Raw genomic sequence first — 57445 nt, forward strand, 5'->3', positions numbered from 1 at the left:
CCATAGAAAAATGAAACTGATACAACGAATGGCTTATGGTTATCGAAACTTCCAAAATTACAGATTGAGGGTCTTGGTTCTATGCGGCGTCTTTCACTAAAATCCACTCTCTTTGGTGTTGACCCAAAATTCTTGATAACTTTGCAGAGAGATTTTTTACATACATAAAAAAACGGAGAACAAGAAAACTTGCGCTCCGTTTTTTTGTCAATACCCGGCCGGGGACTCGAACCCCGAACCAATTGATTAAGAGTCAACTGCTCTACCGATTGAGCTAGCCGGGCTTAACAAAAATATGAAAATCAACAGTACCTTTTTCTTTTATGTTTGCAAGCTTTTTTTCCAAAAAAAATTCACCATTTCTTATGTTTTTTTTGAAATTGCTTTATATTAGCAAGTTTTCGATATTTTTATTTTTTAAAAAAATGTGCTGATTTTTATTTTTTTTTGGAAACGCAAAATATTATTGCAGATGTTCGTTGTTTGGGGCATTTTGTATTTTAATTATGTTGGAGAATTTGACTGAAAGACTTACGAAGGCATTGCGCAATTTGCGCGGAGTGGGCAAGCTGAGCGAAGAAAACATGGCGGAAGCATTGGCGGAAGTGCGCCAGGCTTTGTTGGGCGCGGACGTCCACTTCAAGGTTGTCAGGGAATTTATTGAAAGGGTGAAGGCTGAAAGCGTCGGCAAGGAAGTTTTGCAGTCGGTGACTCCGGGTCAGCAGCTTGTAAAAATCATACACGATGAGCTTGTAAATCTTTTGGGCGGCGGAGCCACGGAGCTTTCGCCAATCCGCCCGCTTAAAATTCTGATGGTCGGCTTGCACGGCAGTGGCAAGACCACGACTTCCGCAAAGCTTGCCAAGCTTCTTAAAAAGCGCGGAATGAATCCGTGTTTGGTTGCGTGCGACGTTTATCGCCCCGCCGCGATTGACCAGTTGGAAGCTCTTGGCAGGCAGATTGATGTCAAGGTTTATTCAGACCGCGGTGAAAACAGCGCGGTGAAAATAGCAAAACGTTTTGAGCGTCAGGCTTCCGAAGATGGCTATGACGCGGTTATTTTCGACACTGCGGGCAGGCTTCAAATTGACGAGGGGCTGATCAAGGAAATTATCGACATCAAAGATTTGGTAAATCCCGCGGAAGTCTTTTTGGTTGCGGACTCCGCTTTGGGGCAGGAGGCTGTAAACGTCGCAAAGCATTTTAACGAGGCGGTCAGTATCACTGGTGTTGTGCTTACCAAACTTGACGGCGATGCGCGCGGCGGCGCGGCTCTTTCCATAAAGACGGTTTCGGGCGCGCCGATTAAGTTTGCGGGCGTTGGCGAAAAGCTTGACGACTTGGACGTTTTTCATCCCGACAGAATGGCGCAGAGAATTTTGGGCATGGGCGACGTCGTAAGCCTTGTCGAAAAGGCGCAGGAAGTCGTCGATGAAAAAGAGGCGATGCGCATGGCTGAAAAGCTCCGCAAGGCGGAGTTTGACCTCGAAGATTTTTTGTCGCAAATGCGCCAGATTAAAAAGCTCGGCTCTATGGGCTCTCTTTTAAAGATGATTCCCGGGCTTAGCGGGGTGCAAATCGGCGAGCGCGAGGAAAAGAAGATGAAGCAGACGGAAGCAATAATCCTTTCAATGACCCCGCAGGAAAGGCAAAATCCGAACATCTTGAACGCACGCAGAAGGCTTAGGATAGCCAAGGGTTCGGGCACCGAGGTCAGGGATGTAAATACGCTCATAAAGCAGTTCGAGCAGATGCGCAAAATCATGAAGATGATGAAGGGCGACGGCGCGAGGAAGATGATGCGCAACTTCCCGAAAATGTAGCCTGCTTTTTCGCAAAATGGATTCGCGGCACATTAAAGATTATTTCTCTCAAGACGGCGTTGTTTGCGACTATGCCCGCGCGGTTTTGAATGTCGGGCTGTGGGAGTCGGAGAAGATTGTGTTTGGGCGGTTTTTTAAGACGGGCGACAGGCTTTTGGAGCTTGGCTGCGGCGCGGGGCGGATAGCCCACAACATGTATGCGCTTGGCTACAAAAACATTGTCTCGACTGATTTTTCGGAAAACATGATTTCTGTCGCGAAAGCGATTTCCGAAGATTTCGGCTATGCCGTGGATTACCGCGTTGAAGATGCCACTTCGCTTTCGTTTGAAAGTTCATCTTTTAACGGGGCGATTTTCGGGTTTAACGGGCTGATGCAAATCCCGAAGCGCGGGCGCAGGCGCGTTGCGATGTCGGAAATTTTCAGGGTCTTGAAAAAAGAATCGTTTTTCGCATTTACGACACACGACAGGGAAGCTCCGCGCAACGCCAAGTACTGGGAACATGAGCGCGAAAAATGGAAGGACGGCACGCGCCATTTAAAACTCGACGAGTTTGGCGATATTTGTTACGAGAGCGAACATGGCGAGCTTTTCATACATTCGCCGACTTGTGCCGAAGTAGAAGAGGACATGTCTTCCTGCGGCTTCCAAAAAATATTTTCAAAAAAACGCTCAGAAATCGCCTGCGAGCCTCAATGTGTGAGGGAATTTTCCGATGAATGTATTTTTTGGGTTTATAAAAAAGTTTAAGTTATGAGTGCTTCAAAAAATTTTTTCTTTCTAAAAATCGGGATAGTCTTATCTCTTTGTTTTTCAAATTTTACATTGGCTGAAAGTAATATGAGCGAAGTTAAAAAAAATGGCGGCGCGCCTGAAATCAAGATGGATTCGCGCATTGTCCGCAGGGTTTTGCCGAACGGGTTTGAGATTGCGGTGATGAAGAATGCCGAGCCCCCCAAGAGGGTCTCGATGCGCCTTTTGCTAAGGCGCGGCTCTTCAACGGAAAAGAGCGGGCAGGAGGGCATCGCGCACTTTACAGAGCATATGGCGTTTAACGGCACTAAGCATTTCCCGAAAGGCGACATGGTGGAATATTTCCAGCGGCTTGGAATGGCGTTCGGCGCGGACACCAACGCCCACACTTCGTTCAACGAAACTGTCTATAAAATAGACATGCCCGACAATACCCAAAAAATGGTAGACGACGGCTTGAAGCTTTTGAGCGACTATGCGGGCGGAATGCTTTTTCCGGAAGATGAAATCGAGCGCGAAAGGGGAGTCATCATCGCGGAGAAAAAAGCCCGCGACAACGCGCGCTACCGCAGTTTTGTCGATTTCTTTTCGCATATTTTTAAAGGCACTCCGTATGAAAACAGAATGCCGATAGGCTTGGACGAAGTCATAAAAAACGCAAACCGCGAAACTTTTTTGGATTTTTACAAGTCGAATTACAGGCCCGAAAACATGACTCTCGTGGTTGTGGGCGACATTGACGAAAACGCAGTCATGGCGGAGGCCAAAAAGTATTTTGAAAATTTGAAAGCGGACGAAAACGCCGCTTCGAGCCTCCCGAATTTCCCCGACGCCGAAAATGCCGACGTTTACAGCGTTTTTGCCGACGCCGACTTAAACGAGTCGGGTGCGGGCGTCTATTTGGTCGCAAAGCCCCTGCATAAAGACGATTGCCTTGAAAAGCGCGTCTTAGACATTCAAATGGCGGCGATAAGCTGTGCCATGGACTTGCGCTTCAATTCAAAAAAATCGTCGAGCAATGCCAAGTTTATTTCGGCTTACGCCTATTTTTCGGACTTTGAAAACTACCGCGACATGTTTTCGATAGAGGCTTCCGCGAATGTCGGAAAATCGGGGGACGCTCTCGCGGAAGTTTTGAACATGTATGAAGGCGCGATTAAAAACGGCTTCGGCGATTGGGAAATTCAAAAGGCAAAGTCGGACATATTAAACACTCTTGAAAGCGCGGCAAAGTCCATGGGGACGAAGAACTCTGCTTCTGTTTCAAACAAGCTTGTGTCGGCCTTTTCGGACGGTGAAATCCCGACTTCCCCCGAACTCGACTTTGAAATCGCAAAATTCGCGCTGAAAGATTTTGACGCCCAAAAGGCAGAAGAACTTTTTGAAAGCTTCCGCAAAAGAAGCGTTCTTTTCGTCCGCGCAAGCGATGCGGAAAAATCGTCTTTGCCGCGGGATTTCGACGCATTTTTGTCTTCTTTAAAAAAAGAAAACAACTTTTATTCTCCGCTTTCCGGCGCGGAGCTTGTGTTTGACAACTTCGGCAAAAAAGGCGAAATCGTTTCGGAAAAAAACGATATTTTGGGAATAAAGGAAATTGCCTTTAAAAACGGGGTCAGGGCGAATTTGAAGGTTACGGACTTCACTAAGGACGAAGTTGTCATAAACGTGGCTTTCGGTGCAGGTCGATACGACATCCCAAAAGAAAATCCCAAGCTTTTGTATGCCTTGAACGCCTTTATTTTGGGCGGGACAAAGTATCAAAGCTACGATCTTATAAATGTCGCGAAATCCGACAAGAACATAAACATTGTGTTGGTGGCGGAAGACGACTGTTTCATGCTGAAATGCCGCACGAACACAAAGCATTTGCGCGAGGCTCTCGCCCTTGTCGCGACCTACATAAATGCGCCCGCTTTTTCGGACGATGCCCTAAACGTGATAAAAAAGAAAATCGACGAAACTTACCGCATGCTTGAAACCAATCCCGACGCCGTTGAGGCGTTGAAGCTCGAAGACTGGCTTTACGCGCAAAACCATATGTTTAAGTTTCCAAGCAAGGAGGAAATGCAAAGTATTTCTATGCGCGAAATTAAAGAGTGGTTGTTGCCGATTTTGAAAAATTCGTACATGGAAGTTTCAATCGCGGGAGATTTCGACGAGAAAAGCGCGACAGGCTGGCTTTCCGACTACTTCGGTTCAATGCCTGAGAGGGCGCAGTCCCGCCCCGATTATTCGGCTTTCAGAAATTTGAAATTCACCGATGAGCGCGAAAAAACTTTTGAAGTTGCAAGTGTAAAAGACGCGCGTTCAACCGCAATAAAAATTTGGAGAACCTGCGGCAGGGGCGATTTGAAGAAGATGAGGGCTGCCACGATTTTGGGGGCGGTCTTAAACGATTCAATCCGCAAAAACGTGAGGGAAAAGGAAGGCAAGGTTTACAGCCCCTTTGCCTACAATCTCTCAAAGCAGGGTTTTGACAGCGGGCTTTTGTTCGCCGAAACCGACGTGGCTCCCGAATACAACGGCGACGTTGTCTCTCTAATGGAAAAGTCCGCAAAAGACGTTTCGGAAAACATAACGGAAGACGAATTTGAAAGGGCGAAGCTTCCTGTTTTGAAGCAGATAGAAAAAACGCGCCGCACCAATTCATACTGGGCGGACAGGGCGATGCCTCTTTTCCAGTCCGACAAGTTAAGGCGCGAAACTGCCGCCACTTTTGAGAGCGGATATTCGGACGTTTCTTTGGAAGATGTCAAAAAAGCGGCGTCGGAATTTTTGAAAGGCAGGACGGGCTACACTGTAAAAATCATTCCGCAAAAAAGAGATTAAAAAAAAGCTTTACAAGCATCAAAAAAAGTGGATTATTTCATAGCTTTAAAAACAACGAAAATCTATTAAACGATATGGGAAACCTTAAGAAAAAACGCAGACTGAAGATGAATAAGCACAAGCGCAGCAAGCGCTCAAAATCCAATCGCCATAAAAAGCGCACATGGGCTTGCTAACATCCACGCTTTTTTAGTGCGGATTTTGTGCCCGAATTTTTGGTTGACCCGTGTGCGGGATTTTTCTTCGCATGCGGGTTTTTTATTCTTAACTTGAAAAGCTTTTTATATGAGGGGAATTTCTTTTTTTTCATTCGCGATTTTCTTTGCAACGCTTTTGTGTGCAAATGCGCAGACTTACGAGGTCAAGGTTAAAACTCTTGCCGACAAGACAACCTTTCCCGTGGCGTCTTTCATAATGGAGGCTGGCAGTCCGCAGATGAAGGGTTTTGAAGGCTCAATCCGCGCGGTAGGCTTCGGCGGAGAGGGCATTAAGCCCGTAAAAATTTTGGAGCGCGAAATCAGGGAAAAGCTCACTCTTGAAATGAAAGAGGAGCTTTCATTGAAAGACTGGGAGAAGCTTGACAACGAGCTTGAAAAACTTGAGCGCGAACTCGAAAAGCGCGAAAGAATGATGTCAAGGGCGGGAAATTCTTATGCTTTATCCGTGGGTCAAAACGGAAAAAAAGCCAAGAACTCCGCGCAGTCAAAAACACCGCGCAAGAAACAGCCGTCCGCCGCCCAAGCCGACGCGTCTTCTGCAAGCCTTGAAAACTACAAGCATCAGGAGGCGTACCAGAAGGCAAAAGCAAAATACGACGCGTTTAAGGCTTCCTACGACAAGGCAAAGCGCACGCGCAGCGTCTTGAAAGAAATGGTTTCTGAAATCGACGAGGAAATAAAAGAAAGATACCAAAAACTGATTGAAACCCCCGTCATTGCCGATGGAACTTATCCCTATGGCACGTTCTGCGCAATCGAAATAAAAAAAGTCTCCGACAACGCTGTGAATTTCGATTTTGAATACGCAATATCGCGCATTTTGGGCTGGATGGAAGGCGAAGGCACAAACAACAACAATTTGATGAATAATTCCCTCGATATAGAATATATCGAAATGCCGAAGAAAACAAATGTCACGGCGGAGCTTGGCAAGCAATACTGTTTCCAAATAGCCCGCCCCGAAAAAACTTTCGGCTCTCTCGACGAAGCCAAGAGCAAAACCTCAATTTTTTCTGATTCAGGCAAGGCGGAGGCTTCCGTTGACGAAGAGGAAGCTCGCGCAAAAGAGCTTGCAAATCCATTGAACGCCCATGGCGACTATAATCAAATACGCGCCAAATTTAAGGGCAAGGAAAAGAGGGTAGTGAGAGTTCTCGTTACGATAACAAAACGAAATTAGCATTTTTTCAGGCATTTTTTTTAAACCGCAAGAAATTGCGGTTTTTTTGTTTGATTTTAGCGTGGCTGCAAAGTCTTTGGGGGGGGGGCAAATAATTCAGACGCGATTTTGGGATTTACTTTGAGACAGTTATGGTAAAACTTAAATTGTCATAATTTGAAATCCTATGGTAGCCATCCGAAACGCAACAATGGAAGACGCGGAGAGGCTCTTGGAAATTTACGGTTATTATGTGGATAATACCGCAATAACCTTTGAGTTCCCCGCGCCGACTCTTGACGAATTTAAGGTGCGAATGGAAAAAACAATGTCGCGCTATCCTTTTTTGGTCATTTTAAATAATGGAAAAATCGAAGGGTACGCTCATGCAGGGCCGTTTGTGGGCAGGGCGGCTTACGCCTGGTCTTGCGAGCTTACCGTATATATTGCCCCAAAGGCGAGAAAGTGCGGATTTGGCAGAAAAATCTACGGAGCATTGGAAGAAGCCTTGCAAAAGATGGGAATTTTAAACCTCTATGCTTGCATTGGATACCCCGATAAAAATGACGAATATCTCACGACAAACAGCGCGGATTTTCATGCCCATCTCGGTTTCAAGACTGTCGGTAGATTTTACAAGTGTGGGCGCAAGTTCGGACGCTGGTATCATATGATTTGGATGGAAAAAATTATCGGCAGGCATCGCAACAACGCTGAGGTAAATTTTAAATCCACACTCTGAATGCCATTGCGGAGCAGTTGTATTTATTCGGTGGGCGGAAGGTTGAATTTTATTTGCAAAAAATCAGGTGCTTTTTTTGATAAAACACAAAATGTTTTGAATTTGTTTTAAACCAATTACAAGGAAGCAATTTATGATAAAGGCAAGAATCAATGGAGAAAATATCGTTTTACCAACTGATTTAGAAGAATGGCGCAATGAAGGTATTTCTGAAATATCTGATGGCATGTTATATCTTGTAAGAAAATACGAGGAAATTGCGAATAAGAATACAGAAGAATCTGAAATAATAGGTCGGCGTTATAAATTTTTAAGCATTCCATCTTCACATCATCATAGACGTCTTCTAAGTAAATATAAAAAAGATTAGTATCTTCAATTTCTGTTCATTGCCTTCAATTCACGGTTTGGCCGGTTGAGGGATTTCTCGTTTATAATGGCGGCATTACCATCGAATATTGAAAGCCTATCGAATGCCGCGTTAAAAAGCTTGTCCATTATTTATTTTTTAAGTTTCGCGTTTTTTTCGAAGCGGACAAAAAAAATCCCGAAATAAATCGGGATTTTCAATTTTATTCTTCTTCCAAAATTTCTGCCTTTATGATTTTTTGGTCTTCGGTCGGCTTATCCATAAAGCCTGTTCGGCAGTTTTCTATTTTTTCGACAGCGTCATATCCTTCGACAACTTCGCCGAAAATCGTATGGTGGTTGTTAAGCCACGGGGTTTCAACCGTGGTTATGAAAAACTGGCTTCCGTTTGTATTGGGGCCTGCATTTGCCATGGCGAGCAAGCCTTTGCGGTCGAATTTGAGATTTGGCGAAAATTCATCCTTGAACGGCTTGCCCCAAATTGATTCTCCGCCGCGCCCCGTTCCGGTCGGGTCGCCGCCTTGAATCATAAATTCGCGTATTACGCGGTGGAAAATCAACCCGTCGTAGTAGCCGTTTTTTATGTGTGTTATGAAGTTTTCGCAAGTTTTGGGCGCATCATTGTTAAAGAGCTTTATTTTGATGTCGCCGTGCCTTGTTTTTAGAATTGCGTATGTTGTCATTTTTGTGCGAATGGTTTGATTGTTGATTTCGGGTCGTATGCGCGCGGGCATTTGCCGCAGGTCACACAGTCAACTATTATGTCGTGTGCGGACTTGCCCGGCGGAATGAACGGCAAAACGTGTTCATCGTGCGGAATGACGACTTCAAGCAGATAGGGTTCCTTTGAGTCGAGCATTTCAAGCAGGGCGTCTTTTAATTCGTCTTTATTTACTACCCTGCGGGCTTTCCAGCCGTAGCCTTCTGCAATCTTTATGTAGTTCGGGTAAATATCGTTCGGATTTGCGGGACCGGCGATATTTTGCGGATTTATGGAAAGGTTTGTGTTGGCGTGGTTGCCGCCGTAGAACATATCCTGCCACTGCATGACCATTCCGAGGAATTGGTTGTTTAGCATCATTACTTTTACGGGGATTTTTTCCATCACAGCAGTTGCCATTTCCTGAATGTTCATTTGGAAAGAGCCGTCGCCGTCGATGTCGATGACTTCGCGTTCGGGATTGGCGACTTTTACACCGAGCGCGGACGGCAGTCCAAAGCCCATCGTGCCCGCGCCGAGGGAGCTTATGAACTGGCGCGGCTTCGTAAATATATATTGCTGGGGAGTCCACATTTGGTGCTGTCCGACGCCCGTCGTGATAATAGGCTCTCTGTCTTTTGCGACTTCGTAGAGAGCCTTGATTGCCGCGGGCCCCGTTATGAATTTTTCGCGTTCGGGAGTTGCGAACGGGTAGGGATGCTCCGATTTCCAACGTATGATTTGGCAAATCCAGTCTTGCAAGTCCGGCTTTTTGAAAGATTTGTCCTTCGCTTTTTTGACAAGGAGTTCAAGGGCGTTTTTGGCGTCCGAATTTATGCCGAGCGCAACATTCACATTCTTGCCGTGTTCTGCGGGGTCGATGTCGATATGAACGATTTTAGCGCCTGTTGCGAATTTGGAAACGACGCCTGTGATGCGGTCGTCAAACCTCGCGCCTATCGTTATCAAAAGGTCGGAGTTGCAAACGGCGGAATTGCCGGCGTACGTTCCGTGCATTCCGAACCAGTAGAGGTTTTTGTTTTCGAGCGGATTGGCGCAGCCCAAGCCCATGAGCGTCGCCGCCACGGGTATGCCCGTTATTTCAGAAAACTCGTTTAAAAGCTCCGCCGCTCCCGCAGATACAACGCCTCCGCCCGCGTAGATTACGGGCTGTTTTGAATTTTCAATCATGGAAACGAGCGCGTCGATTTCATCTTCGTTGGTTTCTGGAACTTTTTTCAGCCCCGGCAGATCCGCTTCAACGTCAAAATCAGGTTCTATTTGCGCAAGCTGGACGTCTTTTGGTATGTCAATCAAGACGGGCCCCGGGCGACCCGTGGATGCGACAATGAACGCTTCCTTTATTATCCTTGTCAAGTCGTTGGGGTCTAAAACCAGATAGCTGTGCTTTACAATGGGCAAAGTCATTCCGAAAACATCCGTTTCCTGAAACGCGGACTTGCCGATGAAAGTCTGAAAAACCTGCCCGGTCAAAATGACCATGGGAACGGAGTCCATGTAGGCGTCGGCGATTGCGGTCAGGACGTTTGTTGCGCCGGGTCCCGATGTTGTCATGCACACGCCCACTTTACCTGTTGTTCTGGCGTAGCCTTGCGCCATGAAACCGCAGCTTTGCTCGTGGCGCGGGAGAATTGTTCTTATTTTCTTTGATTTTGAAAAGGCGTCATGCAAGTCTATCGACTGACCTCCGGGGTAGGCAAACACCACTTCGACCCCTTGCTTTTCAAGAGATTTAACAATGATGTCCGATCCCCTCATTTTTGCTTTCGGGGCTTTTTCTGATTCGATTTTATTGCTCATAATTATTATTTGAAAAGTTTTAATCATAGCCAAATGCTTTCTTACTTCAATCAAAAAAGTTTCAAAATATTTAAAAAAAAGCTTGGAAAGCGTCTGTTTTTTGTGTTAATTTTATTAAAAAGTTAGAAAGCTGTTATTGCACAAATGAAGTTTTGCTTTGTTTGGGTCGTAATTGCTTTTATAAAACAATCTTTTTTTGCAAAGGCATTGAAATTCTTTGTTTTTGCCACGCCCATTTTCAAAAATAAAATAAAAAAATCACGAACATGCACGCAAAGTTGAATAAATTATTGATGGTTTCCGCGTTTGCCGCCATTTCAATGTCGCCTTTTGTCATTCAGGCGCAGTCCCTTTCGGAAAAGGGCGTTAGCGAGTTGCGCGACGAGGCCAACAAATTTATAGAAGACCAGCAATTTTTGATGGCCCGCCCGATTTTGGAAGAATTGGTCAGGCGTTTTTCAGAAATGGACGACAAATCATTGTTGCAAGACTTTTATTTCTTTTTGGGCTATTCTTATGTCCAGGAATATCAGGGAATGACGAGCGCAACCTATCTTGAAAGTGCAATTCCTTACTTTGACAAGCTTTTGAAAGAATTTCCGGGCGGCGAGCGCGCGGCAACCGCGATAGAGCTTAAAGCGAACTGCCTGCGTGGTTTGGGAAAGTTCAGCGAAGAAGCCGAAACCTGGGGTATGAAATTGGAGTCTCCGTATGTCGAAAAGCTGAACAATTCCGAACGCTACGCCATATTGAAGCGCATTGCGCAGTCTTATTACAATATGAAAGACTGGGAAAAGGGCGAAGAATGGTTTAAGAAGATGTATTCTTCGCCATTTGCCAACAAGGAAGACAAAACTTATGCCGCGGTTGCCTTAATCAGGGGCTATTTGGCGCAGGAAAAATTTGAGGAGGCGAAAAATTATTTTTCAATGCTGACAAACAAGGTTCCCGCGAGGTACGACTTGGCTTTGTCCGTCGATTTTATGACTGCGGGCGACAAGCTTGTGGGCGAAGAAAAATACGCCTTGGCGGCATTGTGCTATACGTTTGTTCTTACCAAAGACCAGATTTTGGAATATTTTAACGATTACAAGGATAAGATTGACCGCAAAATCGCTTCCTTGAAGAACATGAACAGCAAGCATCCCGATATACCTGCCCTTGAAATCAAGCAGAAGTATGCCGAGGCAAACATAAAGGGGATTTCTTCTATTCCCGACTACCGTTCCCAGTTCTTGGCGAGAAAGGCGCGCAACTTCTTCCTCACAAAGCGCAATTACGAATCTTTTTGGGCGTACCGCCAGCTGATTGACGCCTATCCCGACGACAAAATGATTGAGGACTATTTTTTCGCCGCTTTCGTTTGTGCCCGCCAAATCGGCAAGGAAAGCCAAATCGACGCTTTGGGCAATGAATACCGCGAAAAGTGCGCAGATAGCAAATTTGAGGGCAAGTATTTGAAAGACATCAACTTGCAGTATGCTCTTTTCCTTTTGGATAAGGGTAAAACCGATGTCGAAAAGCGTGAAAAATTCTTTACAATCGCAAAGGAATCCTTGAAAAACGAACCCGACGGCGACGCTTCGGGGGAATATATGTTCCTTATGGGCAGGGAATGGCTGAACAGTGGCGAACATACTGCTCTTCGCAAGTACATGTCGGAATTTATCGAAAAAAATCCCGACGCCACTCCCGTTGACGGCGCGCTTTACTGGCAGATGCTTTCGCATCTCACCAAGTTTGAATATTCCGACGCTTTCAAGCTTGCAAGCAAACTCGTGGAAAACTATCCCGACAGCATTTACATCGAAGACGCAACGTTCCGCAGGGCAATCGCGATTTTCGGCGACGGGCAGATTTCGGATGCGGCGAAATACTTTAATGAATTTATCGAAAACTTTGAGGCTTCCGGCAGCAAGCTGATAGGCGAAGCGCGCCTGTTCTTGGGCGATATCGCCTTTATGGAGCAGGATTACGAAAAGTCTTATGAGGAATACATGAAAGTTCCCGACTGCGCCGACGTAAGCCAAAAGACAATAGACGCGGCGTTCTTCCAATGCTCCGGAATGCTTGAAGCGGCGGAAAAATTCGACAAGCAGTCGGAAGTTTTGATTCGCTACTTGAAAGAGTATCCCGAAGGCAATTTGCCCATGGCTTATTACCTGCTTGCCCAGCCTTTGTTTAAGCAGGGTAGGTCGGCAGACGCAGTGTCGGGTTATATGGATTCTTTGAAAAAGTTTGGCGGAGACTCGAAAAACGACTCCATCGACAAAATTATTTCATCCTATCCGCAATTCTATTCGGACGCGAAAATCCAGCTCGACGCTACAACAGACTTTTTGCAGAAGCTCGTTTCAGACCGCAAGTTCTTTGAAATGTTTGTAAACGACCCCGCAAAACGCTACCAGTACACCCTGAAATTCCCCGATGTAAATCCGCTCGTTTACGCAAAATTCAAAATCAAGATGGGCGAAAAGAAAGCGGAATTCGACAAGGAAGTTTTGGTTGAAAACAAGCCGATTGTGGAGCTTTTGAACCTCTACAAGTCTCAGCAGGCGAAATTCCCGAAAATCACTCCCGAAAACTTCTTCAACTCTTTGCTTAACGAAGCCAAGTCTAAGGGCGACAAGGTCTTGCAGCATAGAATGGAAATGGCACTTGACGAAATCGGCAAGCTTAAAGAACGTCCGCAGATGTTCAGCGAAGAAGACTTTAAGGGAATGCCGTTCAAAGTCGTAATCTGGATGGGCAAGTGCAACGAAAAATACAGCTTGGATTCTGCAAGAAGCGCGTTGCAATATGTTGTCGATTCGGATTCCGACTACCGCTTGGAGGCGTTGATTGCCTTGGCGGAGCTTGAAGCGCGCAACAGCAACTACGAAGTCGCAAATTCACTATTTAAGAAAGTTGAAGAAGAATTCCCGCTTGACGAAAAGGCTACTTACGCCGCGATAAGGCAGGGCGAGATGTTCCAAAAAATGGGCAAGATTGACGAGGCGAGAAACAAGTTTAACGACATTTTGCGTACTCCCGCTTGGAGAGGTCCCGCGCATGCCGAAGCTCTTTTAAAGCTTGGCAAACTTGAAGAGGAGCAAAATAACCGCAAGCAGGCTTTGGCATACTACACAAATTGCGCCGCGGGTTTTGCAAGCTGTCTTGATTTGGCGGGCGAGGCTACTCTTCTTGGCGCAAAGCTTGCAATGAGCATGGGCGAAGTCGAATCTGCAAAGGAGTTCCTCGATCCTTTCCTTGAGGATCCGACAAACAAGGATTCCAAGTTCTATAAAGAAATAGAAGACTATCGAAGCTCGATAAAGTAAAATCATTTACCCCTTTAAAATTATGAATATAAAGAAATCGACAATTTTGGCGGCAACATTGCTTCTTGTGTCAGGCGTGGTTTTCGCGCAGAAGGACGACGGCGATAGAAGCAGAATTTCGGAATACGAAAAAAACAACTTGCCCATAGTGTTCGTTGAAGACCAAAAAAACAAGAGCGCGAAAACTTCAAACATGAATTTTGAAGAGCTTGTAATGGTTGACGGCGCAATCAATTTCAAACTGTCTTTCACTGACGGCACACCGGGTTCTGTTTTTGTGCCGATAAACAAAGAAGGCGTGAAGTTCAAGTACCGCGTAACTGACGACTTGAAGCGTTTGCGTTCCGCGTATATGCGCGGCAAGTGGGAAGAAGCGGTATCTGCGGGCAGAAGCGTTGTTTATCCTGCCGTTGTAATTATGGATGTTCCCGAAAAAATAACGAATGTCCATGAAAACCTGCCAATCTTCGTGGAATCTCTGCTCAGGGCAAACAGGTACATTGAGGCAAAGAGCCTAATGGAATCCTTGCCGCTTTCAAAATCCACATACAATGTCGGTCTTGCCGCGGTTGAATATGTAAACTTGATGATAGACGCAAAGCGTTATGAAGAGGCAAACAGCGTGCTTGAACGCTTGAATTTCGGCGGCGCAAACATTGACAATATTGACAGCATCATGGATATTGCCCATAAATTCCGCAAAATCGGAAGAATTGGCGACGCTGTCAGATGGTACACCAAGCTTCAGTCAACTCCCGGCAATAAAAACAAAAACGAGGCAACAATGTGGATGGCGTATTGCGACCTTTTGAACAACAGCGACATTACCGCCCGTTTGTTTGTTGACAACTTGAAGAATATGCCGAAAACCGAAAGGGCTTACTCTTTGAAATGCCTTGTTGACGGAATGCTCCTTGAAAAGGCGAAAAAGGCGGACGACGCGGTTGATTCCTATGCGGAAGGCATTGTTTATGGGGATATTACTTATGACTGGATGCCGATTATTCTTTATAAAATCGCGAAGCTTTACAAGGCAAATGAAAACTTTACGGCATCGAATGAAATTTTCGAGCAGATTGCCTTGCTTTATTCCGACACTGAATATGCAAAACTTGCAAAAGATGAAATTGTTGAAATAAAAACTCCCGAAGGAGAAGGTGAAGAGGAAGAAGAGGAATAAGTTTGTTTGGTTTTGAAAAATGCGCGCGGTAAAGGCGCGCATTTTTTTTTAGAATGCAGTTTTTATGATTTTATAGAATTGATTTGCGCAGGCGTTGAAAGTTTCAAAGAAACTGCATTTTTTTTGTCGAAGTATTAAAATCTGAAAATCTCGAAATTTAAAAATAAAATTTTTGATTTTTCAATTTGTCCAAAACATATCGATTAAAAACACTTGATAACGGGGGAAACAAAAACATAATAAGTTTATCGCGTTTTGGACATGGTTTTATGTGAAATCACGATGGGGCAATATATATGAAAATAAGGCATTTTAAACCGAAGCACCAAAAGAATTCGCTATTTTTGAAAGTGATGATAGCGGTAGGCGCGCTAATGACAGCGGCGTTGATATTGGCTGGGGGTATAATGGTTACGCAGGCGATATTGCCGAACGAGACGGAGTTTGAAGCTGCGCCGCCCGCCCAGCAAAATCAGGTGGAGCCTGAGAAGCAGAAGCGCAAGGTAATAACAAAGAACGTTCAAAAAAGGAGCGCGTCTTTGGTAAAGCGCATAAATATAGTGCAGCCGCAACAGATAAACACACCGCAGGTTGAGATAAGCCTTCCGAGCGGCATGGGCGGAGACGGCACCGATGGGATTGGTATATCCGATTTTTCTGGCATGACGAATTTATCGGCTATGAAAATAGACTTGCCCGAAATGGACATCTTCGGCTCAAAGGCAAAATCCGACAGAATTTTTATCGCCTTTGATGCCTCTCCTTATATGATGAACGACGATATGGGGGGGCTTGAATCTTACAACATTGTTCGCGATGAGATTAAGAAGCTTGTTTCAATGCTTCCCGCAACTTGTGTTTTCAACATAATGGCGTTTGACCTTCACGTAAAAGAAGTCAGAGACATGTGCAATTCAAATCTCGTTCCCGCAACTGCCGTCAATAAGGACAGGTTTGTGAAATGGATTGATGCCATAAATAAAGACGTAAATAAAATCGGGCTTGGGTACGGCGACCGTCAGTACGACTTGAAATATCCAATACCTCCCTTTGCCGACGCCAAAGTTATGTCATACCACTATGACAGCGCGCAATATTTCGACGTTGTTTGCAGATATAAAATTTATCAGACTGCAATCGAGCAGGGCGCGGGCGCAATTTGGATTTTGACCATGCGCTGGCCCGAACCTAACGACTATTTTCTCCCGAAAACTCCTGATGAGCAAAAAAGTTCAATGCCCAGTGGGAAAAAAATTGCAAGGATTTTGTGAAAAAGGGCGGAATAATTGCCTATGATGCCGACAAAGACGCTTGGAACAAATGGATTAAATCAACCGAGCCTGCCCGAATGAAGGCAAAAGAGTGGCTCGACAAGGAGAACGAACGCCGCAGGAGCAAAGGCATTCCGCAAAGAGTTATTACCGACATGCTGGTTTTGGCAAACGAGTTGAAGCTTAAATATCCGCCAAAGCCGACATTTAGAAACGATTTGCGCCCGCATGTCGATTTCAAGAGATACACGCAGTCTTCGCTATTTGCTTCGTATGCGCAGATTTTTAAGAAAGTCTATGATGAGCGCGGCTTGAAGCGTCCGATTTTGAACATTATTTTGCTTTCTGGCAGAAAAACCAAAATCGACAATAAAAAGCTTAATAAAATACGCTCATGGGCAAAGCTTAACAACAACGGTTCTGTACGCATTTTAAGGGCGGGCAAACCCGTTTCCGAGTACGAAAATTTCAAGGAAGACAAAGAAGAAAAGAAATAAATTTTTACCAATTCCAAGATTAAAAGAGTATTTTTTTAAACTTGGTTTCAAAATTTGCTTGAAAATCGATTTTTTTTGTTTTTATCCTTGATAATTACAGTAAATAATAGCATAGTTAATTTGCTATGTTTTTCTTGCATATGCAATGTATAGGATTATGAGGGTAATTTGTAGATGAAAATAAGGCATTTTAAACCGAAGCACCAAAAGAATTCGCTATTTTTGAAAGTGATGATAGCGGTAGGCGCGCTAATGACAGCGGCATTGATATTGGCTGGGGGTATAATGGTTACGCAGGCGATATTGCCGAACGAGACTGAGTTTGAAGCTGCGCCGCCCGCCCAGCAAAATCAGGTGGAGCCTGAGAAGCAGAAGCGCAAGGTAATAACAAAGAACGTTCAAAAAAGGAGCGCGTCTTTGGTAAAGCGCATAAATATAGTGCAGCCACAACAGATAAACACACCGCAGGTTGAGATAAGCCTTCCGAGTGGCATGGGCGGAGACGGCACCAATGGGATTGGTATATCTGATTTTTCTGGCATGACGAATTTATCGGCGATGAAAATAGACTTGCCCGAAATGGACATCTTCGGCGCAAAGGCTAAATCTGACAGAGTTTTTATCGCCTTTGATGCCTCTCCTTATATGATGAACGACGACATGGGGGGGCTTGAATCTTACAACATTGTTCGCGATGAGATAAAAAAGCTCATCAAGATGTTGCCTGCCGCCTGCGTCTTTAATGTAATGGCGTTTGACGTTTACCACAAAGAGGCTCGCGATGTTTGCTTTAGAAACCTTGTGCCTGCAACGGCAGCAAACAAGGCGACTTTCGACAGATGGATTAGCGTAATCAACAAGGATACCAAAAGGGTAGGTTTGCATGATTATCGTGACAGGCAGTATGAAATGAAGTATCCATCACCTCCAAGTTCACTATTCCAAAAAACCGAAACAGGTGAAAATTTTTGGTTTAGATGGGACGGCGCATATAAGTCGGAAGTTTACGACAGGTATAGAATTTATCAGACGGCAATCGAGCAGGGCGCAGGCGCAATTTGGATTTTGACTGCCAAGTGGCCTGCTCCCAATGAATATATGATGCCCGTTTCGCAGGACCTGATGCGATATCAATTCAAAGAGCAGGAAAAAAACATCAAGAAAGCAAAGCAAGAAGGCAAGCATGTCGCAACCAAAGAAGATTGGGATAACTGGCATAAGGCTAATCAAGAATTTATAAATAAAGCAAAGGCATGGGTCGATGCTGAAAATGCACGCCGTAAAAGCAAGGGGATTCCGCTGAAAGTCGTGCTTGATTTCAGATCGTTTGCAGAACACGAATTGAAGCTAAAAGTACCGAAACTTAATGGCACTCCCGCTGATCAATTTGCGCCCGATATACGCCCCAAGATTAAGCGTTATAACAATTTATCTCTTCTTGCCGCATACGAGCCCATTTTTAAAAAAGTTTACGATGAGCGCGGATTGAATCGTCCTACGGTGAATATCATTATTCTTTTGAATAGGAAAGAAGAATGGAACAACAAGAAAAATGCTGTTCCGAAATCGTGGGCGTTTAGAAACGGCAAGGGGACTGTGCGTATTTTGCGTGGAGGAAAGCCTGTTTCGGAATACGAACAACCTGAAAAGAAGTAGCGTTGAATTTAAATTTAAGAAGCGGAGTTTTGAAAAAAATTCCGCTTTTTTTGCGCATTGTTCGATTTTATAAGCGTCATAAGCGGAATGAAAAGTATTGACGCAAGCCAAATTATGATTAACGTATTTATTTTATCATCTATCTATTTAACTGTCTCCATTTCTCAATATGAAAATAAGGCATTTTAAACCGAAGCATCAAAAGAACTCGCTGTTTTTAAAAGTTTTGATAGCGGTTGGCGCGTTAATGACGGCTGCTTTGATACTTGCAGGCGGCATAATGGTTACGCAGGCGATATTGCCGAGCGAAACGGAATTTGAATCTGTTCCGCCACAACAAAACACGGTAGAGCCCGAGAAGCAGAAGCGCAAGGTAATCACAAAGAATGTCCAAAAGCGTAATTCTTCACTCGTAAAGCGCATAAATATTGTTCAGCCTCAGCAGATAAATACCCCGCAGATTGAAATAAGCCTTCCGAGCGGCATGGGTGGCGACGGCACGGACGGGTTTTCTTCCATAGACATGTCGGGAATGGCAAACTTGGGCAAAGTTAAAATCGATTTGCCTGAATTTGACATCTTCGGCGTAAAAGGCTCTTCCGACCGCGTTCTTATATGTTTTGACGTTTGCGATAAAACAATGACAGAAGAAATGGGTGCACTTCCCGCTTTCAACGTCGTAAAAAATGAAATCGCAACACTCGTAAGAGGTTTGCCGGCAACATGTCTTTTCAACGTAATGGCTTTTGATATGAACAGAGGGCAAAAGCAGGGCAATCTCGGCAACGGTATCGAAGGCGGAAATGTAAACTGTATTGAAGTTTACAGGCAAAATCTCGTCCCTGCAAACTCATCAAATAAAAGTGCGTTTGAATCTTGGATAAAGCAGTTTAACACAAGTGCAGACCCCAAAGATATGGGTATTCGCGATGCAAATTATGACTTGCGTTTCCCTTATGTTCCATTTAACGAAGGCTTCGCATACAGTAGTGTTGAAAAGAAAAACCATGTTTGGCAACGGCATGGCGTTGTGTATTGGTACATGGCGTATCAGGCGGCAATCGAACAGGGTGCGGGCGTAATTTACTTTTTGACGACCCACTGGCCTCGTGCGGACGAATTTTGGGTAAAAATGACTCCTGCTGAACGCAAAAAGTATGTTGAGCAGACAAAAAAGAATGCCGAAAAATATGAAAAGAGTGGTGGCAAGATTTTTACTCCTGATGAAAAAAACAAATTCTTTGCGATTGCAAGAGAAGTTGCCCGCAAGATGATTGAAGAGGAAAATGCGGCGCGTGCAAAAAAAGGTATTCCGCCAATGGTTGTTCGCGACTCTTGGGGCTATGCCGCGCAAAAGGGTATTCCAGAGGCAAAAACGGCGATGTCCAAAAAAACTTGGGACGACTTTCCGTCTGAGTTCAAATTCAAGCACCACACAAATTCAAGCATTATGGCTCATTACGAGCCGATATTCAAAAAGGTTTACGATGAGCGCGGTTTGAAGCGTCCGGTCTTTAATATGATTATCATGTTGCCCAAAAAGGGCGACCCTGAATGGCAGAAGAAGTATTTTAAAAATGCGAGCGCATGGGCGCGCCAGAACAACAAGGGTGTTGTCCGAATTTTAAGAGGAGCAAAGCCGATTTCCGAATACGAAGATTCCGGCAAGAAAAAGGAAAGCAAGACTGAAAAGAAATAAAGTAGATAATTTGACTAAAACCCCGAAATTCGGGTAAAAAAAGGAGATTGCGCCGATACTTGGCAAATCTCTTCTTTTTGTGCAATAAAATTGATGCTTAAAGAGCATAAAAAGATGGCGTCAAAATCATATTGCGCCATCTTGGTATTTTGGAAAATTTTTCACACCGCTTTGATATGTCGTTTATTGATAGTACGGATTTTTGCGCTTTTTCGGAAAGCTTACTTTTTGGCAAAGAGAAAATCCATAAGCTCTATCGCGGATTTTGGGCGGTTTAGAATGTAAAGATGAATGCCCTCAACTTCCCGTTCCAGAAGTTCGGCAATCTGTTTTTTTGCCCATTCCAGACCGATTTTTGCTTCTTCCTCTTCGTTGGAATTTGCGCTTTTAAGCATTTCTTCAAGTTTAGCGGGGAGTTTTGAGCCGCACATCGAGCAGAAATTTGAGGCTTGTTTGAGCGATAGTGCGGGCATAATTCCCGCGTGTATGGGTTTTTCTATCCCTGTTTTTCTGCATTTGTTTACGAAGTCAAAAAATGAGGAATTGTCGAAGAAAAGCTGGGTTATCACCATGTCGGCACCCAAATCCACTTTGTGCTTTAAGTTTTGCAAATCGGACTCCGCAGACGTCGCTTCGGGATGCTTTTCGGGATAGCCCGCGCATGCGATTTTCATTTCGGGGAATTCAGACTTTATCAGATGGATAAGCTCGCTTGCGTATGCCAGCCCGTTTGGATGGGGCTTGAAATTCGGCTCGTTGCGCGGAGGATCTCCGCGAAGAGCCATCACGCGGTTAAATCCTTTTTGGCGGTATCCTGAAATTATGCCGCGCAGTTCGTCAACGCTGTGCCCGACGCAGGTAAGATGCGGCATTACGTCAAAATTAAAAATCTCGCGGAGCAGTTCTCCGTATTCTATCGTGCGCTCGCGCGACGAGCCTCCCGCGCCGTAGGTAATTGAAACAAAATCGAGCGGGAAATTTTTTATCGCGTTTGCCGTTCTTAAAATCTGCCTTGCGCCTTCTTCCGTCTTTGGCGGAAAAAATTCCGCCGTAATTTCAATTTTTCTTTTTTGCATTGTTTGAAATCTACATATTAAATTTGTTTTGTCAACCAGTCAGCGCGGATAAATGTACCATACTGTATGATTTTTTTCTTGATGGGGCATGGATTTTCTGTTTTCATTTTTAACAACTTTACAAAGTTTATCAAAATTCGAGAAAGGTAAAAATGTCAAAAAGAGTATTAAAAATAGGTATGGTAGGCGGCGGCAAGGGCGCATTTATTGCACAACCGCATCAAAAGGCGATATTTTCTGACGGCACAAGGCGCGTAGTTGCGGGCGCATTGTTCCCCGATCCCAAAATCGCAATGGAGGAAGCGGCCAACTGGCCTTATCCAATCAAGGGCTATGAGTCTTACGACGCTATGATTGCAGACCAGAAAAATCTTCCCGAAGACGAAAGGCTTGACTACGTTTTAATCGTGACCCCGAACTGGGTTCACTTCGACCCCGCAATCAAGGCTATTGAAGCGGGCATTCCCGTAATGTGCGAAAAGCCTTTGTGCATTTCAATGGAACAGGCGGACAAGATTGTCGAAGCCGTCGAAAGAAAGAAAGTACCGTTTGCAGTCGCCCACACTTATTTGGGGCATTGGACAACCCGCTTTACGCGTTTCATAGTCCAAAGCGGTCTGCTTGGCGAAGTCCAGTGGGTTGACGCCTCCTATATTCAGGGCTGGCTCGGACCTTTAATGCTCGGCGGGGCAAGCTCCATGCCGATGTGGCGCACAAACCCGCAAATGGCGGGCAAGAGCGGCTGCGGCGGCGACATCGCAACGCACGCCTTGATGCATTTGAGATTTACAACGGGCTTGGACGTAACGGACGTCAGCGCGCATCTTGAAAAGTTCATTCCTGGCAACGCTCTCGACGACCATTTCACTGCTTACTGCAAGCTTTCAAACGGCGGCAAGGCGATGGTGAGGGCTTCACAAATCTCGCACGGTCACAAGAACGACTTGGGCATTGAAATCGTCGGCACAAAGGCTTCTTTGGAATGGAAGCAGGAAAATTCCGAATGCGTCACAATCCATGTTCCCGGACAGCCCGACAGAGTTTACTGGCGCAGGGAAGTCCAGCCGAACGACGGCTTCTTGGGCGATGTTCCCGCAGACTTGCTCGCGGAACCGCAAATTCCGTCGGGACACTGCGAAGGCTTCCACGACGCCTATGCGCGCTTGCACCGTTTCTTTGAAGCCGACGTGCGCGCTTACTGGGAAGGCAAGCCGTTTAACTGCGACGGTTCCAAGTATGCCAACGTCTATGACGGCAGAATGGGCATGGCGTTCATCGACGCAAGCGTCGCTTCTTCCGAAAAAGACGGCGCGTGGGTCAAGGTTGACATCAAAAAGTAGAAGTTTTAAGCTTTCAAGCCGCTCTCTTGCAGGGCGGCTTTTTTTTGCGCAAATGCAAAAAAGTATTGAATTTGAAAAAAAATATTCCAATATAGATTTTTTAAAAATTTTAGATAAAGGAATATTGAAATGTTATCTTTGTTAATAGGCATTTTTACTTTGATTTTAATCTTAATCTGCGTCCTGTTGGTTTTGGTTATCTTGATGCAGCGCCCGAGCGCGGACGCGGGCATGGGTGCAAGCCTTGCGGGCGGCGCGGCTGAAAGCGCGTTTGGCGGAGAAACGGGCAATGTCTTGACAAGGGTGTGCGTAAAATGCATCGTAGTGTTTTTTGTGCTTACATTCTCTTTGTTCTTGGCGAACATCTATTTGAAATCCACTGAAAAGGCGTCGGAAGAAGTTTCTGCCCCGACGATGGCAAAAGAGCTTGAACAGCTTGCAAATTCTTCTGAAAAAGCAGGGGAAGCCGTTAAGAAAGAAGCGGCTGACGCGGTGCAGAAGGTAAACGAAACGGCGGACAAGCCCGAAGCTAAATCGGACGCGAAAGTTCCCGCGCCGCAAGCAAAGTAATTTTTCATTTATTTTTAATTTGGGGCGCGGTAAAAATCGCGCCTTTTTTGCAATGTTTTATCTTGGCAATTTTTTTTAATCTTGATTTTATGAAGATTGCTTTATGAAGAAATTTTTAAAAATATTTTTGTCGGCTGTTTTGGTTTTGTCTTTCGCTCTTCCCCTTTTTGCGCAGAGGGCGAGGCGCGTTGACACTTCCGTGCGCCCGCTTTCCGCCGATGACGCCCAAGAAAGGTGGGAGAAGTTTTTGGCAAGCCGCCCCGTGAAAGATTACTGCTTTAAATTCGACATGGCGCATTTGCCAAGAAAGAGCGAAGCAGTGGAGTATTTCGGTTATGTCTGGGGCAGGCACATATCAGGCGGCACTTATTCTATGCGTCTTAAAATTTCCCAAAAGTCCGATGCGGGCAAATCGGCGGAATTTCTGTTTGTCTCGAAAAACGGTGTTTGCAGAATGTTTAAAAAAACGGGCGGCAAGGTTGAGGAAATCCCGCAGTCGGACTGGTTTAAGCCGATTTTAGACGGTTTGGTTTACACGCCGTTTGATTTCGCCGCTCCCTATAAAAAGTGGAAAAGCAATTATGCAGGTCCGGGGAGAGTGGGCAGGGCGGTGCATTTTTTTGACATGCGCCCCGACGCCGAATTTGCAGAAAAAAATCCGAACTTAAAAAAAGTCAGGATTGCCCTAAGCAGGGAATTTAACGCTCCTTTTTACACGGAATATTACGGGGAAGGGGAGACGCCCGAACGCGCGCTTATGCTTGATTCTATCAAGAAAATCGGCGATGTTTGGTTTATGAAGGAAATCGAAATGCAGGATAAAAAAAATCGCGACAAGGACAAAATGAAAATTGTTGCGATAAAGTTTTTTGACAGCCTTTCCCCTGAAATTTTCAACGTTGAAAACTTTGGAAAAGAAATAGAAAATCCAATTTTGGAAGAAATATAGTTTATGGCAAAAGATTTAAGATACAATAAACTGGCAAAGCTCCTTTGCTCTTATTCTGTAAAAGTCGCGCAGGGCGAAAACGTGATGCTCGACATGTTCGACGTTCCCGAAGAAATGGTTGAAGCGTTGGTTGAGAGCGTTTCAGAGCGCGGCGGAAACCCATTCGTAAAGCTGCATTCGGCTCGAATTTCTCGCAAGCTGAATTTGTTTCATAACGATTCGAGCTTAAAGACGGCTTCTGAACTTGCGCTTTCTGAAATCCAAAAAATGCAGGCGTACATTGCCATTCGCGGCGCAAACAACATATTTGAAAACGGAGACGTCCCGCAGGAGCAAATTTCAAAAATATCCACCGCAATGCGTTCTGCGCTCAACTGGCGTGTCGATAAAACAAAATGGTGCGTTTTGCGTTGGCCGACTCCTTCAATGGCGCAGCTTGCGGGAATGAGTACGGAAGCTTTTGAAGACTTCTATTTCGATGTCTGCACATTCGACTATTCCAAATTTTCAGACGGCATGGAAGCCTTGAAAAACCTTATGATGCGCACCGACAAAGTCCGCATTTTGGGAAACGGAAGCGATTTAACATTTTCGATAAAGTCAATGCCCGCAATCCCGTGCGCGGGGGAAATGAATATTCCCGACGGCGAAGTTTTCACTGCTCCCGTGAAAGACAGCGTAGAAGGCGTTTTGCATTACACCGCGCCCACGGTTTACAACGGGCTTTCGTTCGACGGCATTACTTTGGAATTTTCAAAGGGAAAAATCGTTAAGGCGGACGCTTCCATGAATGCCTCCGCGTTGCGCGAAATTCTTGCAAGCGACGAGGGCGCAAGCTATGTAGGCGAATTTGCCCTCGGAGTAAATCCCCTCATTACCCGCCCGATGCGCGACATCTTGTTCGACGAAAAAATCGCGGGCTCTTTCCATTTCACTCCCGGTCAGGCTTATGAGGACGCCGATAACGGTAACCGCTCCAAAATCCACTGGGATATGGTCTGCATTCAGACAAAGGAATATGGCGGCGGAGAGATTTATTTTGACGATGTTTTAATCCGCAAAGACGGCGAGTTTGTTTTGGACGAATTAAAACAGCTGAATCCCGAAAATCTGCTCGCAAAATAAATCAAAAAATGGTTGCGCAACCTCTTTAAAACATTAGCATTTTTTTTAATTTTTTTATTATGGAAGACTCTAACGCAAATTTACCTGAAATAAACCACGCCAACACCCACGACTTGTTTGCCGTGAGAAAGGCGAAATTAGACGCTCTCCGCGCGGCGGGCAGCGACCCTTTCAGCCAGAATTGGAAGCCCGACTGCACGAGCGAAGCCGCAAAAAAGCTTTTTGAAACCGAAGGCGAGGGCAAAGAGGTGAGCGTTGCGGGCAGAATTTTGGTTTTCCGTGTGATGGGCAAGGCAAGCTTTGTCAAAATTCAGGACCGCGATGGCATTATCCAGCTTTACTTCTCGCGCGATGACCTTCCCGAGGGTTTGTACAACTCCCACTTTAAAAAGATGCTCGATGTCGGCGACATCATCGGCGCAAAGGGCAAATTGTTCCTGACCAAGGCGGGGGAAATCACGATAAGGGTAAGCGAATATGCCCTCGTAAGCAAAGGTATGCGCGCTCTTCCCGAAAAGTGGCACGGGCTTACTGATAGCGAGCAGATTTACCGCCAGCGTTATTTGGATTTGATTGTAAATCCCGATTCGCGCAAGAGGTTTAAAATGCGCAGCCGCATAATTTCCGAAATCAGAAAATTTTTGACAAGCCGCGACTTTTTGGAAGTTGAAACGCCGACTTTGCAGGGCGTTGCAGGCGGCGCGGCGGCAAAGCCTTTCATCACCCATTTCAACGCGCTTGACTGCGACTTTTTCATGCGCATTTCGCCTGAGCTTTTCTTAAAGAGAATGCTTGTGGGAGGTTTCGACAGGGTGTTTGAAATCGGCAAGAATTTCCGCAACGAAGGCATCGACCGCAAGCATAATCCCGAATTTACAATGCTTGAAGTTTACGAAGCTTACAGCGACTACAAGGGCATGATGAAGCTCGTTTACGAGCTTGTGCAGCACCTTTGCAAAACGGTTGTCGGCTCAACAACAATCACGCGCTTTGACGGTGTAAAAATCGAGCTTGGCGGCGAATGGAGAACTGTTGACTACAAGGATTTGATTATCGAAAAAACGGGCGACAAGGATTGGTTTAAACGCTCTAAGTCCGAAAAAATGGACGCCTGCCGCAAACTCGGCTTGAATGTCGAAGAAACTTGGGAAGACTACGAAGTAACTCAGGAAGTTTACAGCAAGCTGATTGAGCCGTTCTTAATCCAGCCGACCTTTGTGACACACATTGCAAAAGAGCTTTGCCCGCTTGCAAAAATCAACAAGGAAGACCCTGATGTAATCGACGTTTTCGAGCTTTGCATAAACGGGCAGGAAATTGCGCCTGCTTACTCCGAACAAAACGACCCGTTCATCCAGCGCGACATGTTTGAAGCGCAGGTTGGCGAAGAAATCCAGAAGCTCGACAACAATTTCCTTGAAGCTCTCGAATACGGAATGCCTCCCGCGGGCGGCATGGGAATTGGCATTGACCGCTTGATTATTTTGCTTACGGGAGCCGCGAATATCAGGGACGTAATTCTATTTCCATCCCTGCGCCCCGAAGTTCAGTAATTTTTAAAACGCGCAAAGCTCCGCATTTGCGGAGTTTTGTTTTTATTAAAACTGCAATCTGAAATTAAAAAAATGAAGTGGTGGCTTTACATAGCGGTAAAACAGCTTTTCCCGACGGGCAGGAAAATATCGTTTTTCACCCTCGTTTCCATATTGGGGGTTGCTTTGGGCGTGCTTGCTCTTTTTGGTACTCAGAGCGTTATGAATGGCTTTCACAATGAAATAGGCGTAAAGCTTGTCGATACGGGAGGTCAGATAACATTGGAGGCGGGCGGAAGAGTTATTGCCGGCAAGAATGCGGAAAAGCTTTTTGAAAATCTCAAAAACAATCCCGAAGTCGAGAAGGTTGAAAAAGTCGCGAGGGGTTCTGTCATGATGATAAACGGCAACACTCCCGCTTATCCGGTTTTGCGAAGCTACGATTCCATCGACAACAACTGCGCATTGCCCATAAAGGAAAAAAACTTCGTAAGCTGGGGCGATATTGACGAGCTTGACGACGACAGCGTCATTTTGGGCGTCGGTGTGGCAAACAGGATAGGGGCGTCAAAGGGCGACGTGGTTGAAGTTTACGCGCCGACGATGCTTGAAAGGCTTTCCCAAAATGAAGTTCCCATGCCCGTAAAGCTTGAAGTTGTAGGTTTTTTGTCCACGGGCTTTTCCGATGTCGATAAAAATGTGGCGTTGGTTTCTTTGCGGAGAATGCAGGATTTGTACAGTCTTGGAAGCGGCTTCCATAGCTATGTTTTAAAGCTTAAAGACGGAGTCGATGAAACTGCTTTTGCAAAACAGATGAATGCCGACGTCTTGAACGGGGATGTGCGTGCGTACACTTGGCTTACTGGCAACGAAGCCTTTTTGAGGGTGATTGCGACTGAAAAAGTCATGATGTCTGTAATAATAATGCTAATCATAATTGTTGCGTCTTTTTCGATTTGCTCTTCTCTTTACACCACGGTTTTAAGAAAAACCAAGGAAATCGGGCTTTCGGTCGCCATGGGAGCAAGACCTTACCAAATCGCGCTTTGCTATTGCTTTCAAGGTTTTATAATCGGGTTTTTAGGCGCGGTTGCGGGGCTTTTGCTGACATTTCTTTTGCTCGAAAACAGAACCGCGATTGTTGAATTTATCGTGGGCAGGGAAACGCTCGAGCAGTTTTACCATTTTTCAAGCCTGCCTGTATTGTACGACTTAAATGACGCGTTCAGGGCATGCTTGTTTGCTGTAGTTTTATGCACGCTTGCAGGTTTTTTGCCTGCGCTCAGGGCGTCGAGATTAAAGGCTTCGGAGGCTATGCGCAATGAGTAGCGAAATCTTGAAAATAGAAAACTTAAAAAAGAGTTTCAAGTCTCCGAACGGCTCTGTAATCGAGGTCTTAAAAGGGGCGGATTTGTCGCTTTTTAAGGGTGAAAGCGCGAGTTTGCGCGGCGAAAGCGGCGCGGGCAAAACGACCTTTTTAAACATCGCCGCATGCCTTGAAACACCGTCGAGCGGTGGTGTTTATTGGGACGGATTGAAGGTTGACGGGCTTTCAAACTCTAAACAGGCGAAGCTTCGTTCGGGCTATATGGGGTTTGTCTTCCAGTCTTACTGCCTGATTCCCGAACTTAACGCGCTTGAAAATGTGTTGTTTGCCGCGCGTATTGCGGATAGTTTCAACAAGAAAACAATTTCGCGCGCAAAGGAAATTTTGGAAAAAGTCGGGCTTTCCGACAGAATGGGGCATATGCCGCACCAAATGTCGGGCGGGGAGAGGCAAAGAGTGGCAATCGCGCGGGCGATTTTAAACCGCCCGAAAGTGATTTTTGCCGACGAGCCGACCGGAAATCTCGATGAAAACACGGGGCTTGAAGTCATGGATATGCTCCTTGACTTATGCGAAGTTGAAGGCGCCGCGCTTCTTTTGATTACCCATAATCCCGATTTCGCGCGCAGGACTTCTCGCAACTTGGTTTTGAGGTCGGGCAAGATTTTTGAAGAATAAATTATGGCGAAAAGTTCAAGATTTCTGTGGGCTGAAAAATTGGCAAAGGCGGAGTGCATAAATCCGCGCACGGGGGTCGTTTCGCTAAAAAAAGATGCTCCTAAACTTTTGTCCGTTTCAAGGGCAATAACAAAGGTTGCTTTTACGGGGACGGTAATGGGTATAGACCCGAGTTTGCGCGGCACGGGGCTTGCTGTCGTCAGGGTAAGGCAGGGCGGAAAGCCCGAATTTTTGGCTTCTCAAAGGGTGACGAACAATCCGAAAATGAGCCAGGCTGAATGTCTTGGCGCGATTTTTAGAGCTGTTGACAGGCTTGCCTGCAAGTTTGAGGTCGATTGCGCGGCGGTCGAGCAGAGCATTTATGTGCAGAACAACCAAACGGCTTTGATTTTGGGCTCTGCAAGAGGTGCCGCAATCGCGGCGGCCGCGAATTTTGAAATGCCTGTTTTCGAGTATCCGCCGCTGCGCATAAAGCAGGCGGTTGTCGGCTTTGGAAGGGCGAGCAAGGAGCAGGTTTCAAAAACCGTCGCAGGAATTTTAAAAATAGAGCCGCTCGGCTTTGACGAATCAGACGCCGCCGCCGCCGCTCTTGCGCACATATTTACATACAAGGATTATTTATGAAAAAGGCTCTCGTTGTAATGGCTGCGGGAATGGGCAGCCGTTTTGGAGGTTTGAAGCAGCTGAAGAAATTCGGCAAAGACCAAAAAACTCTGCTCGATTTTGCGGTTGAAGACGCAATTTCGGCGGGATTTTCAGAAGTGTGTTTTGTAATTCGCAAAGACATTGAAGATGCTTTCAAGTCGGAGGTGTCTAAAAAATACGAAGGCAAAATAGAAGTTTTACACGCGTTTCAGTCTTTGGAAAATTTGCCGTCGGGCTATGTTGTTCCCGAAGGCAGGACAAAACCGTGGGGAACGGGGCAGGCGGTTTTGTCATGCAAAGGCATTGTTAAAACGCCGTTTCTTGCAATCAATTCAGACGACTATTACGGAAGAGGTGTCTATGAAATCATGGGCAGGTTTTTAGATGAAAAAAAATCGAACACTTTTGCCCTTGCTGGTTATAGGCTCGGTAATACTTTGTCTGAAAACGGCGGAGTTTCGCGCGGAATTTGCAGGGTTGACGAAAGCGGATTTTTGGTTGACGTCGAGGAGCATTCGGGGCTTTCGGATTGTGGCGGAGGATTTGTAAAAGACGAATTTGGCGAAAGATTTTCGTTTGATACTTTGGTTTCAATGAATTTTTGGGCTTTCGGCACTTCTATTTTTGATATTTTGGAAAGCGGCTTTGAAGAGTTTTTGCGCGAAAATTCCGCAAACTTAAAATCGGAATTTTACCTTCCGTTTGCGGTGGACAATGCGGTTAAATGTGGCAAGGTCAAAGTCAGGGTTATTCCCAATTCCGAGAAATGGCAAGGCGTTACATACCGCGAGGATATTGAGGCGGTTGAAAAATTTTTAATCGAAAACCGCTGAAAAGAAAAAACCGCATAAAAAATATGCGGTTTTTTTGCGCGTTAAAATTGCTTCAATTCGTTTTTATTTCAACGGTTTCCCGTCAAATTCTCCCGTGAGGGCTTCGAGGAATGAAACAATTTTTTTGATGTCGTCTTTTGAAAGGCTTACGCCCGATTGGTATTTCAGCATGTGCGATGCCGCTTCTTCCAAAGTTTTTACCGTGCCGTCATGGAAATACGGATAGGTAAGGGCTACATTTCTCAAAGTCGGAGTTTTAAACCTGCCCATGTTTTTATCGTCCTTTTGGAAATTGTAAAGCCCGTTGTCGTTGTCATTTACTTCACCCCTGTCGGCAAAGTAATCTTTCAAAAGCCCCATGTGCTCGAAGGTAAGACCTCCCAAATTGTGCCCTGCGTGGCAGGTCGCGCACTTAGCCTTTTTGAAAAGCTCGTAGCCTTCGATTTGCTCTTTTGTCATCGCGGATTTGTCGCCTTTCAAATATTTATCAAACGGCGCATTCGGAGTTACGAGGGTTCGCTCAAATTCGGCAATGGCATCGCACACTGTTTTTTGGGTTATTCCTTCGGGATATACTTTCAGGAATCGTTCCTTAAACTGTTGGTCTGCATCTAACTTTTTGCAAATTTCGTCCCAAGAATCCGAAGCCATTTCGACGGGGTTTGTCGGAGGGCCGCCCGCCTGCTCTTCCAAATTCGCGGCTCTGCCGTCCCAGAATTGGCGGTGGTGGAATGTGGAATTAAACACCGTCGGGGCGTTTACTCCGCCAAGCTTGCCGTCAACGCCTTTTGAATATCTCAGCCTGTCAACCCCGCCCAATGAAAGGTTGTGGCACGTGGCGCATGATACGGTGTTGTCTTTTGAAAGGCGGGTATCGTTATAAAGCTCTTTCCCGAGCGCGACTTTTGCAGGATTTGTTTTGGGCGCGGGATTTAGCGGGCGCACGGGCTCGTTTTCAAATTCTTTTGCAACGCCACTATTTTGGGAGAGCTTTTGGCGTTCTATTTTTACCCAGTCCAAAATGGCGTTTCTTTCTTCCTTGTTTAAATGGCTTTTCCAGTGGAAGAGGGAATATTGCAAAGGAGGCATCGTGCCAAATTCCGCGGAGTAGGCGATTTTCGACAAATCGACTTCGCCGACACTTTTGCCTTCCTTTAAGTTTTTTACGACTTGGCTCAAATCAATCGAGCGCGTAGCATACAAAATATCCTGCTCTACAAGTGCGCCCGCGATAGGAAGCTTTGCGTAAAACGGTTTTTTTGCGTTGAAATCGTGGCAGCTCAGGCATGCGTTGTTTTCAATTACATATAAGGCTTTTTCATGCGGAGTGCCGCTTGGGACTTTTCCCGAATTTCTGACAAGAAAAAATGCCGATGCCAGCACTGCCAAAATTACGATAGCGATTTTTATTTTCATACATAAAATCCATAATTACAATCTCGGAAAAATCAATATTTAAAAAAGATTTTTTTGCATTATTACAAATTGACAATCACGGCGGAAAAGGCGATTATAAACTTTTGTGCAAATGAATGATAGAATAGATGCAAAAACTGCCGTAAGCCTTTTAAACGGCAACCCCGTTGAACTCGGAGAGCTCGCCGATGCGTTTAGGCGCAGGCTCTACGGTAACCGCGCCCATTACACGATAAACGCCGCAATAACTTATTCAAACACTTGCGAGGCTCTATGTCCGATTTGCTCTTTTGCGCGCAGGGAAGGGCAGGACGGCGCGTATGTCTTAACTGCTGATGAAGTACACAAAAGGGCGTTGAATTTTGCGGCGGCGGGTGCGCTTGAAATCCATATTATAGGCGGCATATACTCAAAGCTTCCGCTCGAATATTATGTGGATGTCGTAAAAGCGGCAAAAAGCGCAAATCCGGATTTCAACATTGTGGCTTTCACTGTTTCAGAATGCGTTTTGATGTCGAAAATATCGGGCAAGCCCCTTTCAAAAATTTATGAAATTTTGCAGGGCGCGGGTGTAAACGCGCTTCCCGGCGGAGGAGCTGAAATTTTCAATCCCGAAGTTCGAAAGCGCATAACCCCCAACAAGCTGACAGGCGAAGAGTGGCTTGACGCCATGCGCGTTGCGCACAAATCGGGGCTGAAAACAAACGCAACAATGCTCTACGGGCATATAGAAACTCCCGAAGACGTCGCGGACCATCTTTTAAAACTTAGGGGTTTGCAGGACGAAACAGGGGGCTTCAAGGCTTTTGTTCCGCTTCCGTTCAGAAAGGGAAAGAGCGAAATTGCCTCGTCTTCGTCAGCGACGTACGATGTGAAAATATGCGCCCTTGCAAGGGTTGTATTGGACAACTTTCCGCACATAAGAGTCCCCATAACCCATTTTGACGAGCGTTTGGTTCAAGTTCTTTTGTGCTTTGGCGCAGACGACATCGGCGGAACGCACTGGCATGAGGAAGTCGCGGTTTCTGCGGGCGCGAAAGCTTCCGACAGGGACGGCAAGAAGCTTGAATTTATAATAAAATCGGCGGGTTTTGAGCCTGTTTTGACAAATTCAAATTATGTTTCTTAACGTCGGGGAAATTTCTTTTATAAATTTCATTCCGCTGAAACTTTGCGCTGAGCGGTTTCCGTTTGCGCGCAAAACTTTTTCCCTTGCGCCGTCAAAGCTAAATAACATGTGCCGCGATGGCGCGTTGGATATTTCAGCAGTTTCATTTTTTGCCTACAAAGACATTGAAAAATCTTATGCGCGTTTGCCGAATTTTTGCATAGCAACCGACGGGGAAGTGAAATCAATCGAGCTTTTTTCAAACTTTGAATTTGGAGATTTAAAAGGGAAAAAAGTTTTCGCCACTTCTTTTTCGGAAAATTCGATAGCGGCGCTTTCCGCAGTTTCAAAATTTAAATTTGGCTTTGACGTGTTTGAAAACAGGTCAAACTCAGTTGAAGAAGCCGACGCCGCTTTGATGATTGGCGATTTGGCGATGACGTACTCTTCAAAATTCGCTTTTAAATTCGACGTAGGGGAACTTTGGCGCGAGACTTTCAATGTGCCTTTGATATGTTCTTGCATTGCCATAAAGCGCGAAATTTATGACGAAATAAAGGGCGAAATTTTTGAGTACTATGAAAATTCGCTTTTAGAATTTGAAAAAAACATTGGGCGGTATTGCGAACTTGCGGCGGTTGCGCTTGGCAAGCCGAATTTTTCGGCAGATGACGCAAGGCTCTACTATTCGGGATTGAAGTACCGCATGGACGAATTTGCCTTTAAAAAAACGAGGGATATTTTCGATGGAAAATTTGCTTAAAAAAGTTTCGGAAAACGCAAGGATAACGGTTGAAGAGGCACTGTCTTTGAAGGACGCTTCGATATTTGATTTTGCGCGTCTTGCCCAGGCGAGGCACAGGGCGATGAATTTGGGAAACGAAGTAAGCTACATCGTAAACCGAATGATAAACTATTCAAACGATTGCTTTGCAAAGTGCAAGTTTTGCGCGTATCACGCGCGCGCGGGCGTCATCGAAAAATTCTTTTTAACCGACGATGAAATTTTGGAAATCGCAAAGCGTTCCGAGGAAAACGGCGCGGTGCAGATTATGCTTCAAGGCGGGTTAAGCAAAGACGTTAGCTTGGATTGGGCGTGCTCGATTTTAAGAAAAATAAAGGCTCAATGCCCCAAGATGTTTTTGCATGTCTTCTCTCCGTCTGAAATTTTTGTGTTTGCGCGCAACGCGAATATTGGCATTTCAGAGTGCGTAAGAAGGCTGAAAGAGGCGGGAGCCGACTCCATTCCCGGTGCCGCGGACATGCTTGTAGAAAAAATCAGAAAAGACGTGTCCCCTTTAAAAACGAGCGTCGAAGAGTGGAAGAGCGTAATCTGCGCCCTTAAAGAAAACGGCATGTATTCTTCTGCAACGATGACTTTCGGCATGGGCGAAACTTTTGAGGACCGTTTGGAGCATCTTAATTTGGTGCGCGATATTCAGGACGAACTTGGCGTATTCAAGGCGTTTATCGCATGGCCTCTCGCCCCTGAAAATACGCGCATGAGCCATATCGAAAGGGTTTCCGCCCCCGAATTTTTAAAAACCATAGCACTTGCGAGGATATTTTTGGACAATATAAATGTCGTGCAGTCGGGGTGGCTCACCGAGGGCATGAAAGTAGCGGAGCTTGCCATAATGATGGGCTCAAACGACATGGGAGGAGTTCTGATGGATGAAATGGTTGTAAAAAGCGCGGGCATTCAAAACAGCACAACTGCCTTGGGAATGCGCAAAACAATAGAAAACGCAGGCAAAATTCCATTTGCCCGCGACGGATTTTACAAAAAATTACGGCAATGAAATTCGCAATAACACCTTGTCCCAACGACACATTCGCATTTTTTGCGCTGATATCGAAAATCGGAAAAAATCTCGATTTTGAATTTGAGCGGCACGACATAGAAACCTTGAACGAATTTGCCTTTGAGGCGAAATATCCGATAACGAAGCTTTCGTTTCCCGCGTATTTGGCAAACCGCGACAAGTACGAGCTTCTGGACGCTGGGGCGGCTCTTGGAATTGGAACCGGCCCTGTTTTGGTGGCAAGGCGCGGTTGGAGCGGGGGCAAGGTTGCAGTTCCCGGGCTTAACACCACGGCGGCATTGCTTTACAGGTTTTATGCGGGCAAAGACGCCGAAATATTCCCCATGCTTTTTAGCGATATTCTTCCCGCCTTTTCAAGAAATGAAATTGACGCGGGGGTGTTGATACACGAGGGCAGGTTTGTTTATAAGGATTACGGCTTGGAACTTGTCGAAGACTTGGGGGATTATTGGACGAAAAAAACGGGTCTTCCAGTGCCGCTTGGTTGCATCTGTGTACGCAAGGATTTTGCTCATTTAAAAAGTGCAATAGACGATGAAATCAGAAAGTCTGTAAAGTATTCGTTTGGTCATTTTGACGAAACTTTGCCTCTTGTAAGGCATTACGCCCAGCATCTTCAAGAGGACGTTTTGCACAGCCACATAGTGGCGTTTGTAAACGAGTTTACTTACGACATTTCTAAAATTAAAGACTCTTTAATTTCAAATTTGCTTTTAAAATGAAAGCCGCAATTTTCGCAACGCGCCTTGAAGCCGATTTCGCAATATCGGCTTTCGGATTCAAGAAAATCGAAAGCGAAAATTTTGAGGTTTTCGCGGCGGACAATTCTTTGCTTGCGGTTTCGGGCGTCGGAATGCTCTCCGCCGCGCTTTGCGTCCAATACATTGTGCGCAAATTTGACATTTCAGAAATATTGAATGCGGGAGCCTGCGGGATACTTGGAAAAAAGGGAAAAGTAGGAGACGTGTTTGAAATCGGGAAGGTCGTTTGCGCCGATGATTTTTGCAAAGACGAGTTCTTTCTAAGCGAAAGTCCAAACACTTTGGTTTCTTCAAGCAGGGCGGTAAAAAAAGACGAAGAGCGCATGCGCTATGCGGGCATTGCCGATTTTGTCGATATGGAATGCTACGGAATTTTGAAGTCTCTTTCTATTTTGAATTTTCCTCTTGAAAACTTTTCGTCAGTAAAGGTTGCAAGCGATTTTTCCGAGGGGTGCGACATTAAAAAGAATATTCCGCTTGTCATAAAAAATCTTGAATGCGCCGTTTCAAATTTCTTAAAATAGTTTTATGAAAAAGGCGGTATGTTTTTCATTGGCTTTTATTGCCGCAGTTTTTACGGCGGCGGTTTTGCTTCTTTTTTTTGAGCCGGAAATATTGCGCCTTGTTGAATTAGTCAAGGCTCTGCTTTCGGCAACATTTGAGCAGATTGAGGCTCTTCCGCTCTGGGCTTATCCTCTCGCGTGCTTTTTGCTTCCGATTTTTGTTTTGCCGATAACCCCTGTTTACTTTGCGGCGGGCGCAAGCGGCGAAAATATTTTGTTTGTAATATTTTTATGCTATGTCGGCGTCGTCTTCAATATGGCTTTTTCGTATTTCATAAGCCGGAAATTTGCCGATTTCGCGCGGAAAGTTTTAAGCCGCCGCGGTGTTGAAATTCCCAATATCTCTAAAAAATCGGGCGCGGATTTAGTTTTTCTTGTCCGCATGATTCCGGGCAATCCTCTTTGCGTCCAGAATTATCTGCTCGGGCTTTCGGGGGTCGATTTTAAAAAGTATATGGCAATTTCAATGATTATTCAGGCGTTTCACGTTTTCGGCTACATATATTTTTCGGAGGGAATTGTGCGCGGAGACTTTGCATCTCTTATCCTTGGCGCGAGCTTGATTTGCGTTTTTATTGCGGCGGCGAGAATTTTAAAAAGAAGAAAACAGTATGGGATTTCTGAAATCGAGCGATGAAATTTTAAGTGTGGGCGAGTTTTCAAGCCGCTTTAAGATGCTTTTAGCAACCTCCATTCCCGAACTTTGGATAAGGGGCGAAGTCTCAGGTGTGAAGCTTTATCCGAGCGGGCATACGTATTTCAGCTTAAAAGACGAAAATGCCGTGCTTTCCGCAGTGCTTTTCAAAAATGCAAGGCGCGGAGTTTCGGTGGAGCTGAAAGAGGGAATGAAGATTTTGGCGTATGGGGCAATATCGCTTTACGAAGCCAGAGGCTCTTACCAGATGATTGTGAAAGCCATTATGCCCGACGGGTTCGGCGACCTTGCAATGCGCTTTGAGGAGCTTAAAAAAAAGCTTGCAAAAGAGGGGCTTTTCGACGCCGAAAACAAAAAGAAGATGCCGTTTCTTCCTCGTAAAATCGGCATTATAACTTCTCCCGCGGGGGCTGCGGTGCGCGATTTCATAAGCATTTTGAGGCGCAGGGGCTGGAAGGGAGAAATTATTGTTCTGCCCTCGCGCGTGCAGGGCGCGGAGGCGGCAATGGAAATTGTGTCGCAAATAAAAAAGGCGGAGAGTTTGGATTTGGATTTGCTTGTTCTTGCAAGGGGAGGAGGCTCTCTCGAAGACTTGTGGTGCTTTAACGAGGAAATTGTTGCAAGGGCTGTTGCGGCGTGCAAAATTCCGACTATTTCCGCAGTCGGGCACGAGGTTGATTTTTCTTTGTGCGATTTTGCGTCCGACCTTCGCGCGGAAACTCCGAGCGGAGCTGCCGAATACATTTCAAGCGAATTTAACTTGGCTTTGGAAAATTTTGCGAATTTAAAAAACGCCGTTTCCGAAGCCGTAAAAAACATTCTTGTTAAAGCGCGGGAAAAATTAGAGTCTTCGCAAATTCTTTTTAGGGCAAGCTCCCCGCAAAATAAACTGAACAATCTTTCCATCTCGCTTGACGAAACAGAGTCGCGCCTGCGTTCGCTATGCCTTGAAAACATTGCCGAAAAAAAGCATTCTCTTTCGCAAATCTATGCGCAGTTTAAGGGGCTTTCTCCGCTTGGGACGATTGCTGTTTTGGGGGAAAAGGTTGAGGCTTGCGAAAAGCAGCTCGAACTTTTGAGCGTTGAAAGCGTTCTTTCAAGGGGATTTGCGATTGCTTTGGACGGCGACGGGCGCATCATAAAACAAACAAAAGCCGCGCCAAAAGACGCGGCTTTCACTCTAAAGTTTAATGACGGACAAATAGGCGTCATTCAAACTTGTAAAGCTCGGAAGCCTTGATTGTTTGCGTCAGCAGGTTTTCTCCCTTGCTGTTGAAAAAGTCTATTTTTATTTGTCTATCGTTTTCGTCTCCCTCAAAGCTTATGGTGGCGAAGCTTCTTTGCAAAACCAGCGAGCCTATCGAGCGGAAAAAGTTTACTTCAGTTGCGTTTTTTGCGGGGCGCGCCGTTGCGGGTCCGACTGTTATTTCTACCAAGTCGTGCGCTCCCGCCCTGACCATTCTCGTAATTTCTGCGTAGTCTTTCTTTGCGGAAACAAAGAGAACCCCGCCGATTTTATTTTCGTTTATGAAGTCCAAAAGGTCTTTGCGCTCTTTCTTGTAGAAAGCGAAGTTGCCCTTGTCTTCGACGGGGTTTGTGATTGGAGAATTGCAAACAACAATTTTAAATTTTGCCTTTGATTTTTTTAAGGACGACAAGAGCCAGTTTAACTGCTCTTCGCCGAGCATTTCAGGGCGGGAGTTTTTGTAGTCGAGGTTGTTTCGCATTGTGGAGTCGTCCAAAAGGAAGATTTCCGCATCTCCGTATCTGAAAAACGAGGCGAGGTTTTCCTGCGAGCCTACGCCGAAAGACGGGTTGAGCCAAAATGATTTAAATGCATTTACGGAGTCTTTTTTGTTCCAGAGGTTCTTGTCGGAATTTGGCGCGCCGTATGAGTCTTCGCCTATGACTGCGTAGTTGGGAGCTGACGCAAGAAGCCCTTTAAGCGAGGGATTCAAGCGTTCAGCGCGGTATCTTGCCTTCATCCCGCCAAGGCTTCCGTAGTCGGCAGTTCTAAACATTGCGCCGTTGTTTGCCCAAATTACGGCATCAGGGTTTTGTTTTTTTACGGCGTCGAAAATTTCGTATTCTCCGCCAGGAGTTTTGAACGGTTCGTCGAAGACGGGGTCGTTCGTATGCACTCTGCCGATTATGGCGAATTTGAAATCTGGCGCGGGCGAGCGTTTTTCATAGTCGGGAATTGTTTTTACGCTTACCAAAACAGGCGAATCTTTTTTGTCGGAGTAGGCGATTTTGCATTCGTATTCAGTGTTTGGTTTAAGCGAGTTTAGGCGCGCTGTTGCAATGCCGTCGCCGTTTGTCGTTATTTGCGAAGTTTTGCCGTTTGACGAAATTTCCAGTTTTGAATTTGGTTTTGCCATAATCCAAATCGAAGCTTCGCGCATGTCGCAATAAGTTCGCATCGGCAGTATTTCAGTTTGCTCCGCCTGCGAAGATTCGGGATAAATATCGGCATTTCCGCGCGTTTCGGCATGCGAGAGGGCGGAGATTGAAAGAAGCGTCAATGTCAAAAAATTCAATTTAAACATATCTAAAACACATTATTTTGAAATCGTTTTATTTTTACAAGAAAAATCATTATTCTTGCAGAGCGGGCGTTTTTGTCGGATTATTAAAAAATGGAAATTTATAAGTACCAGACAAACGCAATGAACACCTCTTTGGATATTTCCATCGGGGCAAAGACGGAAGTTTACGCGCGCAGTGCCGCTTACGACTTGTTTGACAGGGTAAAGCAAATCGAGGACATGATAAGCATGTTTTTGGATTATAGCGAAATTTCCGCAATAAACGCGCTAAAAGTCGGGGAGGCGACGCAAATTTTGGATATAACAGCCGAGGCTCTTGCGGGGGCGATGTATGCTTCCTCTCTTTCAAAGGGCGCGATAGACGTATGTATGGGAGAGTTCTTTTTGAAAGCCAAGGGCAAGGCGGCAATCGAAAATCCGCGGCGCGCGCAGTTTAAGATGAATCCCGAAAACTTTATGGTTCAGAAAGTCTCTGACGGGAAAATCGACTTGGGCGCGATAGGCAAAGGCTTTGCTCTCGACCTGCTCGCTGACAGGCTCGTTAACATGTGGGGGATAAAAACCGCCCATTTTTCTTTTGGCGCAAGCAGTATTTTGGCTTTAAATCCGCCCGAAGGCAAAGACAGCTGGGATGTCACGTTTGCGGGGAGCAAAGTTGATATAAAGCTTAAAAACTGCGCGATAGGCGGTTCGGGGACAGCCGTGCAGGGCAGCCACATAATAGATTGCAGGACGGGAAAAGTTCCCGAAAAAATGCCGTATCGCGCTTGGGCCGTTTGCGACAATGCGCTGATTGCGGACGCCATGTCAACCGCCTTTATGCTTCTTTCCGACGATGAAATAAAAGAGATATGCGAAAAAGAAAACATGAGGGCGGCAATACAGCGCACGGAGTCTTCTCCCATCGAGTTTTTGGCGTAGTTTTTTTATGGAAGGCGATTATTTCATTTGCGGCGAGAAGGAGTTAAGCTTCCTAAAAGAAAAGGACGCCCGCATGAAAGAGGCGATTTTGCGCATAGGCGTCATAAAAAGGAAAGTGATTCCCGATTTATTCACTGCGCTTGTCTCTTCAATCACAGCCCAGCAAATTTCTTCAAAAGCTCATGAAACGCTTTGGAACAGGATGCTAAACGGCATTGGCGGCATGTCTGCCGAAAAAATCAATTCCATTGAAATCGAAAAGTTGCAGTCTTTTGGCATGTCTTTTAAAAAAGCGGGCTACATAAAAAACGCGGCGGCAAAAATCGTGTCGGGGGAATTTGACATATCAGCCTTAAAGAACATGGACGATGAAAAAGTCGTCGAAACTTTGACTTCGCTCGACGGAATAGGCGTGTGGAGCGCGGAAATGTTGATGATTTTTTCAATGTGCCGCCCGAATGTTCTAAGCTTCGGGGACTTCGCAATACAACGGGGGCTTAGAATGATTTACCACCACCGCAAAATAACACGCGCCCTCTTTGAAAAATACCGCCGCCGATTTTCTCCGTATTGCAGTGTGGCAAGCCTCTACATTTGGGCGGTGTCAAGCGGCGAATACGAAGGATACAGGGATTTCGCGCCTAAAAACGTCAAAAAATAAATGCTTTTTGCAGTTTTTTAGACCGCATTTATTCCATTTTCGCTCTTGCTTTTGAATTCTTTTTTTGGGAAAGTAAATTGCATGTCTAAAAGCGGCGTATTCATTACTTTTGAGGGCGGAGAAGGTTGCGGCAAAACTTCCCAGATAAACATGCTTGCGAAGTTTTTGTCGGGCAGGGGGTGTGATTACACTATTACCCGCGAGCCCGGAGGCACCGCTATTTCCGAAAAAATAAGGGATTTGCTTCTTAATGCCAAAGAGGGCGAAAACATGTCGCCTAAAACCGAGATGCTTCTTTTTGCCGCCGCCCGCGCCCAGCATGTTGACGAGCTTATACGCCCCGCGTTAAAGTCGGGCAAATTCGTCATTTCGGACAGGTTTATAGATTCTACATACGCCTATCAAGGCGCGGCGCGTTCACTTGGTTTTGGCTTGGCAAAAACAGTAAACGATATTGCCATTGCCGAATGCCTGCCTGACTTGACAGTGCTCTTGGACTTGGACGTTGTTGCGGGCTTAAATCGGGCAGGTAAGCGCGACAGCGGAAATTCCGACAGAATGGGCTCACAGAAAATCGAATTTTACGAAAAAGTGCGCTTGGAGTATTTGCGCTTGGCAAAAGAAAACAGCGAACGTTTTTTGGTTATAGACGCTTCGAAGTCAATCGAGGAAATTGCGGGCGAAATTTCAAAATGCGTAAAGGAGAGGTTCAATGTCTGAATTCGGCGCGGCAGGCGAAGTGCTTGACAGGGCGATAAATTCAAACCGCCTTCACCACGCTGTTTTGCTTTACGGCGGCTCCATAGTCGAGCTTGAACGCCTTGCAAAACATTGCGCGGGCAGGCTTTTGAACGTTTCAGACCCCGCAAGGCATCCCGATTTTTTTGAGCTTCGCCCGTCCGGCAAGGCGCGAAACATAAAAATCGGAAGCGACTCCGACAGGGTTGGCGGCGAGTGGCCCGTAAACACAATGCGCTGGCTTTTGGAAAAGCTCTACCAGTCTTCAAATGCGGGCGGCAAAAAAGTCGCGGTGGTTTACGAGGCTGACAGAATGAATGTAGAAAGCGCAAATTCATTCTTGAAAACTCTTGAAGAGCCCGCGCACGACACTTTTTTGTTTATGCTTACGGAGCGTCCGAACGATCTTTTGGACACGATAAAAAGCAGGTGCATACATTTGCGTGTTCCGTGCAAGTCGGCCGTTTTGGAAGACGACGAATGGGAAGATTGGATTTGCGATTTTTCAAAATGGCAGAAGGCAATGGTTGTCGGCTTTGACGGCAAATTCACGCCGTCAGATGCGCTTATGCAGTGCTATTCAATGCTTTCGAGGTTTGACGGCATTTTGTCGAGGCTTTCGGATATGGAGGAAAAACTTACGGATGAAGAGCGCGAAAATTTGGACGAGGAGCAAATAGCCGCATTGCAGGCGGGCGAGCGCAGGAGGCTTCGCAAGCGCATGCTTTCAGCCATTGAAGAGGAGATGTTAAATTCGGCGATGGAAGCTTCAAACGGAAAGGTTCCCTCCTTGAAGCTTGCCCATTCAACAGAAATTTTGGAGCATTCCGCGGGGCTTATGGAGCTAAATATGCAGGATGCCGCCGCCTTGGAGTATTTTTTCCTTAATTCCTTGCGAATTTGGTCGAGATAGCGCAATTTTTCTGCTTGAAAATGCAAAATTTATTCCGAATACTTTTATGTATTCAAAATGGTAGGCATTTATGAAGACTAATGCAAAAAAAAGTTCCGAAGCGGGATTTTCGCTTGCAAAATCCAAGTTTTACAACGAATTTCTCGCGGAGCGCGAAGAAATACTGAAACATAAATGGATAGAGTCAGAAAAGGCGGGTCATGACATCGGTTTTGAACGTGCCTTGCTCGATTGGGTTGTGAACCATCGCGATAAGTGGCGCGCAGCCAGAAAGGTTGCAAAATAATTTTCGGGCGTTTTTAGCTCTATCGCGGCGGTCAAAACTGCCTTTTTTTGTTTTCGCACCCAAAATATTCTTGCTCTTCGTCATTTGATATATAAATTGCTTTTTATTATGAGAAACGCATTTAGATTTTTTCTGGCGATGTTTTTATTTCTTCCATTGTCGCTTTCCGCGCAAAAGCTTTTGATTGCAGGGTGCAATTTCAATAAGATAATGTTAATCGACAAGGCTTCGGGTGCGAAAGAATGGGTTTTCGATATTCCCGATTACAGGGAGTGCAACTCCGCTTCTCTTTCAAAGAACAAAAAAACTTTGGTTTATTCAAACAAGCACGAAGTGTGTTTGGTGGATTTCAAAACCAAAGAAATTGTTTGGAAATTCAAGCCCGGAAAAGGGCAGGAAGCCCATACTGCGCATTTTTTGCCGAACGGAAACATTTTAGTCGGCGTATGCGCCATTCCAAAAGCGAGAATTTTGGAGCTTGATAAAAACGGCAAAATATTAACGGAAACAAATTTTGAAACAGGCATTGAAAATCCGCATGGGCAGTTCAGGCAGATAATAAAAAACAAAAAAGGCAATTATGTCGTGCCGCTAATAGGAAAAGGAACGATTGCGGAGATAAATCCCAAGGGCGAAATAGTAAGAAACATCAATTTGAAAGCCCCGATTTTCAGTGTAAAGGAGCTTAAAAACGGCAACTGGCTGCTCTCGTGCGACGGGGGCAGGATTTTCATCGTCAATCCCAATACAGAAGAAAAATTGAGGGTTATCGACAATTCTAATATTGACGGTGCAAAAATGCTTTTCATGACGGAAGCCCGCATGCTTAAAAATGGCAATATTTTGGCTTCAAATTGGAACGGGCACAGCAAGGACAAATCCCAGCCTAAGCTTATGGAAATCGACAAGAACAACAAGGTTGTCTGGGTTTTGAAAGACGATGCCGAAATTTCCAACATTTCAGCCGTTTCTCTTGTAGAAAGATAAAAATCGGGGCGCAGATAAAAACCTGCGCCCGTTTTTTTTATTTTGCCGCGCCTCTTCCAAGGTAAAACGGAATTAAAAATGATATGAATGCGTGCTGAATTGACGAGGGCAGATAAAAGCCGTTTATCTTGTGGAACACAGTATTCGACCATTCGGGCACAAGCCCCCAAAACCATCCCCCGCACAGGACTTTTTCTTCGACTTCAACTGGAATTGAATTGAAAAACGCGAAGATGAACGGGGCAACCATTATCGTGAACGCGCAACCGAAGTATATGAGCCTTCTTATGATTTTTCCGCCGCTTCCGTCTCTTGTTGCCGCTTTGTCGGCGGAGGAGTCGGCAAGCTCGATTTTTTGCTTTAAGAGTTCAAAATTTTGCTTTTGAACTGATTGATAGCCCGCAAACAGCTGCGCAAGCAGGGTTGCGACATATCCCGCGGCGGCGGAACCCGCGGCAGAGGTGGCGTCGAATATTGCTGATGTTTCAGTCATAAAAACCTTTCTTTAATTTGTTGAATTCCCGCTATGGGAAAGGCAAATTTTACCGAAAAATTTTTATGGCGCAAATTTACTTTGGATTTTTTTGATACTGTTGAAGTTTTACAGGCTTAGCCAGCGCAAAAGCAATTCCTGCTTTTCCTTTTCGCCCATCTTCCAGTCGTCGTTTAGCGCGCGCATTTTCTTTGAGAGCTGTGATATGCAAAGCGCGGCAAAGACCGACAAATTGAAGCTCTGCGCAAAGCCGAGCATGTCGGTTTTAAAAGTTATGTCGGCGTTTTCAAGCGCGGTTTTGCTAAGCCCGGTAAGCTCCGTTCCTATCATGATTGCAAGGGGCTTTTCAACGGGAAGTTCGCAGACGTCAACGGGATTTGCGTCCAAGCTTGAAGCCGCGACGACATATCCTTTCGCTTTCAAGTCCGAAATCGCCTTGATTGTGTTTGCCTTGTCGAATTCGTTGGGCTCCCTGTTGCGGGCGGCAAATGCCGTTGTGCATGTGGGGGACTTGTATTTAAAAATATCCATCCACTTCGAGACGCCCATATCGACGTTGTGGCTTATTTTCATCGGATAGCGGTTTTCTATAACGTACGCGCTTTGAAGCCCGAATGCGTCGCAACTGCGCAAAACCGCCGCTGCGTTGTGTGGCTGGTAAATGTCCTCCAAAACCACGGTTAGCTTGAGAGTGCGGTATTCGAGGGCTCTCAGCATTTTTGCGTATCTTTCGGGAGTGATTTGTTGGGACAGTTTTTCGATTTTTTCAGACGGAGTCATAGTTCGTGGTTCGGGCGCGGACAGAGGTTTGGGTATGGTTCGGGCGCGAAAGGCTTTGAGGGATTTTCAAGAAGATGCTTTTTACAGCACTCCATGAGGGCGTCGATGCCGCGCGCATGGCGCATTTCCCTCAAAAAATTTCCGCCTTCGTCAACGCCGAGCGCGATGAAATTTAAAAATTTTTTCATTCTGCCGTCCGCATACCGTATTTGCGGATTTTTCATTATGATTTTGTTGCGGATTTTTTCAACGTATTCGTAAACATCAAGAAGCGTCGGCTCGAACATTTTTTCGCCGTGTTTAAGCTCTTTTATCTGGCGGAAAATCCACGGGTTGCGTATCGCGTGCCTGCCTATCATCACTCCTTTTGCGCCCGTAAATTCGGCAACTTGCAGGGCTTTTTTTGCCGTCGTCAAATCTCCGTTTGCGATTATCGGGACATTGCAAAGAGACGCGGCTTTTTTTATCGCCCCGTAATCGACTTTTCCGCGGTAAAGCTGTTTTACGGTTCTGCCGTGGATTGTGGCGAAATTTATGCCGCTTTCGTTTAGTATGCCTATTATCTCTTCAAGATGGTCTTGGCTTTCAAAGCCGAGGCGCATTTTTACGCTCAAACTTTTATCCCAGTTTTCGCGCATTACATTTAATATGGAGCGGATTTTTTTCGGCTCTTTCAAAAGTCCACCGCCGACGTTTTTTCTGTAAACTTTCGGGGCGGGGCAGCCGATGTTTAAATCGAGGTATTCTATTTGCGGATATTTTTTGAGGAGGTTTATGGAGCGCGCTATATGAAATTCGTCTTCGCCGATGAACTGCGCCGAAACTGCAATTTCGTTCGGTCTTGAAAGCACGGTTCTAAGCACGTTTTTTTCGAGCGTCGAAAATTCATGCACGCGGAAGTATTCGGCGATGAAGAAATCGGGCGCGCCGCATTCGGCTATTACCGACATAAAATCCGCGTCCGTGACGTCCTGCATGGGAGCCAAGACACTTATTGGCTGATTGTCGAAAAGAGGCATTCAGATTAAGTTTTTGCCTTGCAGCTCTTCAAGGACTTCGCTCGAATCCTCCACATTGTTTAGCACGCAGTCCAGAACGTAAACGGGGGCTTTTTGGCGTATTGCAAGGGTGAGGGAATCGCTCGGGCGGCAATCTATTTCCAAAATTTTTTCGCCCAGCTCGTTTTTCATTACGAGGGTCATTTTTGCGAAGAATGTGCCTTCGCATTCCTTGTAAATCACAACATCTTTAATTTTGCATTCCGCGCCGTCCAAAATGTAGGAAATCAGTTCGTGCGTCAGCGGGCGTTCGCCTGCGATATTGTTCAAGGCGCGCATAACCGCGCCGCCGCCCGATTTGTCCATGTAAATCACAAATGTCTTCGAGGCGCACTTTATGAAAGTGGCGTATCCGAAAGGCGAAGGATATGCGAGTACGACTTCGGCTTTTTCAATTTTGTTCATTTCTTGTTTTGTCAGATTAGTGTTTGTTTTTAAATATTTATCGTAATGGGATAGGGCTTTTTAAGGGATTATTCCGCCATTATTTCTCTTATGCGCTTGTCCTTTCGCGGGAATGAAAGCATAATGGTCGTGCCTTCGTCCTTGCGGCTGTCTATGCCGATTGACCCTCCGTGCGATTTCACTATTTCAGAGGCAATCATCATTCCAAGCCCGTGCCCGTCGGTTTTTGTTGTGAAATAAGGCTCAAATATGCGCGTGATTTCGTCCTGGTCTATGCCGCATCCGTTGTCGGAAATTGAGATTTTTACGAAATTATCGTCAAAACTTGTTCCGATTTTTATTATGCCCCCCAAGTCCATCGCTTCCATCGCATTTTTTATGAGGTTGAAATAGAGCTGCTTTAAGAGGTTTGTGTCGCCGAGGATTGATGGAAGGGAATTTTCCGTATTTATTTCAATTTTAATGTTTAGGTCTTGAAGCTCGTTTTGCAGAAATTTCAGAGTTTCGGCAAGGGGGGCGAGGGGATTTATTTCAGCAAAATCGGGTCGCGCGGGGCGCAGGGCTTTTAAGAAGTGCTTTATTATTCCGTCGAGCCTCGAAACCTCTTTCGAGCATATTTCAACCGATTCTTTCAGCCTTGAAAGGCTTGGGCTCTGTTCCATTTTCGCAATTGTTTTTAGCGCGAGTTGCAGATGTATTGAAATCGAGTTTATGGGGTTTCCCAGCTCGTGGGCTACGCCCGAGGCAAGCTTTAAAACTGAAGCGATTTTTTCGCTTTCGATTTTGTCTCTTGCGGAAATCCTTTCGTTTGTGAGGTCGGAAATTATTATTGCCGCCTCTTCTTTTTCGCCGTCAACGGGCGTCATGAAAACTTTGATGAAGCGGTGCTCCGGATAGGCTATTTCAAATTCCCTTTGTGAGGCTGTTCCGCCGCACACCAAGCGGAGTTCTACAGAGTCTATTTGCGGAAGAATTTTTGAAAGCGTCAAAATTTGTCCGTCTTCGGCAAAGCCCAAAATGTTTTTTGCGGCGGCGTTTGCATAGAGTATGTTCCCGCCCGCGTCCGTTAAAATTATGCCTTCCTTGATTGAGCGGAATATGCCTTCAATGCGCGAGGCTTCGCGCGAAAGCCTTTTGTTTGCGCGTATTATTTTGGCTATTTTGTCCTCTTTGAAGTTCATTTGCTTGTACCTATCGGAGGCAGTTTTATGCGCGGGTTTTCTATTGAAATATTCTGCTTGCCCCTCGTGTATGTCATTTTTGTTCCCGAGGCGCGGCTTCCGTCCTCGTTTTGAACGATGGGGTTTTCGGTGAGGACAACGGTTTCACGCGCGGGGTTTATGTCGGCGCGCCCTGCGTTTGCAAGCTTTTTGCCCTGCGAGATTTTCAGGTTTCCGATAAGCGATATTTGCGCGATTTGCAACTTGCCGAACTTGTCCGGAGTTATCGCGACTTCTATTCTGTCGCAATTTGCCCCGAAGTCGGTGCCGCTTATTATGACGTTCCCCTCAAATATGTAAGTATCGTTTGATTTTCCCGAAACGTATGACTGCTTGTCGCTTGTGATTTGGGTTTTTTGGATTTTCGCGTCTTTTGACATTTGAGCAAAGCCTATGTTTCCGATTTCGGGCAAAATCATTTTCGGGCGGAATTGCGGCTTTTCGCTGTCTGTCAAGAATTCCATGAAGCGGTGTTCCGTCTTTTTGCCTTGGCTTTCTATTTCCACCTTCGGATAAATTTTTGCGATTTGCGCCGTGGCGTTCGAGCCGTTTTGAGAAACGACGACATCGCCGAACGCTTCGATTTTCTTTACTTGGCTTTTGCCTTTTACGCTGTCTTCTTGCGCGAATACATCGACGAAATTGCATTTTGCCAAAATGTCTTCCGAAGACACTTCAACGTCCCTTGCAAATCTTAGCAAAACATTTTTTTCTTTCCATTCCGCCATGAGAGAGCGCGATTTGATGCGCGTTTTTTTTACGGACTTTTTAGGAAGCCCCAAGTTTCCCGCCTGTGCAATGTCAACTGAAACGAAGGAATTTTCTTTGGAGCGGTCGCCGAAAGCTGTAGCGCGGTTGTCTTCTTTTGTGAGGACGATTTCGTAGGCTTTCAATGTTATGCCCTTGTTGCGGTCGGAAAGACGCGCGTTTTGTTCGAGCCAGATTTCCTCTTTTTGCGGGTAAATTTCTATGATGTTGGAATTTGCCCTGCGCGCGTCTTTTACAAATTCGACGCTTCCTTTGCCGACGATTTTAGAAATTGCGTATTTCCCGCTTTTTGAGCCTTTGTCGGAATAAGCTTTGATTTCATCTGCGAAAGCTTCAAATTCGGGATTTTCGATATGGACTTTGCCTGAGAAGAAGAAGAGGTTTTTGTCTTCCAAGCTTACCATCTTTATTGAGTTTGCGTATATGGTTGTGGTTTGCTTTTTGCCGTTTTCATTGCTTATTATGCGCGCTTTTGCCCTTGTTTTTTTATCGGGAGAGGATAGGGCGACGGCGGTTGAATCGTCTTTCGTAAATTCGATTTTGTATCCCTCGACGGAAGCTCCGCTTGTTATGTCTCTTATTTTTGGCGAGCCGCTTAGAAAGAGCCTGCCTTCATTTGGTATTAAAGTTGCTTCGCCTGCGTTTGCCAAAATGCGGTCGTGCGATATAACTACGTCTTTCTTTGCGCGGACTTCTTTAAGAGATTCTATTCTTCCGCCCGAAGATTTTTTTGGGGATTCCGTTTCAAGCTCTTCGCATGAAATCTGAAATTCGTCGTTTGAAACGCGCACGTTTTTATAGAAAGTGAAGATATTGTCGGAGCCTGTATAGGTCATTTTTGCCTCTTCGCTTTTTATTTCGAGCTTGTCTATGATTTCGTCTTTTTGCGATTCAAAGTTGACTTTAACGCTTTTAAAAAGCTCCACGAAACGCTTGTCGCCATTCCAGAGCCAGTCGTCGCCGACAAGCACGAAGCCTTCTCCCGTGACCGTCAGTTCCGACGCGCTTTTTGCGGTCTTTTCAGTCGCGGAGACTTCGGCGTAGTCGGTTATGAATGTCGCCATTTTGAGTGCCGTTTTTTTGCCGTCAAACATGTCGAGCTTCATGTCGAAGACGTCGATTTTGTTTTCATTAAAATACTTTGCCTTCTTTCCGAAAAGCTCCCATTCCTTGTAGCCCGATTTTTTGTCGAAGCTCGGAAGTTCGAAGTTTGCGACGTCTCCCGGAATCATTTTTGACGATTCCGCGGGTTTTTCCGCAAAGGAGATTTGCGCCAAAAGCGCGGTAAAAATTAAGGCGTAAAATTTCATTTTAGTATTATTTCAGCATTTCACGCGCCATTTTGCCTATGCCTTCGAGGACATCGAGCGGACTTTGGGCAAGCATGTAGGCGGGCGTCGAATAGACTTCGAAATCGGGGTCTTTGACAAAGTTTTTGGCGTCGCATATTTTATGTTTTGCGCCTGTTTTTTCAATAAGTTCGGCAGTCTGCAAGTCGGAGCCGATTGTAAGTGTTGCCCCGAATTTGCCGAGAGCGACCGCTCCGACGCTCGCAGGCGATATGCAAACAAAGCCGAGCGGCTTTTTTAGCTCGAACATTTTTAAGACCGCGCGCTTTACATCGGCGTTCAACGAAGCGTTTGCGCCTTTAAAGGCAAAGTCGGAAAGGTTTTTTGCCGCTCCGAAGCCTCCGACAAAAATTGCGGCGTCAACGTCGTTTGCGTCAAAATCTTTCAAGTCTGAAATTTCACCCCTCGCAATCCTTGCGGATTCTTTAAGGACGTTTCGGCTTTCACTTTCGATTTCTCCGCTTAAATGGTTTATTGTGTGCGCTTGTTCGATGTTCGGGGCGAAGAACACGGGCTTTGCCCCCGCTTGGCAGACGCCGAAAATTGTCGCAACCGCTTCTGTTATTTCAGAACCGTCAAAGACTCCGCATCCCGATAAAATTATTGCGGCTTTTTTTTTGCTTTTCTGGGGCATATTCGTTCTCTTTCGTAAATTTTTATTTTCTTTTATCTTAAATATTGGCGTTTTTCGCAATTAAAAAATAAAAAAATACATTGTAAGGGACTTTAAAACTTTGAGTTCGCCTAATTCCGCGTTTGCGCAAAAAAACCCGCTTTTTAATAAAAACGGGTTTGGGATTTTATTTTTTTTGAAAGCTATTCTTTATATTCTTACGCCCTTTTCGGTTACAACCTTGTTGAATCCTTCAAGAAGCGCCTTGGTGGTTTTGCCAACCTTGCCATCGCCAATTTTGCGCGAATCAAGTTCCACAAGCGGGATTAGCTTTGCGGCAGTACCCGTAAGGAAGCATTCGTCTGCCGTCCAGATGTCGTAGCGGGTGAGGGGCTGTTCAATCATTTCATATCCCATTTCTCTTGCGACTTCCATAACCGTCTGGCGCGTCATGCCGCTTAGCGAGCCGCAAGATGTCGGCGGCGTGTAAACCTTGCCTTCAAAGACTATGAATACATTGTCTCCGCTGCATTCAGCGACATAGCCTTCGTTGTTCAAAAGCAGGCATTCCTGATAGCCCAAATTCTGCGCTTCGATTTTTGCCAAGATGTTGTTTAAGTAGTTCAAGCTCTTTACCATCGGCGGGAGGGCGGCGGAGGAGTTGCGGCGTGTCGGAACCGTGATTGCCTTCAAGCCCTTTTCGTAGAGTTCGTTCGAGTAGAGCTGGATTTGGTCGGCAATTATGATTACCTGCGGGTTTGAGCAGGAGAGGGGGGAAAGCCCCAGCGCACCCATTCCGCGCGAAACAACGAGCCTTATGTATGCGTCTGAAAGCTTGTTTTCGCGGCATGTTGCGCACACGTTTTCAATCATCTGCTCTTTCGTGTAGGGGATTTCAAGCATAATCGCCTTTGCGGAGCGGAAGAGGCGGTCGATGTGCTTGTCGAGCTTGAAAACATTGCCGGAATAGAGGCGGATACCTTCAAAGATACCGTCGCCGTATAGAAAACCGTGGTCGAAAACGGAAACTTTTGCGTCTTCTTTTTCGTAGAATTTGCCGTTGATGAATACTTTCATAATGTTAAAAAATTTTTAAAAATAGTATATCTGCGAACAGGCAAGTCAAGTTTTATGTGGCAATTATTTTGGCGTTAAAAAGCTTGAATTATTATTTTAAATATGGGAAAATATATAGATATGAAAAAGATGATTATGCTTTTTACGGCTATGCTTTGCGTATCTTTTTTCGGGTGCACCACGGGCACTACGGATTTGGGATACGAATTGGCGCAGCAAAACAAGTTCACGAAAACATTCAAGTTTGACCAAAACAAGGACAAGCTTTCCAAGGCTGTTTTGGCTGCCTTGAAAGACAGGGAATGGAAAGTGGATTCGGTCGAGCCCGAAATTAAAGCGTCGTTAAAGCATCGCGATTACGACGCCAAGCTTAAAATCGAAGTCAAAGACAACTTCATAACTTTCGATTCCGAAGGCACAACGCTGGGCGGCGAAAAATTTGTTCCCCTTCGCCTGATTGATTTCCTCAGGAAGTCGGTTGAAAAGCATTTGAAAGAAGCAAATTGTCCCGCAAAATAAAATTGAATTGCTTATTGCTCCCCGCCAAAACGGGGAGCTTTTTTTTAGTGTTTAAATGTCATCTCTCAGTCTGTTTTATTTTAAAGAAGCCGCCAAAACGGAGAGCTTTTTTATTCCCGCGAAAACAGTTTGGAATGCGGAATATTTTCTATTGCGTTTTTATTTTTTAAGCTTTTGCAAGTCGCGGACTCGCGGCAGAAAATACGCAACCATTCCGGTAAGCGGAATGAAAGAGCATAGGGCGTAAACAAAGTTTATTCCGTACAGGTCTGTCAGCTTGCCGAGTATTGCCGATGAAATTCCGCCGAATCCGAACGCAAGCCCGAAGAACATTCCAGAAACCAATCCGAGCTTTAATGGCATCATTTCCTGCGCGTAAACCAAAATGGCGGAGAATGCCGAAGACATTATAAACCCGATTATGAGGCTGAGCGCAAAAGTCCATTTCAAAGAGGCGTAGGGCATTAGAAGCGCAAAAGGAGCGGCTCCAAGAATGGAAATCCAGATGACGAGCCTTCGCCCGTATTTGTCGCCGAAAGGCCCGCCGAGCAAGGTTCCGAGCGCGCTTGCAAACAGGAAGGCAAAGAGCATGAGCTGGGAATTTTCTATGCTCATTCCGAATTTTTCCATCAAGTAAAAAGTGTAGTAATTTGAAAGGCTTGCGGTGTAGAAATTTTTTGAAAACACAAGGAACATCAGTATGGAAACAATGAATGCCACTGTTTTTTTCGGTATGTTGCGCCGAGGTTGGGCGGAAGTTGAAATATCGCTGTTTTTTGCATGGCTTATTCTTTTTGAATACCATTTGCAAACGGGCATAAGCCCGATTATAGCGGCAAACGCAAGTATTGCGAAAGAGGCTATTCTGCCCTGCCCGTAAGGGGTTATGAAGAGGGCGGCAAGCATCGGACCTAATGAATAGCCCATTGAGCCGCCTACTTGGAAAACCGACTGCGCAAGCCCGCGACGCCCCCCTGAGGCAAGCGACGTGAGCCTTGAAGCCTCGGGGTGGAGTATCGAAGAGCCCGCGCCCGAAAAGAGAACGGAAACAAGAAGCGTTTCAAAGCGCGTCGAATACGCTATACCGAGCAACCCCGCCATTGTCGAGAGCATTCCGAATGGCAAAATGTAGGCAGTCGGTTTCTTGTCCAAAAAATATCCGAAAATCGGCTGCATAATCGAAGCCGAAATCTGGTAAACGAATATGATTAGCCCGACTTGCGAGAAAGTAAGGGCTAAGTTTTCCTTCAAGAGGGGATAGACGGCGTTTATTATCGACTGCATTGTGTCGTTTAACATGTGGGCGAGGCTTAACGCCGCCAGCACGCCGAACGCGGTTTTTGATGTTTTTGTGTTTGTCGCCATTTTGGCGGACTAAAATTCGACTATTTCTCCCTTTGGGCAAGCAAAAAATTTTTGCAAAAAAAGCTTTTAAATAAAAAATAAAAGAGTAAAGTTTAAATTTTATTATGAAAGTTGTATTAGCATATTCAGGGGGCTTGGATACCTCCGTTCTTGTAAGATGGATTAAAGACCGCTTTAATGCGGAAGTAATCACTTTCGCCGCCGATGTCGGGCAGGAAGAAGAATTGAACGGCTTGGCTGAAAAGGCAAAGGCAACGGGCGCGTCCGCACACTACACTGTCGATTTGCAGGAAGAGTTTGCGCGCGATTTTATTTTCCCGATGATTAGGGCAAACGCTTTGTATGAAGGTCAGTACTATTTGGGCACTTCCATTGCAAGACCTTTGATTGCGAAGGCGCATGTAGAAGTCGCCCGCGCTGAAAACGCAACACACTTGGCGCACGGCGCAACAGGCAAGGGCAACGACCAGTGCCGCTTTGAAATTTCCTACGCTGCTTTGGCTCCCGACTTGCAGGTAATCGCCCCGTGGCGCATGGAAGAATTCCGCAAGGCGTTCCCCGGCAGAAGCGAAATGATTGAATACTGCCGCAAAAACGGAATCAACGTTTTGGCGTCCGCAAAGAAGCCGTATTCGATGGACAGAAATATGCTCCACATCTCGTATGAAGCCGGAATTTTGGAAGATCCGTGGTTCGACCCGACCGTCCCCGAAAACAAGGATATGTTCAGGCTCACGTCCGATCCTGTTGACGCCCCGAATGAACCCGAATACATCGAGCTTGATTTTGAAAACGGCGACTGCGTTGCAATAAACGGCGAAAAGATGACTCCCGCCCAGATAATGAAGAAGCTTAACGCTCTCGCGGGCAAGCACGGCATCGGTAGGGTTGACCTTGTCGAAAATCGTTTTGTCGGCATGAAGAGCCGTGGCGTGTATGAAACTCCGGGCGGCACGATTTTGATGTTCGCGCACAGGCAGGTTGAAACTCTCACTATGGACAGGGATTTGATGCACTTGCGCGATTCCCTCATGCCCAAGTATGCAGAGCTTATTTATAACGGTTTCTGGTTTGCTCCCGAACGCGAAGCTTTGCAGGCGTTTATCGACAAGAGCCAGGAAAAAGTAACAGGCACTGTCAGGGTAAAGCTTTACAAGGGCAACACAATCTGTGTTGGCAGAAAGAGCCCGTACAGCCTCTACGATGAAAACATCGCAAGCATGGAAGGCGTAAAGAGCGACTACAATCCCGACGACGCAACGGGCTTTATCCGACTTAGCTCCTTGCGACTTCGCGAACGTGCCCTAAAACAGGGCGTCTCGGAAGATGCTTTTGCAAACAAATGCAATTTGATTAAGGAATAATTTAATTAAAACATTTGCAAAACGCGCTTCCGCTTGAAGCGCGTTTTTTTTGCAATTACAGCCCAAAAGAAAGACTTGCGTTTTTTTGGCAAAATTAAAGAATGGAAATTCAAAAATGAATAATAAAAAGTACAAACTTGCAACATGGGTCAGCCTGCCCGACAGACAGTGGCCCAATAAGGTGATAGAAAAAGCTCCCATATGGTGCAGCGTCGATTTGCGAGACGGCAACCAGGCGTTGGCAGTCCCCATGTCCATTCCCGAAAAGCTTGAGCTTTTCAACACGCTTGTAAAAATAGGCTTTAAGGAAATCGAAGTCGGTTTTCCCGCCGCGAGCGATACGGAATTTAATTTTTTGCGCAAGTTGATTGAGGAAAATTTAATTCCGCAGGATGTTTGCGTGCAGGTTCTCACCCAGAGCAGAGAGCCTCTCATACGAAAGACGTTTGAGGCGTTAAAGGGCGTTAAAAGCGCGATAGTGCATCTTTACAATTCAACTTCTCCTCGCCAGCGCAAAATCACATTCAACAAGTCCCGCGATGAAATCAAGCAGATTGCCATAGACGGGGCGAAGCTTGTGCGCAAGTTTGCAGACGATGCGGAGGCTGACGGCTCGCACATACGCATGGAGTATTCTCCCGAAAGCTTCAGCGACACCGAGCTTGATTACGCGCTTGAAATTTGCGAGGCGGTTAAGGAAATTTGGAAGCCGACGGTGGAAAACAAAATTATAATAAATTTGCCCGAAACCGTCCAATACACAACTCCAAACATTCATGCCGACCAAATAGAATGGATGTCGCGCAATATTTCTGAGCGCGAAAAGGTGCTTATAAGCCTGCATACGCACAATGACCGCGGCACGGGAGTTGCCGCAACCGAGCTTGGTCTGATGGCGGGGGCCGACAGGGTTGAAGGCACTCTGTTTGGCAACGGCGAGCGCACGGGCAATTTGGACGTAGTAACGGTTGCGCTGAATATGCTTGCGCAGGGTGTCGAGCCTAATTTGGATTTTTCGCACCTTCCCGAAATCCGCTCTATATACGAAAGATGCACGCATATGGAAGTCCCGCCGCGCCAGCCATACGCGGGAGATTTAGTGTTCACTGCGTTCAGCGGCTCTCACCAGGACGCGATTAAAAAGGGTATGGATATTCGCAGAAAGTCCGAATGCGGCGATGTTTGGGAAGTTCCGTATCTTTTAATCGACCCCGAGGATATCGGCAGGGACTACGAGGCGATTATCCGCATAAACTCCCAAAGCGGCAAGGGCGGCGTTGCCTATGTCTTGGAAACAGAATACGGGTATGACATTCCAAAAGCCATGCACCCCGAAGTCGGCAACTTCATAAACGATACTGCCGACAGGCTTGGCAAGGAGCTTTCACCCGAAGAAATTTTACATCTCTTTAAGGATGAGTTTGTAAACCGCGTGGATTTGCTTAAAATAAATTCCTATAAGATTAGCTACGGCGAAAATTCCGAAGACGTTTCAATTTCCGCAAAAGTTTCTTACAAGGGCGCGGATATGGAAATCTCGGCAAAGGGCAACGGACCTATAAATGCTTTCGTAAACGCTTTGGAAATTGCGGGGCTTAAAAACTTCAAGATTGCCGACTACCGCTCGCACGCAATAGGCAGCGGTTCTGCAAGCGATTCAGCCGCTTACATAAGCTTGATAAACCCCGAAACATCCATAACGACATGGGGCGCGGGCGTAGATTCAAACATTGAATATGCGGGGCTTAAAGCATTGGTTTCCGCTTATAACCGCTACAATAAAGCTTAAAAATACAATAAAAAAACCGAGAAAAATTTTTCTCGGTTTTTTTTGCGGATAGTTAAAATTCGTATGTTATTTGCGCTGATATAACGTGTATATGTCCGTAATAATGTCCGTTTACACCGCCTTTGTTTATGTCCGTATTGCCGACAACCATAATATAAGAGTAGCCTGCGTCAAAAGTAAACGCGCCGTATTTATAGCCTGCTCCCGTTGAAAACCATACGCGGTCGCCGCAAGGTATGCGCACTGTGCGATTTACGGTTTTTACGGGGCTTTCATCGAATGCCGAACCTATGCGCAATGTCAGGTTTTCGTCAAATTTCGGATAGTAATGCAAGCCAAGCGAAATTCTTGAAGTGTCTTTCCAGTCTTCTTTTTCACTGAACGGAGCGGCAAGCCCTGAAACTTTAAGCTCGTCAAACGACGACCACATTGTGTAAGTGTAGTCTGCCATGATTGCAAATCTGTCAAATAAATCCGGCAGCCGTTGGTAAACTCCCACCGTGAAAGTATGCGGTATGTCAACTTCCGCTTCGATGTCCGGATTACCCAATATCGGCGCGTATGCGCTTTTGCTGTGGGCGTCTCCTGAAAATTCGTGGTGGACAGAGCTGCGCCACGAAAAGCCTATTCTGCCTTCATCGGCATATTGAATTGTAATGCCGATGTTTCCGCCAATGCCCCAGCTGTCGCCTGACATTTTTTCATAAGGCGCGTTTTGGGTAAGTTTTACATAGGCAAATTGCGCGCTTAATCCTCCGCTGACAGAAAGCCAGTCTGTAATTTTTAAACTGACAGACGGGTTGAAGTCGGCTGTCATGAGATAAGAGTGTATGCCTTGCGCGTTGCCTTGCCAATTTTTGTCATATTTGGACTCCAAGCCGTATGGCGCGGTAATTGACATGGAAGCCGTAATTCTGTCATTGAATTTATGGGCTGCAAAAAAGTTGGGAACATATGAATTTACGGCGCAGTCGGCAACTCTTCCATCGTTTCCCTTGTACGCGAGCGTAGGCAAAACGGCGGCTCCGCTTATAGAAATAACCGTGTTTTTATCGCCTTTATTTAAGAAAGACAAAGCGGAAGGGTTGGCAAATGCCGCAGTAGCGTCATTGTTTGCGTTTGTAACCGCGCCGGCCATTGCCGTACCC

The 57445-nt window shown here is 45.7% G+C and carries 53 protein-coding genes and 1 tRNA gene (1 of these 54 cut by a window edge); 38 read left to right on the plus strand and 16 right to left on the minus strand.

The annotated features are described in order from the left end of the window. On the plus strand, positions 1–100 hold a 100-nt coding region (locus MOX91_RS03850; RefSeq protein ID WP_370396961.1), incomplete at its 5' end, for a transposase. 111 nt (positions 101–211) lie between these two features. Here the strand turns inward: MOX91_RS03850 and MOX91_RS03855 are convergent. Next, positions 212–284 (minus strand) — tRNA-Lys (locus MOX91_RS03855). A gap of 222 nt (positions 285–506) precedes the next feature. Here MOX91_RS03855 and ffh point away from each other — a divergent pair. The 6 genes from ffh to MOX91_RS03885 all read left to right on the plus strand — a co-directional run bounded on the left by ffh (position 507) and on the right by MOX91_RS03885 (position 7895). Next, positions 507–1823: a signal recognition particle protein gene (ffh, locus tag MOX91_RS03860; protein ID WP_370396761.1), complete on the plus strand. Its 1317-nt coding sequence runs from the start codon at positions 507–509 to the stop codon at positions 1821–1823. Between the two features lie 16 nt (positions 1824–1839). Continuing rightward, positions 1840–2574, plus strand: coding sequence for a class I SAM-dependent methyltransferase (locus MOX91_RS03865; protein ID WP_370396762.1), 735 nt, complete (start codon positions 1840–1842; stop codon positions 2572–2574). A 90-nt stretch (positions 2575–2664) separates the two neighbouring features. After that, complete coding sequence (locus tag MOX91_RS03870; RefSeq protein WP_370396763.1) at positions 2665–5406, plus strand: M16 family metallopeptidase; 2742 nt, start codon at positions 2665–2667, stop codon at positions 5404–5406. A gap of 285 nt (positions 5407–5691) precedes the next feature. Further along, a complete protein-coding gene (locus MOX91_RS03875; protein ID WP_370396764.1) occupies positions 5692–6804 on the plus strand; it encodes a hypothetical protein in 1113 nt (370 codons plus the stop codon). A 166-nt stretch (positions 6805–6970) separates the two neighbouring features. After that, on the plus strand, positions 6971–7525 hold the full coding sequence (locus MOX91_RS03880) for a GNAT family N-acetyltransferase (protein WP_370396765.1): 555 nt from the start codon (positions 6971–6973) through the stop codon (positions 7523–7525). Positions 7526–7658: 133 nt separating this feature from the next. Further along, positions 7659–7895 (plus strand): hypothetical protein, encoded by a 237-nt coding sequence (locus MOX91_RS03885; RefSeq protein ID WP_370396766.1) that lies wholly within the window; start codon positions 7659–7661, stop codon positions 7893–7895. 202 nt (positions 7896–8097) lie between these two features. Here the strand turns inward: MOX91_RS03885 and MOX91_RS03890 are convergent, their stop codons facing one another. After that, on the minus strand, positions 8098–8577 hold the full coding sequence (locus MOX91_RS03890) for a peptidylprolyl isomerase (protein ID WP_370396767.1): 480 nt from the start codon (positions 8575–8577) through the stop codon (positions 8098–8100). Next, positions 8574–10415 (minus strand): biosynthetic-type acetolactate synthase large subunit, encoded by a 1842-nt coding sequence (gene ilvB / locus MOX91_RS03895; protein WP_370396768.1) that lies wholly within the window; start codon positions 10413–10415, stop codon positions 8574–8576. Before ilvB ends, MOX91_RS03890 begins: the two co-directional genes overlap by 4 nt. Positions 10416–10693: 278 nt before the next feature. Here ilvB and MOX91_RS03900 point away from each other — a divergent pair, with 278 nt between their 5' ends. The 6 genes from MOX91_RS03900 to MOX91_RS03925 all read left to right on the plus strand — a co-directional run bounded on the left by MOX91_RS03900 (position 10694) and on the right by MOX91_RS03925 (position 20038). After that, positions 10694–13735, plus strand: coding sequence for a tetratricopeptide repeat protein (locus MOX91_RS03900; RefSeq protein ID WP_370396769.1), 3042 nt, complete (start codon positions 10694–10696; stop codon positions 13733–13735). A gap of 22 nt (positions 13736–13757) precedes the next feature. Continuing rightward, positions 13758–14915 carry a tetratricopeptide repeat protein gene (locus MOX91_RS03905; RefSeq protein WP_370396770.1) on the plus strand — a complete coding sequence of 386 codons (1158 nt, stop codon included), beginning with the start codon at positions 13758–13760 and terminating at the stop codon, positions 14913–14915. A 296-nt stretch (positions 14916–15211) separates the two neighbouring features. Continuing rightward, on the plus strand, positions 15212–16186 hold the full coding sequence (locus MOX91_RS03910) for a hypothetical protein (RefSeq protein WP_370396771.1): 975 nt from the start codon (positions 15212–15214) through the stop codon (positions 16184–16186). Beyond that, positions 16183–16683 carry a hypothetical protein gene (locus tag MOX91_RS03915; protein WP_370396772.1) on the plus strand — a complete coding sequence of 167 codons (501 nt, stop codon included), beginning with the start codon at positions 16183–16185 and terminating at the stop codon, positions 16681–16683. The genes MOX91_RS03910 and MOX91_RS03915 overlap by 4 nt, the downstream gene beginning before the upstream one ends. A 174-nt stretch (positions 16684–16857) precedes the next feature. Next, a complete protein-coding gene (locus MOX91_RS03920; protein ID WP_370396773.1) occupies positions 16858–18339 on the plus strand; it encodes a hypothetical protein in 1482 nt (493 codons plus the stop codon). A gap of 169 nt (positions 18340–18508) precedes the next feature. After that, positions 18509–20038 carry a hypothetical protein gene (locus MOX91_RS03925; RefSeq protein WP_370396774.1) on the plus strand — a complete coding sequence of 510 codons (1530 nt, stop codon included), beginning with the start codon at positions 18509–18511 and terminating at the stop codon, positions 20036–20038. Positions 20039–20259: 221 nt separating this feature from the next. Here the strand turns inward: MOX91_RS03925 and metF are convergent, their stop codons facing one another. Then, positions 20260–21114 carry a methylenetetrahydrofolate reductase [NAD(P)H] gene (metF, locus tag MOX91_RS03930; protein ID WP_370396775.1) on the minus strand — a complete coding sequence of 285 codons (855 nt, stop codon included), beginning with the start codon at positions 21112–21114 and terminating at the stop codon, positions 20260–20262. A gap of 152 nt (positions 21115–21266) precedes the next feature. Here metF and MOX91_RS03935 point away from each other — a divergent pair, with 152 nt between their 5' ends. The 9 genes from MOX91_RS03935 (at position 21267) to MOX91_RS03975 (ending at position 30113) form a co-directional block, all read left to right on the plus strand. Then, positions 21267–22454, plus strand: a complete 1188-nt coding sequence (locus MOX91_RS03935) for a Gfo/Idh/MocA family protein (protein WP_370396776.1) — start codon at positions 21267–21269, stop codon at positions 22452–22454. Between the two features lie 129 nt (positions 22455–22583). After that, positions 22584–23024: a preprotein translocase subunit SecG gene (secG, locus tag MOX91_RS03940; protein WP_370396777.1), complete on the plus strand. Its 441-nt coding sequence runs from the start codon at positions 22584–22586 to the stop codon at positions 23022–23024. 103 nt (positions 23025–23127) lie between these two features. Further along, a complete protein-coding gene (locus tag MOX91_RS03945) occupies positions 23128–23973 on the plus strand; it encodes an outer membrane lipoprotein-sorting protein (RefSeq protein ID WP_370396778.1) in 846 nt (281 codons plus the stop codon). A gap of 3 nt (positions 23974–23976) precedes the next feature. Continuing rightward, positions 23977–25098 (plus strand): aminopeptidase, encoded by a 1122-nt coding sequence (locus MOX91_RS03950; protein WP_370396779.1) that lies wholly within the window; start codon positions 23977–23979, stop codon positions 25096–25098. A 59-nt stretch (positions 25099–25157) separates the two neighbouring features. Beyond that, the gene (lysS, locus tag MOX91_RS03955; protein ID WP_370396780.1) at positions 25158–26651 is read left to right on the plus strand and encodes a lysine--tRNA ligase; all 1494 of its coding nucleotides are present in this window, start codon (positions 25158–25160) and stop codon (positions 26649–26651) included. A gap of 72 nt (positions 26652–26723) precedes the next feature. After that, entirely contained in the window at positions 26724–27959 is a 1236-nt protein-coding gene (locus tag MOX91_RS03960) for an ABC transporter permease (protein WP_370396781.1), read from the plus strand. Then, positions 27952–28635 carry an ABC transporter ATP-binding protein gene (locus MOX91_RS03965; RefSeq protein ID WP_370396782.1) on the plus strand — a complete coding sequence of 228 codons (684 nt, stop codon included), beginning with the start codon at positions 27952–27954 and terminating at the stop codon, positions 28633–28635. The genes MOX91_RS03960 and MOX91_RS03965 overlap by 8 nt, the downstream gene beginning before the upstream one ends. Positions 28636–28638: 3 nt before the next feature. Next, positions 28639–29259, plus strand: coding sequence for a crossover junction endodeoxyribonuclease RuvC (ruvC, locus tag MOX91_RS03970; RefSeq protein ID WP_370396783.1), 621 nt, complete (start codon positions 28639–28641; stop codon positions 29257–29259). Beyond that, positions 29256–30113: a nucleotidyltransferase family protein gene (locus tag MOX91_RS03975; RefSeq protein ID WP_370396784.1), complete on the plus strand. Its 858-nt coding sequence runs from the start codon at positions 29256–29258 to the stop codon at positions 30111–30113. The genes ruvC and MOX91_RS03975 overlap by 4 nt, the downstream gene beginning before the upstream one ends. A 63-nt stretch (positions 30114–30176) precedes the next feature. Here MOX91_RS03975 and MOX91_RS03980 read toward each other — a convergent pair whose 3' ends face one another. After that, positions 30177–31529 (minus strand): cytochrome c peroxidase, encoded by a 1353-nt coding sequence (locus MOX91_RS03980; RefSeq protein ID WP_370396785.1) that lies wholly within the window; start codon positions 31527–31529, stop codon positions 30177–30179. Between the two features lie 112 nt (positions 31530–31641). On the opposite strand from MOX91_RS03980, the gene MOX91_RS03985 reads away from it, so the two are divergent. The 7 genes from MOX91_RS03985 to xseA are packed head-to-tail and all read left to right on the plus strand — an operon-like array spanning position 31642 to position 37682. Then, positions 31642–32658: a radical SAM protein gene (locus tag MOX91_RS03985; RefSeq protein ID WP_370396786.1), complete on the plus strand. Its 1017-nt coding sequence runs from the start codon at positions 31642–31644 to the stop codon at positions 32656–32658. Beyond that, positions 32648–33400 (plus strand): MqnA/MqnD/SBP family protein, encoded by a 753-nt coding sequence (locus MOX91_RS03990; RefSeq protein WP_370396787.1) that lies wholly within the window; start codon positions 32648–32650, stop codon positions 33398–33400. Before MOX91_RS03985 ends, MOX91_RS03990 begins: the two co-directional genes overlap by 11 nt. Next, complete coding sequence (locus tag MOX91_RS03995; protein ID WP_370396788.1) at positions 33384–34439, plus strand: CofH family radical SAM protein; 1056 nt, start codon at positions 33384–33386, stop codon at positions 34437–34439. The genes MOX91_RS03990 and MOX91_RS03995 overlap by 17 nt, the downstream gene beginning before the upstream one ends. Further along, positions 34436–35185, plus strand: coding sequence for a 1,4-dihydroxy-6-naphtoate synthase (locus tag MOX91_RS04000; RefSeq protein WP_370396789.1), 750 nt, complete (start codon positions 34436–34438; stop codon positions 35183–35185). The genes MOX91_RS03995 and MOX91_RS04000 overlap by 4 nt, the downstream gene beginning before the upstream one ends. Further along, positions 35182–35748 carry a phosphorylase family protein gene (locus tag MOX91_RS04005; protein ID WP_370396790.1) on the plus strand — a complete coding sequence of 189 codons (567 nt, stop codon included), beginning with the start codon at positions 35182–35184 and terminating at the stop codon, positions 35746–35748. The genes MOX91_RS04000 and MOX91_RS04005 overlap by 4 nt, the downstream gene beginning before the upstream one ends. A gap of 4 nt (positions 35749–35752) precedes the next feature. Further along, positions 35753–36424: a TVP38/TMEM64 family protein gene (locus MOX91_RS04010; RefSeq protein WP_370396791.1), complete on the plus strand. Its 672-nt coding sequence runs from the start codon at positions 35753–35755 to the stop codon at positions 36422–36424. Next, positions 36399–37682, plus strand: coding sequence for an exodeoxyribonuclease VII large subunit (gene xseA, locus MOX91_RS04015; protein ID WP_370396792.1), 1284 nt, complete (start codon positions 36399–36401; stop codon positions 37680–37682). Before MOX91_RS04010 ends, xseA begins: the two co-directional genes overlap by 26 nt. Here xseA and MOX91_RS04020 read toward each other — a convergent pair. Next, on the minus strand, positions 37651–38991 hold the full coding sequence (locus MOX91_RS04020; RefSeq protein ID WP_370396793.1) for an alkaline phosphatase D family protein: 1341 nt from the start codon (positions 38989–38991) through the stop codon (positions 37651–37653). The genes xseA and MOX91_RS04020 overlap by 32 nt on opposite strands. 90 nt (positions 38992–39081) lie before the next feature. Between MOX91_RS04020 and MOX91_RS04025 the strand changes: the two genes are divergently transcribed. The 6 genes from MOX91_RS04025 (at position 39082) to MOX91_RS04050 (ending at position 43497) form a co-directional block, all read left to right on the plus strand. Further along, positions 39082–39912 (plus strand): FAD:protein FMN transferase, encoded by an 831-nt coding sequence (locus tag MOX91_RS04025; RefSeq protein ID WP_370396794.1) that lies wholly within the window; start codon positions 39082–39084, stop codon positions 39910–39912. Between the two features lie 7 nt (positions 39913–39919). Beyond that, positions 39920–40573 carry a DNA-3-methyladenine glycosylase family protein gene (locus tag MOX91_RS04030; protein ID WP_370396795.1) on the plus strand — a complete coding sequence of 218 codons (654 nt, stop codon included), beginning with the start codon at positions 39920–39922 and terminating at the stop codon, positions 40571–40573. A gap of 81 nt (positions 40574–40654) precedes the next feature. Then, positions 40655–41293 (plus strand): dTMP kinase, encoded by a 639-nt coding sequence (gene tmk / locus MOX91_RS04035; protein WP_370396796.1) that lies wholly within the window; start codon positions 40655–40657, stop codon positions 41291–41293. Then, positions 41286–42224 (plus strand): DNA polymerase III delta subunit-related protein, encoded by a 939-nt coding sequence (locus MOX91_RS04040; protein ID WP_370396797.1) that lies wholly within the window; start codon positions 41286–41288, stop codon positions 42222–42224. The genes tmk and MOX91_RS04040 overlap by 8 nt, the downstream gene beginning before the upstream one ends. Before the next feature lie 70 nt (positions 42225–42294). Next, entirely contained in the window at positions 42295–42510 is a 216-nt protein-coding gene (locus MOX91_RS04045; protein WP_370396798.1) for a hypothetical protein, read from the plus strand. A gap of 108 nt (positions 42511–42618) precedes the next feature. Beyond that, entirely contained in the window at positions 42619–43497 is an 879-nt protein-coding gene (locus MOX91_RS04050) for a beta-propeller domain-containing protein (RefSeq protein WP_370396799.1), read from the plus strand. Between the two features lie 37 nt (positions 43498–43534). Here MOX91_RS04050 and MOX91_RS04055 read toward each other — a convergent pair whose 3' ends face one another. From MOX91_RS04055 to ilvE, 8 genes are all read right to left on the minus strand, one after another. Continuing rightward, positions 43535–43990 carry a hypothetical protein gene (locus MOX91_RS04055; protein ID WP_370396800.1) on the minus strand — a complete coding sequence of 152 codons (456 nt, stop codon included), beginning with the start codon at positions 43988–43990 and terminating at the stop codon, positions 43535–43537. 108 nt (positions 43991–44098) lie between these two features. Next, positions 44099–44770, minus strand: coding sequence for a TrmH family RNA methyltransferase (locus MOX91_RS04060; RefSeq protein WP_370396801.1), 672 nt, complete (start codon positions 44768–44770; stop codon positions 44099–44101). Next, positions 44767–45789 carry a tRNA-dihydrouridine synthase family protein gene (locus MOX91_RS04065; RefSeq protein ID WP_370396802.1) on the minus strand — a complete coding sequence of 341 codons (1023 nt, stop codon included), beginning with the start codon at positions 45787–45789 and terminating at the stop codon, positions 44767–44769. The genes MOX91_RS04060 and MOX91_RS04065 overlap by 4 nt, the downstream gene beginning before the upstream one ends. Next, complete coding sequence (locus MOX91_RS04070) at positions 45790–46233, minus strand: bifunctional nuclease family protein (protein ID WP_370396803.1); 444 nt, start codon at positions 46231–46233, stop codon at positions 45790–45792. Between the two features lie 68 nt (positions 46234–46301). Continuing rightward, on the minus strand, positions 46302–47414 hold the full coding sequence (locus MOX91_RS04075; RefSeq protein WP_370396804.1) for a two-component system sensor histidine kinase NtrB: 1113 nt from the start codon (positions 47412–47414) through the stop codon (positions 46302–46304). After that, complete coding sequence (locus tag MOX91_RS04080) at positions 47411–49531, minus strand: LptA/OstA family protein (protein ID WP_370396805.1); 2121 nt, start codon at positions 49529–49531, stop codon at positions 47411–47413. Before MOX91_RS04080 ends, MOX91_RS04075 begins: the two co-directional genes overlap by 4 nt. A 7-nt stretch (positions 49532–49538) precedes the next feature. Next, positions 49539–50204 carry an isoprenoid biosynthesis glyoxalase ElbB gene (elbB, locus tag MOX91_RS04085; RefSeq protein WP_370396806.1) on the minus strand — a complete coding sequence of 222 codons (666 nt, stop codon included), beginning with the start codon at positions 50202–50204 and terminating at the stop codon, positions 49539–49541. Between the two features lie 189 nt (positions 50205–50393). Further along, positions 50394–51260, minus strand: a complete 867-nt coding sequence (ilvE, locus tag MOX91_RS04090; RefSeq protein WP_370396807.1) for a branched-chain-amino-acid transaminase — start codon at positions 51258–51260, stop codon at positions 50394–50396. Between the two features lie 120 nt (positions 51261–51380). On the opposite strand from ilvE, the gene MOX91_RS04095 reads away from it, so the two are divergent. After that, the gene (locus tag MOX91_RS04095; RefSeq protein ID WP_370396808.1) at positions 51381–51779 is read left to right on the plus strand and encodes a hypothetical protein; all 399 of its coding nucleotides are present in this window, start codon (positions 51381–51383) and stop codon (positions 51777–51779) included. Between the two features lie 159 nt (positions 51780–51938). On the opposite strand, the gene MOX91_RS04100 is transcribed toward MOX91_RS04095, so the two are convergent. Further along, positions 51939–53144 carry an MFS transporter gene (locus MOX91_RS04100; protein WP_370396809.1) on the minus strand — a complete coding sequence of 402 codons (1206 nt, stop codon included), beginning with the start codon at positions 53142–53144 and terminating at the stop codon, positions 51939–51941. Positions 53145–53248: 104 nt separating this feature from the next. Between MOX91_RS04100 and MOX91_RS04105 the strand changes: the two genes are divergently transcribed. Together MOX91_RS04105 and leuA are read left to right on the plus strand one after the other, a co-directional pair. Beyond that, a complete protein-coding gene (locus MOX91_RS04105; RefSeq protein ID WP_370396810.1) occupies positions 53249–54508 on the plus strand; it encodes an argininosuccinate synthase in 1260 nt (419 codons plus the stop codon). A 115-nt stretch (positions 54509–54623) separates the two neighbouring features. Beyond that, positions 54624–56297, plus strand: a complete 1674-nt coding sequence (gene leuA, locus MOX91_RS04110) for a 2-isopropylmalate synthase (protein WP_370396811.1) — start codon at positions 54624–54626, stop codon at positions 56295–56297. A gap of 52 nt (positions 56298–56349) precedes the next feature. Here leuA and MOX91_RS04115 read toward each other — a convergent pair whose 3' ends face one another. Continuing rightward, on the minus strand, positions 56350–57445 hold the 3' portion of the coding sequence (locus tag MOX91_RS04115) for an OmpP1/FadL family transporter (RefSeq protein ID WP_370396812.1). 104 nt of this gene lie beyond the right edge of the window; the window shows 1096 of its 1200 coding nt (coding positions 105–1200); its start codon lies off the right edge, out of view; it ends in the stop codon at positions 56350–56352.

It is taken from the genome of Intestinicryptomonas porci (genome assembly GCF_033971905.1).
GTDB lineage: Bacteria > Verrucomicrobiota > Verrucomicrobiia > Opitutales > Intestinicryptomonadaceae > Intestinicryptomonas > Intestinicryptomonas porci.

Excerpts from the sequence above, each read along its gene's own strand:
- MOX91_RS04050 (WP_370396799.1), top strand. The coding sequence starts at position 42,619 with ATGAGAAACGCATTTAGATTTTTTCTGGCGATGTTTTTATTTCTTCCA.
- MOX91_RS04010 (WP_370396791.1), top strand. The coding sequence starts at position 35,753 with ATGAAAAAGGCGGTATGTTTTTCATTGGCTTTTATTGCCGCAGTTTTT.
- MOX91_RS03985 (WP_370396786.1), top strand. The coding sequence starts at position 31,642 with ATGAATGATAGAATAGATGCAAAAACTGCCGTAAGCCTTTTAAACGGC.
- MOX91_RS04055 (WP_370396800.1), bottom strand. The coding sequence starts at position 43,990 with ATGACTGAAACATCAGCAATATTCGACGCCACCTCTGCCGCGGGTTCC.
- MOX91_RS03885 (WP_370396766.1), top strand. The coding sequence starts at position 7,659 with ATGATAAAGGCAAGAATCAATGGAGAAAATATCGTTTTACCAACTGAT.
- ilvB (WP_370396768.1), bottom strand. The coding sequence starts at position 10,415 with ATGAGCAATAAAATCGAATCAGAAAAAGCCCCGAAAGCAAAAATGAGG.
- tmk (WP_370396796.1), top strand. The coding sequence starts at position 40,655 with ATGTCTAAAAGCGGCGTATTCATTACTTTTGAGGGCGGAGAAGGTTGC.
- MOX91_RS03945 (WP_370396778.1), top strand. The coding sequence starts at position 23,128 with ATGAAGAAATTTTTAAAAATATTTTTGTCGGCTGTTTTGGTTTTGTCT.
- MOX91_RS03920 (WP_370396773.1), top strand. The coding sequence starts at position 16,858 with ATGAAAATAAGGCATTTTAAACCGAAGCACCAAAAGAATTCGCTATTT.
- MOX91_RS03905 (WP_370396770.1), top strand. The coding sequence starts at position 13,758 with ATGAATATAAAGAAATCGACAATTTTGGCGGCAACATTGCTTCTTGTG.
- MOX91_RS03890 (WP_370396767.1), bottom strand. The coding sequence starts at position 8,577 with ATGACAACATACGCAATTCTAAAAACAAGGCACGGCGACATCAAAATA.
- elbB (WP_370396806.1), bottom strand. The coding sequence starts at position 50,204 with ATGCCCCAGAAAAGCAAAAAAAAAGCCGCAATAATTTTATCGGGATGC.
- MOX91_RS03975 (WP_370396784.1), top strand. The coding sequence starts at position 29,256 with ATGAAAAAGGCTCTCGTTGTAATGGCTGCGGGAATGGGCAGCCGTTTT.
- MOX91_RS04045 (WP_370396798.1), top strand. The coding sequence starts at position 42,295 with ATGAAGACTAATGCAAAAAAAAGTTCCGAAGCGGGATTTTCGCTTGCA.
- MOX91_RS04100 (WP_370396809.1), bottom strand. The coding sequence starts at position 53,144 with ATGGCGACAAACACAAAAACATCAAAAACCGCGTTCGGCGTGCTGGCG.
- MOX91_RS04040 (WP_370396797.1), top strand. The coding sequence starts at position 41,286 with ATGTCTGAATTCGGCGCGGCAGGCGAAGTGCTTGACAGGGCGATAAAT.
- MOX91_RS04000 (WP_370396789.1), top strand. The coding sequence starts at position 34,436 with ATGAAATTCGCAATAACACCTTGTCCCAACGACACATTCGCATTTTTT.
- MOX91_RS04030 (WP_370396795.1), top strand. The coding sequence starts at position 39,920 with ATGGAAGGCGATTATTTCATTTGCGGCGAGAAGGAGTTAAGCTTCCTA.
- MOX91_RS03980 (WP_370396785.1), bottom strand. The coding sequence starts at position 31,529 with ATGAAAATAAAAATCGCTATCGTAATTTTGGCAGTGCTGGCATCGGCA.
- MOX91_RS04080 (WP_370396805.1), bottom strand. The coding sequence starts at position 49,531 with ATGAAATTTTACGCCTTAATTTTTACCGCGCTTTTGGCGCAAATCTCC.
- MOX91_RS03880 (WP_370396765.1), top strand. The coding sequence starts at position 6,971 with ATGGTAGCCATCCGAAACGCAACAATGGAAGACGCGGAGAGGCTCTTG.
- MOX91_RS04020 (WP_370396793.1), bottom strand. The coding sequence starts at position 38,991 with ATGTTTAAATTGAATTTTTTGACATTGACGCTTCTTTCAATCTCCGCC.
- MOX91_RS04065 (WP_370396802.1), bottom strand. The coding sequence starts at position 45,789 with ATGCCTCTTTTCGACAATCAGCCAATAAGTGTCTTGGCTCCCATGCAG.
- MOX91_RS03870 (WP_370396763.1), top strand. The coding sequence starts at position 2,665 with ATGAGCGAAGTTAAAAAAAATGGCGGCGCGCCTGAAATCAAGATGGAT.
- MOX91_RS03950 (WP_370396779.1), top strand. The coding sequence starts at position 23,977 with ATGGCAAAAGATTTAAGATACAATAAACTGGCAAAGCTCCTTTGCTCT.
- MOX91_RS03995 (WP_370396788.1), top strand. The coding sequence starts at position 33,384 with ATGGAAAATTTGCTTAAAAAAGTTTCGGAAAACGCAAGGATAACGGTT.
- MOX91_RS04005 (WP_370396790.1), top strand. The coding sequence starts at position 35,182 with ATGAAAGCCGCAATTTTCGCAACGCGCCTTGAAGCCGATTTCGCAATA.
- MOX91_RS04095 (WP_370396808.1), top strand. The coding sequence starts at position 51,381 with ATGAAAAAGATGATTATGCTTTTTACGGCTATGCTTTGCGTATCTTTT.
- MOX91_RS03910 (WP_370396771.1), top strand. The coding sequence starts at position 15,212 with ATGAAAATAAGGCATTTTAAACCGAAGCACCAAAAGAATTCGCTATTT.
- secG (WP_370396777.1), top strand. The coding sequence starts at position 22,584 with ATGTTATCTTTGTTAATAGGCATTTTTACTTTGATTTTAATCTTAATC.
- MOX91_RS04060 (WP_370396801.1), bottom strand. The coding sequence starts at position 44,770 with ATGACTCCGTCTGAAAAAATCGAAAAACTGTCCCAACAAATCACTCCC.
- metF (WP_370396775.1), bottom strand. The coding sequence starts at position 21,114 with ATGCAAAAAAGAAAAATTGAAATTACGGCGGAATTTTTTCCGCCAAAG.
- MOX91_RS03875 (WP_370396764.1), top strand. The coding sequence starts at position 5,692 with ATGAGGGGAATTTCTTTTTTTTCATTCGCGATTTTCTTTGCAACGCTT.
- ilvE (WP_370396807.1), bottom strand. The coding sequence starts at position 51,260 with ATGAAAGTATTCATCAACGGCAAATTCTACGAAAAAGAAGACGCAAAA.
- ffh (WP_370396761.1), top strand. The coding sequence starts at position 507 with ATGTTGGAGAATTTGACTGAAAGACTTACGAAGGCATTGCGCAATTTG.
- MOX91_RS04075 (WP_370396804.1), bottom strand. The coding sequence starts at position 47,414 with ATGAACTTCAAAGAGGACAAAATAGCCAAAATAATACGCGCAAACAAA.
- MOX91_RS04025 (WP_370396794.1), top strand. The coding sequence starts at position 39,082 with ATGGAAATTTATAAGTACCAGACAAACGCAATGAACACCTCTTTGGAT.
- lysS (WP_370396780.1), top strand. The coding sequence starts at position 25,158 with ATGGAAGACTCTAACGCAAATTTACCTGAAATAAACCACGCCAACACC.
- MOX91_RS03935 (WP_370396776.1), top strand. The coding sequence starts at position 21,267 with ATGTCAAAAAGAGTATTAAAAATAGGTATGGTAGGCGGCGGCAAGGGC.
- xseA (WP_370396792.1), top strand. The coding sequence starts at position 36,399 with ATGGGATTTCTGAAATCGAGCGATGAAATTTTAAGTGTGGGCGAGTTT.
- MOX91_RS04070 (WP_370396803.1), bottom strand. The coding sequence starts at position 46,233 with ATGAACAAAATTGAAAAAGCCGAAGTCGTACTCGCATATCCTTCGCCT.
- leuA (WP_370396811.1), top strand. The coding sequence starts at position 54,624 with ATGAATAATAAAAAGTACAAACTTGCAACATGGGTCAGCCTGCCCGAC.
- MOX91_RS03925 (WP_370396774.1), top strand. The coding sequence starts at position 18,509 with ATGAAAATAAGGCATTTTAAACCGAAGCATCAAAAGAACTCGCTGTTT.
- MOX91_RS04105 (WP_370396810.1), top strand. The coding sequence starts at position 53,249 with ATGAAAGTTGTATTAGCATATTCAGGGGGCTTGGATACCTCCGTTCTT.
- MOX91_RS03960 (WP_370396781.1), top strand. The coding sequence starts at position 26,724 with ATGAAGTGGTGGCTTTACATAGCGGTAAAACAGCTTTTCCCGACGGGC.
- MOX91_RS03965 (WP_370396782.1), top strand. The coding sequence starts at position 27,952 with ATGAGTAGCGAAATCTTGAAAATAGAAAACTTAAAAAAGAGTTTCAAG.
- MOX91_RS03865 (WP_370396762.1), top strand. The coding sequence starts at position 1,840 with ATGGATTCGCGGCACATTAAAGATTATTTCTCTCAAGACGGCGTTGTT.
- MOX91_RS03990 (WP_370396787.1), top strand. The coding sequence starts at position 32,648 with ATGTTTCTTAACGTCGGGGAAATTTCTTTTATAAATTTCATTCCGCTG.
- ruvC (WP_370396783.1), top strand. The coding sequence starts at position 28,639 with ATGGCGAAAAGTTCAAGATTTCTGTGGGCTGAAAAATTGGCAAAGGCG.